Source organism: Sphingobium boeckii (genome assembly GCF_014199215.1).
Taxonomy (GTDB): Bacteria; Pseudomonadota; Alphaproteobacteria; order Sphingomonadales; family Sphingomonadaceae; genus Sphingobium_A; species Sphingobium_A boeckii.
The window spans coordinates 757,062-814,732 of record NZ_JACIJC010000001.1; the positions used below are offsets into that span (position 1 = coordinate 757,062).

At 59.9% G+C, this 57,671-nt stretch carries 51 protein-coding genes and 2 pseudogenes (2 of these 53 cut by a window edge); 36 read left to right on the top strand and 17 right to left on the bottom strand.

Going from position 1 to position 57,671, the window contains the following annotated elements; all coding sequences use genetic code 11:
- The 3 genes in view from FHS49_RS03760 to FHS49_RS03770 are tightly spaced (at most 2 nt apart) and all read right to left on the bottom strand, a layout consistent with a single transcriptional unit that may run on beyond the window.
- Nucleotides 1-1,000 carry the 5' portion of a M20/M25/M40 family metallo-hydrolase gene (locus FHS49_RS03760; RefSeq protein ID WP_184015335.1) on the bottom strand. It extends 452 nt beyond the left edge of the window, so 1,000 of the gene's 1,452 nt are visible here — the first part of the coding sequence; it begins with the start codon at nucleotides 998-1,000; the stop codon falls past the left edge of the window.
- Between the two features lie 2 nt (nucleotides 1,001-1,002).
- Complete coding sequence (locus FHS49_RS03765; protein ID WP_184015337.1) at nucleotides 1,003-1,341, bottom strand: AtuA-related protein; 339 nt, start codon at nucleotides 1,339-1,341, stop codon at nucleotides 1,003-1,005.
- Nucleotides 1,338-2,693 carry an acyclic terpene utilization AtuA family protein gene (locus FHS49_RS03770; RefSeq protein WP_221240349.1) on the bottom strand — a complete coding sequence of 452 codons (1,356 nt, stop codon included), beginning with the start codon at nucleotides 2,691-2,693 and terminating at the stop codon, nucleotides 1,338-1,340. The genes FHS49_RS03765 and FHS49_RS03770 overlap by 4 nt, the downstream gene beginning before the upstream one ends.
- Nucleotides 2,694-3,078: 385 nt before the next feature.
- On the opposite strand from FHS49_RS03770, the gene FHS49_RS03775 reads away from it, so the two are divergent.
- The 7 genes from FHS49_RS03775 to FHS49_RS03805 all read left to right on the top strand — a co-directional run bounded on the left by FHS49_RS03775 (nucleotide 3,079) and on the right by FHS49_RS03805 (nucleotide 10,584).
- Entirely contained in the window at nucleotides 3,079-4,506 is a 1,428-nt protein-coding gene (locus tag FHS49_RS03775; RefSeq protein ID WP_184015340.1) for an aldehyde dehydrogenase family protein, read from the top strand.
- A 44-nt stretch (nucleotides 4,507-4,550) separates the two neighbouring features.
- Entirely contained in the window at nucleotides 4,551-5,015 is a 465-nt protein-coding gene (locus tag FHS49_RS03780) for a hypothetical protein (RefSeq protein WP_184015342.1), read from the top strand.
- Between the two features lie 95 nt (nucleotides 5,016-5,110).
- The gene (locus tag FHS49_RS03785) at nucleotides 5,111-6,460 is read left to right on the top strand and encodes an APC family permease (protein WP_221240350.1); all 1,350 of its coding nucleotides are present in this window, start codon (nucleotides 5,111-5,113) and stop codon (nucleotides 6,458-6,460) included.
- A complete protein-coding gene (locus FHS49_RS03790) occupies nucleotides 6,457-7,455 on the top strand; it encodes a dipeptide epimerase (protein WP_184015346.1) in 999 nt (332 codons plus the stop codon). Before FHS49_RS03785 ends, FHS49_RS03790 begins: the two co-directional genes overlap by 4 nt.
- Nucleotides 7,456-7,504: 49 nt before the next feature.
- Entirely contained in the window at nucleotides 7,505-8,554 is a 1,050-nt protein-coding gene (locus FHS49_RS03795) for an N-acetyltransferase DgcN family protein (protein ID WP_343052886.1), read from the top strand.
- A complete protein-coding gene (locus FHS49_RS03800; protein ID WP_184015348.1) occupies nucleotides 8,547-10,199 on the top strand; it encodes a choline dehydrogenase in 1,653 nt (550 codons plus the stop codon). The genes FHS49_RS03795 and FHS49_RS03800 overlap by 8 nt, the downstream gene beginning before the upstream one ends.
- Before the next feature lie 28 nt (nucleotides 10,200-10,227).
- On the top strand, nucleotides 10,228-10,584 hold the full coding sequence (locus FHS49_RS03805; RefSeq protein ID WP_184015350.1) for a hypothetical protein: 357 nt from the start codon (nucleotides 10,228-10,230) through the stop codon (nucleotides 10,582-10,584).
- A gap of 171 nt (nucleotides 10,585-10,755) precedes the next feature.
- Here FHS49_RS03805 and FHS49_RS03810 read toward each other — a convergent pair whose 3' ends face one another.
- Nucleotides 10,756-11,079: an IS5 family transposase gene (locus FHS49_RS03810; RefSeq protein ID WP_221240351.1), complete on the bottom strand. Its 324-nt coding sequence runs from the start codon at nucleotides 11,077-11,079 to the stop codon at nucleotides 10,756-10,758.
- Between the two features lie 217 nt (nucleotides 11,080-11,296).
- Here FHS49_RS03810 and FHS49_RS03815 point away from each other — a divergent pair, with 217 nt between their 5' ends.
- Nucleotides 11,297-12,835, top strand: a complete 1,539-nt coding sequence (locus tag FHS49_RS03815) for a hypothetical protein (protein ID WP_221240352.1) — start codon at nucleotides 11,297-11,299, stop codon at nucleotides 12,833-12,835.
- A gap of 151 nt (nucleotides 12,836-12,986) precedes the next feature.
- On the opposite strand, the gene FHS49_RS03820 is transcribed toward FHS49_RS03815, so the two are convergent.
- On the bottom strand, nucleotides 12,987-13,943 hold the full coding sequence (locus FHS49_RS03820; RefSeq protein ID WP_184015352.1) for a LysR family transcriptional regulator: 957 nt from the start codon (nucleotides 13,941-13,943) through the stop codon (nucleotides 12,987-12,989).
- On the opposite strand from FHS49_RS03820, the gene FHS49_RS03825 reads away from it, so the two are divergent.
- From FHS49_RS03825 to FHS49_RS03840, 4 genes are all read left to right on the top strand, one after another.
- Nucleotides 13,942-14,865, top strand: coding sequence for an SDR family NAD(P)-dependent oxidoreductase (locus FHS49_RS03825; RefSeq protein WP_246350254.1), 924 nt, complete (start codon nucleotides 13,942-13,944; stop codon nucleotides 14,863-14,865). The two genes, FHS49_RS03820 and FHS49_RS03825, sit on opposite strands and share 2 nt — an antisense overlap.
- The gene (locus tag FHS49_RS03830; RefSeq protein ID WP_184015354.1) at nucleotides 14,862-15,371 is read left to right on the top strand and encodes a nuclear transport factor 2 family protein; all 510 of its coding nucleotides are present in this window, start codon (nucleotides 14,862-14,864) and stop codon (nucleotides 15,369-15,371) included. The genes FHS49_RS03825 and FHS49_RS03830 overlap by 4 nt, the downstream gene beginning before the upstream one ends.
- Nucleotides 15,368-16,402 carry a zinc-binding dehydrogenase gene (locus tag FHS49_RS03835; RefSeq protein WP_184015356.1) on the top strand — a complete coding sequence of 345 codons (1,035 nt, stop codon included), beginning with the start codon at nucleotides 15,368-15,370 and terminating at the stop codon, nucleotides 16,400-16,402. Before FHS49_RS03830 ends, FHS49_RS03835 begins: the two co-directional genes overlap by 4 nt.
- Nucleotides 16,403-16,568: 166 nt before the next feature.
- Nucleotides 16,569-16,709 carry a hypothetical protein gene (locus FHS49_RS03840; protein ID WP_184015357.1) on the top strand — a complete coding sequence of 47 codons (141 nt, stop codon included), beginning with the start codon at nucleotides 16,569-16,571 and terminating at the stop codon, nucleotides 16,707-16,709.
- On the opposite strand, the gene FHS49_RS03845 is transcribed toward FHS49_RS03840, so the two are convergent.
- The 3 genes from FHS49_RS03845 to FHS49_RS03855 all read right to left on the bottom strand — a co-directional run bounded on the left by FHS49_RS03845 (nucleotide 16,703) and on the right by FHS49_RS03855 (nucleotide 20,551).
- Nucleotides 16,703-17,752: a CDGSH iron-sulfur domain-containing protein gene (locus FHS49_RS03845; RefSeq protein WP_184015365.1), complete on the bottom strand. Its 1,050-nt coding sequence runs from the start codon at nucleotides 17,750-17,752 to the stop codon at nucleotides 16,703-16,705. The two genes, FHS49_RS03840 and FHS49_RS03845, sit on opposite strands and share 7 nt — an antisense overlap.
- 191 nt (nucleotides 17,753-17,943) lie before the next feature.
- Nucleotides 17,944-19,107, bottom strand: coding sequence for an aminotransferase class V-fold PLP-dependent enzyme (locus tag FHS49_RS03850; RefSeq protein WP_184015367.1), 1,164 nt, complete (start codon nucleotides 19,105-19,107; stop codon nucleotides 17,944-17,946).
- Nucleotides 19,108-19,159: 52 nt separating this feature from the next.
- Nucleotides 19,160-20,551: a sodium-dependent transporter gene (locus FHS49_RS03855; protein ID WP_184015369.1), complete on the bottom strand. Its 1,392-nt coding sequence runs from the start codon at nucleotides 20,549-20,551 to the stop codon at nucleotides 19,160-19,162.
- A gap of 116 nt (nucleotides 20,552-20,667) precedes the next feature.
- Here FHS49_RS03855 and FHS49_RS03860 point away from each other — a divergent pair, with 116 nt between their 5' ends.
- Nucleotides 20,668-21,159, top strand: a complete 492-nt coding sequence (locus FHS49_RS03860; protein WP_184015371.1) for a MarR family winged helix-turn-helix transcriptional regulator — start codon at nucleotides 20,668-20,670, stop codon at nucleotides 21,157-21,159.
- A 25-nt stretch (nucleotides 21,160-21,184) separates the two neighbouring features.
- Complete coding sequence (locus tag FHS49_RS03865) at nucleotides 21,185-21,580, top strand: VOC family protein (protein WP_184015373.1); 396 nt, start codon at nucleotides 21,185-21,187, stop codon at nucleotides 21,578-21,580.
- A gap of 127 nt (nucleotides 21,581-21,707) precedes the next feature.
- Here the strand turns inward: FHS49_RS03865 and FHS49_RS03870 are convergent, their stop codons facing one another.
- Nucleotides 21,708-22,610, bottom strand: a complete 903-nt coding sequence (locus tag FHS49_RS03870; protein ID WP_184015375.1) for a LysR family transcriptional regulator — start codon at nucleotides 22,608-22,610, stop codon at nucleotides 21,708-21,710.
- A gap of 293 nt (nucleotides 22,611-22,903) precedes the next feature.
- On the opposite strand from FHS49_RS03870, the gene FHS49_RS03875 reads away from it, so the two are divergent.
- From FHS49_RS03875 to FHS49_RS03915, 9 genes are all read left to right on the top strand, one after another.
- Nucleotides 22,904-25,120, top strand: coding sequence for a TonB-dependent receptor (locus FHS49_RS03875; protein ID WP_184015377.1), 2,217 nt, complete (start codon nucleotides 22,904-22,906; stop codon nucleotides 25,118-25,120).
- Nucleotides 25,121-25,150: 30 nt separating this feature from the next.
- On the top strand, nucleotides 25,151-25,690 hold the full coding sequence (locus tag FHS49_RS03880) for a hypothetical protein (protein ID WP_184015379.1): 540 nt from the start codon (nucleotides 25,151-25,153) through the stop codon (nucleotides 25,688-25,690).
- 54 nt (nucleotides 25,691-25,744) lie between these two features.
- Nucleotides 25,745-26,182 (top strand): hypothetical protein, encoded by a 438-nt coding sequence (locus tag FHS49_RS03885; RefSeq protein WP_184015381.1) that lies wholly within the window; start codon nucleotides 25,745-25,747, stop codon nucleotides 26,180-26,182.
- Complete coding sequence (locus FHS49_RS03890) at nucleotides 26,085-27,581, top strand: amidohydrolase (protein WP_246350255.1); 1,497 nt, start codon at nucleotides 26,085-26,087, stop codon at nucleotides 27,579-27,581. Before FHS49_RS03885 ends, FHS49_RS03890 begins: the two co-directional genes overlap by 98 nt.
- Before the next feature lies 1 nt (nucleotide 27,582).
- A complete protein-coding gene (locus FHS49_RS03895; RefSeq protein WP_184015383.1) occupies nucleotides 27,583-28,890 on the top strand; it encodes an MFS transporter in 1,308 nt (435 codons plus the stop codon).
- Between the two features lie 7 nt (nucleotides 28,891-28,897).
- Nucleotides 28,898-30,031: a M14 family metallopeptidase gene (locus FHS49_RS03900; RefSeq protein WP_221240353.1), complete on the top strand. Its 1,134-nt coding sequence runs from the start codon at nucleotides 28,898-28,900 to the stop codon at nucleotides 30,029-30,031.
- Nucleotides 30,032-30,116: 85 nt separating this feature from the next.
- Nucleotides 30,117-31,571: an amidohydrolase family protein gene (locus FHS49_RS03905; protein ID WP_184015393.1), complete on the top strand. Its 1,455-nt coding sequence runs from the start codon at nucleotides 30,117-30,119 to the stop codon at nucleotides 31,569-31,571.
- Between the two features lie 96 nt (nucleotides 31,572-31,667).
- Entirely contained in the window at nucleotides 31,668-32,636 is a 969-nt protein-coding gene (locus FHS49_RS03910) for an MBL fold metallo-hydrolase (RefSeq protein ID WP_184015395.1), read from the top strand.
- Between the two features lie 45 nt (nucleotides 32,637-32,681).
- Nucleotides 32,682-33,599 (top strand): alpha/beta hydrolase, encoded by a 918-nt coding sequence (locus FHS49_RS03915; protein ID WP_184015398.1) that lies wholly within the window; start codon nucleotides 32,682-32,684, stop codon nucleotides 33,597-33,599.
- A 69-nt stretch (nucleotides 33,600-33,668) separates the two neighbouring features.
- Here FHS49_RS03915 and FHS49_RS03920 read toward each other — a convergent pair whose 3' ends face one another.
- Entirely contained in the window at nucleotides 33,669-34,139 is a 471-nt protein-coding gene (locus tag FHS49_RS03920; RefSeq protein ID WP_184015400.1) for an Lrp/AsnC family transcriptional regulator, read from the bottom strand.
- Between the two features lie 93 nt (nucleotides 34,140-34,232).
- Between FHS49_RS03920 and phhA the strand changes: the two genes are divergently transcribed.
- From phhA to FHS49_RS03940, 4 genes are read left to right on the top strand one after another with little or no spacing between them, the layout of a single operon-like run.
- Nucleotides 34,233-35,099 carry a phenylalanine 4-monooxygenase gene (phhA, locus tag FHS49_RS03925; RefSeq protein ID WP_184015402.1) on the top strand — a complete coding sequence of 289 codons (867 nt, stop codon included), beginning with the start codon at nucleotides 34,233-34,235 and terminating at the stop codon, nucleotides 35,097-35,099.
- Complete coding sequence (locus tag FHS49_RS03930; RefSeq protein ID WP_184015404.1) at nucleotides 35,096-36,301, top strand: amino acid aminotransferase; 1,206 nt, start codon at nucleotides 35,096-35,098, stop codon at nucleotides 36,299-36,301. Before phhA ends, FHS49_RS03930 begins: the two co-directional genes overlap by 4 nt.
- Nucleotides 36,302-36,305: 4 nt before the next feature.
- Entirely contained in the window at nucleotides 36,306-36,626 is a 321-nt protein-coding gene (locus tag FHS49_RS03935) for a hypothetical protein (RefSeq protein ID WP_184015406.1), read from the top strand.
- Entirely contained in the window at nucleotides 36,623-36,910 is a 288-nt protein-coding gene (locus tag FHS49_RS03940; RefSeq protein WP_184015408.1) for a 4a-hydroxytetrahydrobiopterin dehydratase, read from the top strand. Before FHS49_RS03935 ends, FHS49_RS03940 begins: the two co-directional genes overlap by 4 nt.
- A 505-nt stretch (nucleotides 36,911-37,415) precedes the next feature.
- Here FHS49_RS03940 and FHS49_RS19970 read toward each other — a convergent pair.
- A pseudogene (locus FHS49_RS19970) lies at nucleotides 37,416-38,458 on the bottom strand (oxidoreductase).
- On the opposite strand from FHS49_RS19970, the pseudogene FHS49_RS03950 reads away from it, so the two are divergent.
- Nucleotides 38,439-39,005, top strand: a pseudogene (locus FHS49_RS03950) (winged helix-turn-helix transcriptional regulator); the annotation flags it as partial. The pseudogenes FHS49_RS19970 and FHS49_RS03950 overlap by 20 nt on opposite strands.
- Nucleotides 39,006-39,398: 393 nt before the next feature.
- Here the strand turns inward: FHS49_RS03950 and FHS49_RS03955 are convergent.
- The 5 genes from FHS49_RS03955 to FHS49_RS03975 all read right to left on the bottom strand — a co-directional run bounded on the left by FHS49_RS03955 (nucleotide 39,399) and on the right by FHS49_RS03975 (nucleotide 46,831).
- Nucleotides 39,399-40,832: an efflux transporter outer membrane subunit gene (locus FHS49_RS03955; RefSeq protein ID WP_184015410.1), complete on the bottom strand. Its 1,434-nt coding sequence runs from the start codon at nucleotides 40,830-40,832 to the stop codon at nucleotides 39,399-39,401.
- A gap of 8 nt (nucleotides 40,833-40,840) precedes the next feature.
- The gene (locus FHS49_RS03960) at nucleotides 40,841-42,379 is read right to left on the bottom strand and encodes an MDR family MFS transporter (protein ID WP_184016002.1); all 1,539 of its coding nucleotides are present in this window, start codon (nucleotides 42,377-42,379) and stop codon (nucleotides 40,841-40,843) included.
- Between the two features lie 32 nt (nucleotides 42,380-42,411).
- Nucleotides 42,412-43,482, bottom strand: a complete 1,071-nt coding sequence (locus FHS49_RS03965; RefSeq protein ID WP_184016004.1) for an HlyD family secretion protein — start codon at nucleotides 43,480-43,482, stop codon at nucleotides 42,412-42,414.
- Nucleotides 43,483-43,765: 283 nt separating this feature from the next.
- Complete coding sequence (locus tag FHS49_RS03970; protein WP_184015412.1) at nucleotides 43,766-44,482, bottom strand: GntR family transcriptional regulator; 717 nt, start codon at nucleotides 44,480-44,482, stop codon at nucleotides 43,766-43,768.
- 207 nt (nucleotides 44,483-44,689) lie between these two features.
- Nucleotides 44,690-46,831 (bottom strand): TonB-dependent receptor, encoded by a 2,142-nt coding sequence (locus FHS49_RS03975; RefSeq protein WP_184015414.1) that lies wholly within the window; start codon nucleotides 46,829-46,831, stop codon nucleotides 44,690-44,692.
- Nucleotides 46,832-47,416: 585 nt separating this feature from the next.
- Between FHS49_RS03975 and FHS49_RS03980 the strand changes: the two genes are divergently transcribed.
- The 8 genes from FHS49_RS03980 (at nucleotide 47,417) to FHS49_RS04015 (ending at nucleotide 57,253) form a co-directional block, all read left to right on the top strand.
- Complete coding sequence (locus FHS49_RS03980; protein WP_184015416.1) at nucleotides 47,417-48,568, top strand: alpha/beta hydrolase; 1,152 nt, start codon at nucleotides 47,417-47,419, stop codon at nucleotides 48,566-48,568.
- A gap of 390 nt (nucleotides 48,569-48,958) precedes the next feature.
- On the top strand, nucleotides 48,959-49,702 hold the full coding sequence (locus FHS49_RS03985; protein WP_343052888.1) for an SDR family oxidoreductase: 744 nt from the start codon (nucleotides 48,959-48,961) through the stop codon (nucleotides 49,700-49,702).
- A 3-nt stretch (nucleotides 49,703-49,705) separates the two neighbouring features.
- Complete coding sequence (locus FHS49_RS03990) at nucleotides 49,706-50,617, top strand: beta-keto acid cleavage family enzyme (RefSeq protein ID WP_184015420.1); 912 nt, start codon at nucleotides 49,706-49,708, stop codon at nucleotides 50,615-50,617.
- Nucleotides 50,601-52,664 (top strand): hydantoinase/oxoprolinase family protein, encoded by a 2,064-nt coding sequence (locus FHS49_RS03995; protein WP_184015422.1) that lies wholly within the window; start codon nucleotides 50,601-50,603, stop codon nucleotides 52,662-52,664. The genes FHS49_RS03990 and FHS49_RS03995 overlap by 17 nt, the downstream gene beginning before the upstream one ends.
- Before the next feature lie 11 nt (nucleotides 52,665-52,675).
- Nucleotides 52,676-54,442 carry a hydantoinase B/oxoprolinase family protein gene (locus FHS49_RS04000; RefSeq protein ID WP_184015424.1) on the top strand — a complete coding sequence of 589 codons (1,767 nt, stop codon included), beginning with the start codon at nucleotides 52,676-52,678 and terminating at the stop codon, nucleotides 54,440-54,442.
- Complete coding sequence (locus tag FHS49_RS04005) at nucleotides 54,442-55,209, top strand: SDR family NAD(P)-dependent oxidoreductase (protein ID WP_184015426.1); 768 nt, start codon at nucleotides 54,442-54,444, stop codon at nucleotides 55,207-55,209. The genes FHS49_RS04000 and FHS49_RS04005 overlap by 1 nt, the downstream gene beginning before the upstream one ends.
- 90 nt (nucleotides 55,210-55,299) lie before the next feature.
- Nucleotides 55,300-55,749 carry a gamma carbonic anhydrase family protein gene (locus FHS49_RS04010; RefSeq protein WP_343052889.1) on the top strand — a complete coding sequence of 150 codons (450 nt, stop codon included), beginning with the start codon at nucleotides 55,300-55,302 and terminating at the stop codon, nucleotides 55,747-55,749.
- Nucleotides 55,750-55,888: 139 nt separating this feature from the next.
- Nucleotides 55,889-57,253 carry an MFS transporter gene (locus FHS49_RS04015; RefSeq protein ID WP_184015430.1) on the top strand — a complete coding sequence of 455 codons (1,365 nt, stop codon included), beginning with the start codon at nucleotides 55,889-55,891 and terminating at the stop codon, nucleotides 57,251-57,253.
- Between the two features lie 142 nt (nucleotides 57,254-57,395).
- Here FHS49_RS04015 and FHS49_RS04020 read toward each other — a convergent pair whose 3' ends face one another.
- Nucleotides 57,396-57,671: the final stretch of an aromatic ring-hydroxylating oxygenase subunit alpha gene (locus FHS49_RS04020; protein ID WP_184015432.1), read on the bottom strand. 810 nt of this gene lie beyond the right edge of the window; the window shows 276 of its 1,086 coding nt (coding positions 811-1,086); the start codon falls outside the window, past its right edge; the stop codon is at nucleotides 57,396-57,398.

The window sequence follows — 57,671 nt, forward strand, 5'->3', positions numbered from 1 at the left end:
CATTGACCAGCGTTGAGACGCATGTGGTGCGCAGCATCGCGTTCCACTCGGGCGATGCCGCCGAGATCCGCGCGAAGGCGGCGTCATCTGCCCGGCCTGACCCGATTGCTGCCATGTCGGATTTCAGCGGCTCGGGCTGAAGCGGCGCCAATCGCATGAAGAATTTTCGCACGACTTCGCTGACCGCGACGGGAAATTCGAAAGCACCGATCCGTGATAGGCCGTCGGCAAGACGCGTGATGGCGTTGTCCCTGCCAGGTCGCGCACTGTGTCCACCCGGACTGGTCGTGACCAGCCGGAAATCCTGATAGATTTTTTCGCCGGACTGAATGCCGAAATGCATGGGCTTCCCGCTGGTGTCCAGATAGCCGTTTCCGCCCTCGTTGATCGCGACGCCGGCCTCAAGGGTGTCCGGCGCGTTCGCCAACAGATATTGGACGCCATTGAAGACATCGTAGGTTTCCTCTCCGCAGGTCAGCGCGAGCTTCAGCGTGATGTCCGGCAGGTAACCCTCGGTGCGATAGCGGACGAACATGTCGATGAAAGACGCCGCCATCGCCTTGTCGTCCACCGTTCCACGCCCGTAAAAATACCCATCCTCCTCCACCAGAAGGAAGGGGTCGCGCTGCCAGTCCGATCTTTTGGCTTCGACCACATCGATGTGCGCCACGAGCAGGATAGCGGGTGCCTCGGCACGGCGACCTGTCAATTGCGCAATGAGATTCCCCTGCTTCGGAAATGCGGGCGGAACGATGAGCCGCGCTTCATCATCGCCATAACCCGCCGCCTTGAGCCGGGCGAGCATCTTGCGCGCGGCGATCGTGCAGCTGCCCTGCGAGAGCGAGGTATCAGTTTCGATCAGTTCCTTATAGGTCGCGAGAAATCGTGCGTCTTGTGGATCGGCCGCCGCCTTCGCCGCGCCAGCGAAAAAGGGCAGGGCGCACGCGAGCGCCGCGAGGACCGGCCATGACCGGCGATGCACGATGGGAGGGCTGCGCACGGCTATCCTGTCCTGTGAGGCGATGTTGCCCCGTCATCGGGGATGTCGATGCTCAAGAGGGTCATGCCAAGGCATTTGCCATGCGCATCAAGCGACAAGGATCGTGTGACGCCGGAGCGCAGCGCCTGTTCCAGCACGAAGACGAGCGCTCCGAGCTGCGCCATTTCAAAGCGCCTTATGCGGCCATGGGCGAATTCGACGAAATGCTGGCCGACACGCTCGGGCGTGAGATATTTTTCCAGCAATTCATAATGGCGCGCTTCATGGACGATCACGGAAAATTGGCACGTGTCACCTTTGTCGCCCGTGCGCACATGCGCGAGATTTCGCAAGGTCGTCATGCTGTGACCCACACGATCCCGGGCTCCACCGCATCACGCTCGACATAGGTCGAGGCGATGGCAACGACTTCGCGATCCTGTGCCCAGGCACCGCCGCCGCCGGCCGGCCCATTCGTATAAAGCGCTTCAACCTCACCGCCGACGGCCGCTGCAGACTTCCTGTCTGCCGCCCGGCCCGCCGCCCTGATCCGCACCTCACGCAGGTCGGTCGCTGCCGCAGCGCCTGTCGTGAAATTCGTCGCGTTCACGCCGATCAATTCCAGCCGCAATTCTTCGATCGGAAGCGCGCGCAGAGCGAGGCGTTCGCGGACGATCTCCAGCGCGAGCTTGCCGCGCTCGACCGCGCCCGGCCCGGCATATGAAATCTGGCCTTCTCCGATGAATCCATCGCGATATCCGACAGACACTTTCAGTTTGGCGGGGCGCTCGCGGCCCGATGCGCCGTCCATACGAATGCCTTGATCGATTTCGGTAAATGTGATGCGCGACAGATCGGCGATTACATCGGATTGCAGATAGGCGGCCGGATCGAAAATTTCGTAAAGAAGCTGTTCGGTGCAACTCCGGATGCTCAATTCGCCGCCCGAACCCGCTACCTTGGAAAAAACCGCGATCCCGTCTGCGTCTATGTCAGCCATCGGAAAGCCCAGGCGCGCAAGACCGGGTACGTCCTTGCATCCAGGGTCAGCGAAATAGCCCCCGGTAAGCTGTCCAGCGCATTCGAGCATATGACCGATCGCCGTGCCACGACCCAGACGATGCCAATCATCCTCCGCCCATCCGAAAGCGTGAATCATAGGGCCGACGAACAGGGCAGGGTCGCCCGTGCGGCCCGTTAGGACGATGTGGGCGCCTTCATCCAGCGCACGCGCGATTGCAAAGGATCCCAGATAGGCGTTAGCCGAAATGATTTGATCGCCCAGATCCGAAACGGTGCGCCCGTCTTCGAGCGCACCTCCTGCTGCTGCGATGTATTCAGTGACATCATCGCCCACGATGGCGGCGATCTTCATGCCATGAAAACCCCTTTCCCGCGCCAGTTCCGCAGCACGCTCCGCCGCTGCAACCGGATTGGCGGCGCCCATGTTGCTGATGATACGCACGTTCTTTCGAACGCTCGTATCGATGACGCCGCCAAGCCGCTCGAGCAGCATCAGATCATAGCCGTTGAGCGGATCTTCCAGCCGGCGCAATTGCGCGAGCGCGATGGTTCTTTCCGCCAGGCATTCGAACACGAGGAAATCCAGATCACCCTGTTCGATCAATTCGATCGATGGTTCGATCCGGTCGCCCGCAAACCCGGCTCCGCTGCCGATGCGGATCATCGATTTGGCATTCATGCGACGCGCCATGCGCTCAAAGTCTTCATTCGATATCCGCTCATTATGGAATGGCTAGACTAGCTTGATGCCCATTTCAGCGCGAATGCCAAAAGCCATGGTGCATGTCCGATATCCATCTCCTGTGAGAAGGCATAGGAACATCCCATCAGCTATAAAAATACATAATACGGATCAGTTAATGTATTTTGAGCATGAATTCCCAAGCGAACGCCTATTTTCATGCTTTGAGCGCATAGGTTGATGCAAATTATTGATTTTCAAAACTGAACGGGACTGTCGATGTTCTGCGCGTCCGAAACCGGATTCGCAAAGCACGTTGGCGGGGTCGTTCCTCGCGTCTTCCTGCGGGCTCTTGCGGCACGGATCGATGGGCATTTATCGATCGGGAGCGCATGTGAGCGAAATTTTGAAGATCATCAGTCCGGTGGACGGGACGCTCTACCGGGAGAGCCGTTTTTCGACCGACGCGGACGCCGAAGGCACTCTTGCATCCGCGCTACAAGCTGCTGGCTCCTGGAAGGACTATTCGGTCAGCGACCGCGTGGGAATATTGGATGCTTTCGTGGAAGCGTTCATCGCGCGATCGGATGATCTGGCGCGGATGACGGCGTGGCAGATTGGACGCCCGCTCGCAAAATCCGATGAGACTGGCGATCTGCACTATCTCTATGAATATTATAAATCGACTCTGCCGGAGTTTGGGGCGGAAGTCCTTCTGGCCGGGAGCGCTGACGAGCGGCGCTTTGCGCGCCGTGAACCTTGCGGCGTGAACCTTTCGATCTGTGCCTGGAATTATCCGGTCGTCATGCTTTCCAGTCTGATCCTTGCACCGCTGCTCACTGGCAATATCGTCATTTTCAAGCACGCACCGCAGACGGCGCATATTTCCGCCGTGATCAACGAGGCCGCTCGCGTGGCTGGCCTGCCCGAGGGCGTTCTCCAGGCGCTTGATCTCACCAACGCACAATGTGCGAAAATGCTCGCGTCCGGCAGTATCGATCTGGTCAATTTCGTCGGATCGTCGCGCGGTGGCCATGAAGTGCGTCAGGCCTCCGCCGCGCAATTCATCCGCGAAATTTTCGAGCTGGGTGGGAAGGATGCCGCCTATGTCATGGCGGACGCCGATATAGCGATATCAGCATCCGAACTGGTGCGCGCCAGCTTCTCCAATTCAGGGCAATCCTGCTGCTCGGTGGAGCGGATCTATGTGCATGATGCGGTCTACGACAAGTTTCTCGATCAGTTTGTTGCGGCGGCGCGGCGCTGGACGATCGGCCATCCCGTGGACGAAGTGGTGGAACTCGGCCCGGTGATCAACGCGGCCGCAGCCCGCCGGATAGAAGCTGAAGTGGCGCAGGCGCTGCAGGCCGGCGCGCGCGACATCCTCGGCTGCCCGACGCCCGACGTCAGCAACCCCGATGCCTATGTGACGCCCAAAGTGCTCATTGGCGTGGATCACAGCATGTTGATCATGCGTGCGGAAACCTTCGGTCCGATCGCGCCGATTATGCGCGTCCGGTCTGACGAGGACGCCGTCGCGCTGATGAATGACACGGAGTACGGCCTGACGTCATCGGTCTGGACGAACGACATCGATCGCGGCCTCGCGCTGGGCCAGCGGATCAACACCGGCAACTTTTATGTGAACCAGGCGGACTATGTCGACGAGCATCTGCCATGGGGTGGAATCAAGGCGTCCGGCCTCGGGCGAACGGACGGCTTTTCCTGGGTCGAAAGCCTGACCCGCACGAAGGGCTATTATGCGCGGCGTCTCGTCCAGCCTGCTGCCGCAATACCCCTCGATGCGCTTGCAGATCGATAAGCTGGAGCACCGCATTCGCACTGACGACATGAAAGGGAGGACATATGCCGATACGATCAGTCACGCTGGGTTTGGCGTTGTGCACAATTTCTCAGGCGTATGCGGCACCTCCCGTTTCAACGCAGAACGCGCCTGCCGCCGGGCCGGTCACCGTCGAATATTATTATCGTGTCCGATGGGGCGCGATGGACGAATTTCTGCGCCTGTATCGCAAGAATCATGAGCCGATCCTGCGCGAAATGAAGAAGGCGGGATGGATCACCCGGATCGAGGAGCGGCAGCCATTCACGCATATGGCGGGCGGTCAGCGCTGGGATATTCGGGTGACGATCGTGTATCGAGACGCAGAATCGGCCGTTGGTGCCGGAGGCCGCTACGATGAAGCCGCCTTGGCGGTCACGCAGCGGCTATATCCAGATGGCACTGCCCTCGCCCTCGAAGAGGCCAAACGCTTCTCGTTGATCGAAGAACATTGGGACGTGGTGGTGAAACCGGTTTCAGCCGATTGACGCACCCTGATGGACGTCCGGGGCCGGGGGTGAAATGGCGCAGCATCGGGGGGGGCAGCATGACACATTTAGCGACACCGACATTCAGCCGCAGCATGAAGATGATCGGCTGCCTGATGATCACCGTATCCTGCGTGACGCCCGCCTCATCCGTGTTCATTGTCATTCCCGGCGTGGTCCAGCAGGCGGGATCCGGGGCGCTGATCTGCGCGCTGATCGGCGGCCTGATCAGTCTGCTGATCGCATATGTCTATGCCGAACTCGGGTCCGCATTCCCGCTCTCGGGCGGCGAATACGCCATGGTGGCGCGCGCGATGGGGCCGCTTCCAGGCTTCATTATCCTGGGTCTCAATCTGGTGGTCCTGATGTTGGGCATCGCCGTGATCGCTTTGGGACTGGGGACTTATGTCCAGGCGCTTTTGCCCAACACTTCGGCGCTGGCCGACGCGCTCGTCTGTCTGGCGCTGACGACATTCTGCGCGCTGCTCAGTGTGCAGACGAATGCGCTCATCACTGGCCTGTTTCTGGCGCTCGAACTCATTGCGTTGGTGGTGGTCGCGGCGCTCGGGTTTCTTGAACCGGTCAATACTTGGGCGTCGCTAATCACCAATCCCATGGTCGCAAACGCCGCCGGGCAGATCGCGCCCGCGACACTCAACAATATCGGGCTGGGCACGTCGGCCGCCATTTTCGCCTTCTACGGTTTTGGCAGCGCGGTCTATCTGGGTGAGGAAACGCAGGGTGCCTCGCGCCATATCGCCCGCGCAGTGCTCTGGGCGCTGGCCATCAGCGTGGTTTCGCAGTCGGTTCCCCTTGCCGCCTTGCTGCTCGGTGCGCCCGCGACGGCTGAAGCGTTCACATCAGGCACGATGTTCGGCGATTTCGTACTTGCGCGCGGCGGTCCCGGCCTCGCGATGGCGATGAATCTGGCGGTCGCGCTCGCGATCATCAACGCCAATATCGCGATCGTCATCCTTGCCGCACGGATGGTGTTCAGCACCGGCAGGGATCAGGTCTGGTCCGGCCCGATCAATCGCGCACTCGTCAGGATCGATGCGCGATACAAGACGCCATGGGTGGCGACGCTTGTCACCGGCGGGCTGGCCGGTCTGCTCTGCCTGTTCGATTTCAGCCTGTTGCTGATCGCGTCGGGCACAGCATTGATGGTGGTCTACGGCTTTCTCTGTGCGGCAGTCATCGTCGGACGCCGCAATGGCGCGACGGCTCACGCTGTTTACCGGATGCCGTTTTTCCCATGGCCGCCCGTGCTGGCGCTGATCGCCTTCGCTTATGTGATCTACACGAACGTCACTGATCCCGGCACGGGGGTGGTAAGCTTTCTGGCGACCACAATCGTTCTCGCGGCATCCGCCACCTATTACCAATTCGTACTGAAACGTCGCGGCGCATGGGTGTTGCGCGGGCCAGAGGGCAACGCATCATGAACGCATCGAAGCCGATGGTGATAGAGGCGCGGGCGAAGACCTATGCCCTGAAACGCCCATTCCGGATCGCCTCCAGCCTTTATGTCGATGCCCCTGTCGTTGAGGTGACTGTCCGTCATGACGGAGTGGCCGGGCGCGGTGAGGCGGCGGGCGTCGATTATGTCGGTGAAAATTGCGCGATCATGCTGGAGCAGATCCAGCAGGTCGCTTCGCAGATCGACGCCACGACAAGACCGAGCCGCGCCTGGCTTAAGCCGTTGCTGCCGCCCGGCGGCGCGCGGAACGCGCTCGATTGCGCACTCTGGGATCTGGAGGCCAAGCACAGCGGCGTTCGGGCGCATGATCTTGTGGGCCAAAGCGGAGACGGCATTGTCACCCACATCACGATCGGCCTCGATACGCCGGAAGTCATGGCGAAAGACGCGCTGTCCTTTGGCGAGCGCGCTCTCATCAAGATCAAGCTTGGCTCCGAGAATACGCGCGATTGCCTGCGGGCGGTCCGCGCCGCAGCCCCCACCGCTCAAATCATCGTGGACGCCAACCAGTCATGGACGTTCGAACAGCTTCTTGCCATGGAAGGCGATCTGCTGGCCAACGGCGTGACATTGGTCGAGCAGCCGCTGGCCGCCGATGCCGATGATGGTTTGCTCGACTATACCGGTCCTCTCAGGCTCTGCGCAGATGAGAGCTCCCACGATCGCAGCAGCCTGGCGGCGCTGGCTGGCAAATACAGTGTCATCAACATCAAGCTCGACAAGACCGGCGGCCTCACCGAAGCTATGGCGCTGGCCGATGCCGCATCGGCAAAGGGCTTTGGGCTGATGGTGGGGTGCATGGGCGGCTCCTCGCTCGGCATTGCGCCCGCGCTGATCGTCGCGGCAAAGTGCGAAATCGTGGATCTCGATTGCCCGCTGCAATTGCGTCAGGACATCGCCCATGGATTGCACTTTTCTGGCCATCGTATCAGCGGCCCAAGTCCGAGCCTTTGGGGCTGAGTCCCGGCATGACGGCATATGAAATCAGACAATTGGAGGGCGTGAAACCGTGACCCAAATCCATTATCCCGCGCTGGATATTCCGCGCCCTTATGGGCTTTTTATTGCGGATATCCGGGATCGCCTGGATGCCAAGACCGCGCTGGGCCTGCTTGAATGGCGCCCGGACTGGTGCGCCGCCCAGTTTCGCTTTTCAAACGACCATCTTGATCTGGGCCTTCCGGATCTGGATTTTGCCGCAGCTGCGGCAGCGGGCATCAAAACGGTCGTGGTTGGCGGTGCGCCCTTTGGCGGGCGGCTTCCGCCCGAGTGGATCGCGGCGTTAGCGGAGGCCTTGCGCGCCGGGCTGAACGTGGCTTCCGGCCTGCATGATCGCCTTCACGACAACGAACTTCTCCGCAAGCTGGCAGCGGAACATGGCGGCCAGCTTTTCGATATCCGGGGGTCGCGCGGGCTGACGCTGCCGGTAGCGACCGGTCGCCGACGTCGGGGCAAGAGAGTGCTCACGGTCGGGCTCGATTGCGCGATCGGCAAGAAGTTCACGGCGCTGATGCTTGAGCGCCAGATGATCGCTCGCGGGATCAACGCGACCTTCCGTGCGAGCGGGCAGACGGGCATTCTGATCAGCGGCGGTGGCATCGCGATCGACTCGGTGGTGGCGGATTTCATCGCAGGGGCGGCCGAACTCCTGTCACCGGACAATGTGCCCGATCATTGGGACGTGATCGAAGGGCAGGGCTCCCTTTTTCATCCTGCCTATGCCGGCGTCAGCCTCGGCCTGCTTCATGGGAGCCAACCGGATGCCATCATCCTCTGCCACGAGGCGGCGCGGATGCATGTGGATGGATATCCCGATTTCCCGTTGGTCGATATCCAAACCGGCATTGCGCAACACCTTGAACTGGCGCGTTTGACCAACCCTGATGTGCGCTGTGCCGGCATCAGCCTGCAGCTTTCCCAATTGCCAAAGGCCGATCACGCAGCCGCGCTGGCGGCCATGGAGGATCGCACCGGCCTGCCGTGCGTGGACCCCGCGATCACCGGCACAGACAGGCTGATCGACTTCCTTCTCGCCGACAGTGGATCGCAGCGTGGCTGATCGCGGCTCGAAGCATGAATATGATTATATCGTCATAGGGGCTGGATCGGCGGGATGCGCCCTGGCGGCCAGATTGTCCGAAGATCCTGACATTGCCGTTCTGCTGATCGAAGCCGGGCCAAGCCGCAGCGGCCTTTTTGATTTCTGGAAGATCGATATGCCGGCCGCTTTCGATCATATCTGGCGCAATCCGGCCTACAATTGGATGTTCGAGGGCGAACCCGAACCCACCATGCACAATCGAAGGATATTCCAGCCGCGCGGCAAATTGGTGGGTGGCTCATCCGCCATAAACGGCATGTGTTTCGTGCGCGGCCATGCGCTGGATTTCGAGCGCTGGGTTGAAGAGGGTGCGGCGGGGTGGTCGTGGAACGAAGTCCTGCCCTATTTCAAGCGGATCGAAAGCTGGGAAGGTGGCGAAAGCGAATATCGCGGCGGGTCGGGGCCGATACGAGTGCAGGTCGGGCCGCAACGATGCCCGCTTTATCAAAGCTTCCTGCGCGCCGGTGAAGAGGCGGGCTATGGTCTCAGCGATGATATCAACGGTGCCAAGCAGGAAGGCTTTGCGGCCTTTCAGATGAACGTGGATCGCGGCGTGCGCGCATCGGCCGCGCAGGCTTATATCTGGCCAAATGCGGCGCGCAAAAATCTTGTCGTGTCGGATCGATCGCTTGCGGAACGGCTGATCCTGACCGGCAATCGCGTGAGCGGCCTGCGCTTCCGTCGCGCAGGCATCGCCATCGAGGCCTATGCGCGCCGCGAGGTGATCCTATCCAGCGGCGCGGTGGGATCGCCACATTTGCTCATGCTCTCGGGCATCGGCCCGGCGGCGCATCTCGCCGAACACGGCATCACCTGCGTCAACGATCTGCCGGGTGTCGGGCAGAATCTGCAAAACCACCCGTTGGTCTACATGACATTCTCGATCGACAAGCCGATCTCGCTTAGCAGGCAATTGCGGCCCGACAGGATGCTGGCGACGGGTGCGCGCTGGTTGACGACGCATACCGGGGCGGGCGCATCCAACAATGTTGAAACCTGCGCGTTCATGCGATCCGATCCGTCAGTGGCTCATCCCGATGTGGAATTGCAATTCATTCCTGTCGTCGTGGACGATGATGGCAGCGCGGTGAAAGGTGTTCATGGCTTCACCTATTGCATCGGCGCCACGCGGGTGGAGGCCGCGGGGTGGATCAAGCTGAGATCGAGCGACCCGACAGCGCCACCGCTTATTCTTTCGAACTTTCTGTCGACGGATCATGATTTGAAACTGATGCGCCGATCGGTCGAGATGGGCCGCGAAATTGCGCATCAGCGGGCCTTTGCAGGTCTGGGCGTCAAGGAAATCGACGCAGGCGACAAATATGCGAGCGCCGGTCAGATGGACGATTATTTGCGCGCAAATACGTCGGGCGATTTCCACCTGACCAGCAGTTGCAAAATGGGGACCGATCGCATGGCCGTCGTCGACGCGCAGCTGAAGGTCCATGGCATCGATGGTCTTCGCGTGGTGGATGCCTCAGTTATGCCCAGCATCGTAAGCGCAAATACCAACGCGACAACCATCATGATCGCGGAGAAGGCGGCCGACCTGATCATAGGCCGAGCGCCTCTGTCGCAAGCGAGCCCTTTCACTTTCGATTGATTTTTTTGGCACCTGAAAAGAGAGCGTTATGGTCACTTTCTCAATCAAGAGTGAGCTTTCGGAGCGTATCGAAATCTTCGATGATGCTTCGGTGGGCAATTTGCATAGCAATCGGCAGCTGTTGGGTTCTCCGGAACAAATGGGTCAGGCCCGTTGGCGGGTGTCGGGAGAATCGAACGCTCAATTGCCGTTGAAACTGCTTGGTACCCTCGCACAGCGTGACGAAATCCCAAGACATGTCTCGATATGCCAAATGCAAGACATGCTCGATCTGGTGATCATTGTCGACGGGCCAACCCAAGACAGTGCCCGTATCATAGGTGAAAAAATGCATTCGATAGTCGGTGTGAAATCGGTGGAGACGATCTGGACCCCTCACGAATGACTACCCCCCCCCAACGGCAACACATAGGTGCTCGGGTTGGCTTGTGCGCAAGAAAGGTTCAGGCGCCATCGTCACAGCGCGCGCAAAATATTTGGACGAATTCGCCAGCAGCCATATTATTTCGGACGCGCCGGAGGCCAACCGATTGTGTTGAAAAGTCAGATTTCAGAGCTAGATCGATTTATGGTCGCGAACCGTGGTGCTGTCGATGCTGTAGTGGCCGCTATCTGCCATGACCTCAGCCAATGTGACCGACACGGCCTCCCAGACCCCGGCATCGCTCCATCGTCTGAAGCGCCGGTAGATCGTGTTCCAGTTGCCATATTTGGGTGGAACGTCGCGCCACGGCGTTCCGCAGCGAAGTCGCCAGAGTATGCCGTTGATGATCGCCCGGTTCTCTTCAGGGAGGCGCCCGCGCCCTCGGTTTGCCGCATCAATCGGCAGCAGCCCCTTTAATATCCGCCATTCTGCTTCTGAAAGATCACCCCGGCTCAAACCTGCCTCCAAAAGGCAGCCTTGAATCAACCGGCCATCGCAACGTCAACCAATTTGTCCACGCCGCCTAGGAGATAGGTTGCATCATTGTCTCCTGGGCGGAGACTGGCTGCGGTTAGCCTGACAGAACGGACAGAAGAATTGGCCAAGCCGAAACTGGAGATTGTCTGACCAATTTCGATATGCAATTGATGATGTTATCAACCACGATCCGGCGATGACGCTCATGAAGACACTGTTTCGTTCAGCCCTGACCGCAAGCTTGCTCGCGACTGGCGCGATCCCGCTGGCGGCCCAGCCGGTCCAGCCACTGAACCTATCGGCCCTGCCGAAGATCGCCGAAGTCGACAATCGCTTCCAGTCCTACAACATCGAAATGGTTGAAGTGACCGGCGGCAGGTTCTGGGCGCCCTATGGCGGGCCGCCGGGCGAGATGTATCGCCAGCGCGCGGCGCTCGATCTTGCCAACCCGCGCTTACGCCACCTCGCGCGTCAATTGAAGCCCGCCTATGTGCGGGTCAGCGGGACCTGGGCCACCAACACCTACCTTCCCGCCGAGGGCGAAGCGGTTGCGAAGGCGCCCAACGGTTTCAACGAGGTGCTGACCCGCGACATGTGGCGCGGAGTTGTGGGCTTCTCCAAGGCGCTTGACGCGCCGATCGTCACCAGCTTCGCCGCAGGCATCGGCACGCGGGACGCGGCGGGGGTCTGGACCCCGGCCCAGGCGCAGCGCCTGATCGACCTGACCCGCAGCGCCGGCGGCAGCCTGTTCGCCGCCGAATTCTTCAACGAGCCCAACATGCCCTTCGCCAGCGACCTGCCGAAAGGCTATGGATCGAAGGAATATGTCCGCGATTTCAAGGTGTTTCATGCGTGGGCCCGGCGCGCGGCGCCGAACATGCTGATCCTCGGCCCGGGCTCGGTGGGCGAGGGATCGATCGCGACCAACCTGCCGCCCCATCTGGCCGAGGCGCTACGGATCTCGACCAGCGACGCCATGATGGCTGGCACTCCCGGCAGCGTCGATGCGGTCTCCTATCACCACTACGGCAGCGGATCGCAGCGTTGCGCGGCCCAGGGCATGGCTTCCACCACCGCGGCCGACGCGATGACCAAGACTTGGCTGACCGGAACGCTGAAGGACGCGGCCTATTACGCGGCGCTGCGCGACAAGTACGAACCGGGCAAGCCCCTCTGGCTGACCGAAACCGCGCAGGCGGCCTGCGGCGGCAGCCCCTGGGCCTCGACCTTCCTCGACAGCTTCCGCTACGTCAGCCAGCTTGGGCAACTCGCCCAGCAGGGCGTGCGCGTGGTGATGCACAACACGCTGTCGGCGAGCGACTATGCGCTGATTGACGAAGACACGCTGACTCCGCGCCCGAATTATTGGGCGGCGGTGCTTTGGGCGCGGCTGATGGGGCCTAAGGTGCTCGCCGCCCCGGCCGCGCCCTCGCCCGAGGTCGGGCTCTATGCGCATTGCCTGCGGGGCAAGCCCGGCGGCGTCGCGCTTGCCGCGGTCAATTCGGGGACCACGGCGCAGAGCCTGGCCCTGGGCAAGGGCGCGGTGGCCTACGTCATGACCGCGGCCAAGCTCGACGACCGCACAATCGAGGTCAACGGCGCCGCGCCGAACGTGACCGGAGCGGGCGCGGTCACCGGGCTGGCACCGCGCGCGGTTCGGTCGTCGCTGGTCCTGCCGCCGCAGAGCATTGCCTACGTCGCGGTGGCCGGCGCGGGCAATCCCGCCTGCCGCTGAGCCGGCGGGACGGCGGAAAAGATGATGCCAATGGGCCTGTAAACCGGGTTCTGTGACGCGAGGGCATCATCCGCAAATGCACCGGTTGGTAAGCTGCGTAAGGGCAGGGGGCATTGATGCCCCGCCCGTGCAAACTTGCTAGCCCATTTCACTACTTCAGTTCGTCCCCGGAGGTGATCCGCTCATGGCTGCTCTTACTGGAGTCCGTCATTGCCAATGCACCTTCGATCCCGCGCGTGATGAATTCCACAACGCTGACAAACTGCCGCCCTGCATTCTGGCTCGCCTTGCGCGAAGAGAACAGGATGTCTAGCACCGGCGCAGCGCCATTGAGCAGCCAGCCTCGCAGCTGGCCTGCCGCTACCGCCTCAAAGACATATCTTTCCGGCAGAAGCGCATATCCGATGCCCGATTGCACCAGTTCCTTGATGAGACGCGTCGAGTCGGCTTCCATCTGGATGTCCAGGCTCAGCCCGCTCCGTTGCGCCGCATCGTTGATCGCTGCCCTAATACCCAAATGATGGGATGGAACGATCAATGGCAGCGCAAGGGCCTCCTCGATGCCGACGGAGGCGCCGGACGGTGCTTCGATATCAGGCGGTCCAACCAACATGAAAGGCAGGGACAAGAGTTTCTGTTCAATGAGAAGATCGTTACGGGAGACTTCTTCGAGAACGGCAAAGTCGATCATGCCGCGGCCCAACCAATCCACCAGCCCACCGGTCGGTCCCTCGACCAGTCGGAAGCAGATATCGGGAAACGCGGAGCGTAGTTGAAGCGCCAGTGACCGGCCCATGAGATCGGCGATGCTGGGAGGCAGGCCAAGAGCAAGATGCGCCGCTCCGCGCGAAGGCCCTGAACGTAGTCCCTGGATCGCCAGTTCCAGTTCGCGCAGCGGCGCGGCCACGGAGGCATGCAATCTTTCACCGTCGCTAGTGAGGCGCATTCCTCGGGCCGTCCGCTCGAACAGCGGCACGCCCAGTTCCTCCTCCAGCAAGCGCATTTGCCGACTTAGCGCAGACTGCGCTACCCGCACCATGCCCGCTGCGCGTGTCAGCGAACCATCCTCGGCAATCCGCACGAAATAGCTGAGCCGTCTGATTTCCATGAGGCACCCTTCCAACCCATCCATTCTTGATATGGCAGTACGCGGAAATTGTAATGGCGGCATAGCCGGTAATTCTTCATCTACACCTCAGCATATGAAGATGCAGGAGCGGGATATGGGCATTTACGAGAAGTATGGACCGTGGGCTTTGATCGCGGGAGCATCGGAGGGAACCGGGGCAGCCTTTGCCCATCGCCTCGCATCCGAGGGGCTGAAGATCATCCTGATCGCCCGCCGCGAGCAACCGCTGGCAGCACTGGCGGCCGAATTGCAGGCGGCCTATGGCACCGAGACCCTTGCGGCCTCTATCGATCTCGCTGCTCCGGACGCCATCGACAAGATTGCGGCGGCCGCCGAAGGCCGCGAAGTGGGCCTATATATCAGCAACGCGGGCGGTGATCCGAATGGCACCGCCTTTTTCGAGACGGATATAAAGGCTTGGACTGATCTAGTCGCGCGCAACGTGGTCGCGGTAATGCAGGCGTGCCATCTGCTTGGTGCCAAAATGCGGGAGCGCAAGCGCGGGGGGATCATTCTCGTGGGGTCCGGTGCCTGCTATGGCGGCGCGTCTGGGTTGGGAGTCTATTCTGGCAGCAAGGCGTTCGACCTGTGCTTCGGTGAAGGGCTTTGGGCCGAATTGCGACGCCATGACGTCGATGTGCTGAACCTGATCCTGGGCCGCACCGATACGCCGGAATTCCGCCGCTGGCTTAAAAGTCGCGGCGCGCTGATGCCCAGCGATGTCGCAACGGCGGAAGATGTGGCCCGTGTCGGATTGGAAAGACTGCCATATGGACCCGTGCATAACTGGGGTCTTGAGGATGACGATGCGGGGCGTGTGCCGCAATCGGCCGCTGCGAGGCGGAACCGCATTCTTGCCATGGAAGCGGCAATGCAAGACTTGAGGCCCGCACAAGGATGACCCGCTCCGATCCAAACGACAGGCAGGCGATCGCTGACCTGATTCATATCTATTGCCGGTCCGTGGACAGGCTGGACGTTCCGCTGGGTCACAGCATTTGGCACGATGGGGCGACCGCCGATTATGGCGCGAGTTTTCATCAGGGGCCGGGAAAAGAAGTGATCGACAAGATCTGTGCCTCCCATCGCGGTCTGCTTGCTCATTCCCACCAGATCAGTAACATTCTCATCACGCTCGACGGCGACCGGGCCGGGAGTGAGGCCTATTGCACCGCGACCCTGCGGATGCAGCGCGGCGAGACACTGATGCAGATGAGCGTTTGGACCCGCTATGTCGATCGCTGGTCGTTCCGGGACGGGCGCTGGGGGCTCGATCATCGCATCGCGATCCGCGACTTCGACGAGACCCGCCCCGTGACTGCAATGAGCCAAGCGGACATGGGCAGTCGTGACCGGACCGATCGATCCTACGCGGCGCTCAACCTAAACGAACAGGATAAACCATGAAAGCAGCCTATATTCAAAACGGCAGCGTTCATGTGGGCGAGATGCCCGATCCGGTGCCCGGCAAGGGCCAGGCGCTTGTGCGCACCCATAGCTGCGGGATGTGCGCTTCAGAGGCGCATTTCCTGCATTCTGGCGAGACGATTATCGGTTTGTCGAAGGTGCATGGCGGACCCTATGCAGGTCTCGACTTCAGCCGTCCGTTCGTCCCCGGACATGAATATGTCGGTGAGATCATCGACTACGGTCCAGGCAGCAAGCGCACGGTGAAAGCCGGCCGGAAGGTCACGTCCATTCCGATCATGCGGCAGTCTGGCGCTCATGCCATCGTCGGCTTCAGCCACGACTGCCCGGGCGGCTTTGGCGAGTACATGTTGCTGGACGAAGACATGATGCTCGAAGTCCCCGGCGACCTGGACGACGATCTTGCGGCGATGACCGAGCCGCTTGCGGTGGGTCTGGAACATGCGCGGCGGGGGCGGCCCGACAAGGAGGATGTCGTTCTGGTGCTGGGCTGCGGGGCGATCGGCCTCGGCGTCATCGCCGGTCTGAAGCTGATGGGTATCGCGCCGATCGTCGCGGCCGATTTCCACGAGGCAAGGCGCTCCCTGGCCATTGCAATGGGCGCAGATATTGTCATCGATCCGCGCGAACTGTCCCCCTATGGGCCGCTTCCGGATTTCGGCGACCGGCGGGCGAACCTCATCTACGAATGTGTCGGCCTGCCTGGGCTTCTGCAACAGGTCATTACCGGCGTCGGCTTTGGGGCTCGGATCGTAATGGGTGGCTATTGCATGGAGCCGGAACAACTCCTTGTCTTTGCTGCGCAGAACAAACGCCTCAACATCCAGTTTGCCGGCGGTGAAGAGCCGGAGGACATGGAACTCGCATTGCGCGCGATCGCAGATGGGCGGATAGATGTACGCCCTTGGCTGGGAACGCGCATTGGGCTGAACAACGTGAGGGCCGCAATGGCCGACATGTCCAATCCACTGTCACCGATCCGGACAGTGGTCGATCCACGCGGGTTGTAGAATCCGGCCCCGGTGGCGATCGATCCGCGATCGTTGCCATCCAATTTGCGCGTGTCACGCAGGCAATTACGGAGACTCATCGCGCAAGGACCGGTGTTTCGCCGGGAAAGATAACAGACTGGGATAAGCGGTCGAATTATCAGCGCGAACGGGCGCGCATTTGCGGATGACCTTGGCCCCGGCCAATCGCGAACTCGGATTCTACGACAAGGACGACGATCGATACTATGGCGTCGAAATGGCGAGCACCGCGGTTGAAACCAAGACCGACCTGATCTGCAAGATGATGGTGATAGGAGGTCAGTAGTAATTGATCCCCGGATTCGTGCCTGGATGAATAAACCCGACCACGTCCATGCCTTCCGGCGATAAGGCTTGAAGCGAATGGATGTGCTTGCGCGGGAAGAAGATCACGTCGCCTGCGCACACCTTTGCCCGCGCATTCTCGTTCCATATCATCCCTTCGCCCGAAAGGATGATCAGCGCCTCCTCGTAGAGATGGCGGTGCATTTCGGCCTTGGACATGGGGATATGGCCGATAAAGAGGGCGGAGTTGTCAAGTCCGTGGTGATCATCCAGGAGTATCTGAAAATAGCGCGGTCCCATAGCGGAGCGTGCGGCTTTGTCGATTAGGCCGAGCCGGTCGGCCATGCTCTCGTCGAAGCCGTCGATGATCGCGTCGACTGTTTCGAGGGTTTCAACTGCCGGGCACACGGAGACATAGGCGGCGATATTCTGACCCTCCAGCCGAAAGGTCTCGCCGGCGACCACATGAACGCCGCACCCCCCTGAAAACGGAAAATTGCGTCCGCCGATGATTGCGTTGCCTTCGCCGTGCGAGAGCCAGATGACGACATCGCCGTCCGCGGTAAACACGGGTGAGGCACCGCGATCAAGCTCGAGATAGAATTGTGACTGGTGGGCCGCGCCGAGGGCCGGAGTCACCAAAGGCCGAAGACGATAGTCCGTGGCGCGATCGGCAACGGAAAAACCCGGCGAGACAACATAGCATCTGCCGTCAAGCCGCGCGAAGCCCTGCGTGTCGGGCGCGACGACTGCGGGGAGCGTGGCCGCGGCGACGGCCTCGGTTTCGTCGACATAGCCTCCGGGAAGGTTGCTGTGAGTGCCGTCGCAAAAGGGAGCAGTGCCGCTGTGTTTGCAGCCGCACAACAGCACTTCCTCGTCCTGCTTGGCTTGATACAGCACGGGCTCCAAGCCTGTGCCGATATGCGAGCGTCCGTCGCAAAATGGCTGGCGCTTGGATCGGCCGCAACTGCACCACAGGATTTTCTGACCTGGCTTGAGTTCCTGGTAAAAGGGCTTGATCGTGGCGATAATCGGCGTCGGCATGGTCATCTCCTTGCAACCGGGAGGCAGCGCGAACTCCCGATTGTGCGTCTTTGAAGATTGTTGTTCCTCATCCCGATGCCGAACGTCCGGATTACGAGGGGCGATCTTCACCCCGTAAAACCGGATGACGAAAAGCAGCGGGCGTGAGCGGCGCTTTGTCGGGGCAATGCGCCCTGACCTCATCACGCACTTCAGCCATTGATAAGATGGCGCTTATCAATCAGCGCTGCGACGAAGGTATCCGCATCGGCCGCGTCGTTATAAGCATGGAACCCGGCGCGGAGGCGACCATCGCGGCGGGAGGTGACGATATTTTGCGCGGCGAGGGCCGACACCAAAGCATTCTCGTCACTGGTTTGAATGGAGATGAGCGGTCCGCGGTGATCATCCATATCGGGATTGTTGCAGGCGATACCCGCTTCGCGGAGCGACTCCATCGTGTGGCGTGTGACCGTTTTTATCTGCGTGCTGATGGCTTGCAGCCCGGTATCGCGAACAAGCTTCAGTCCGGCCACCGTGGCGATGCAATTAGCCACCGGGGGAGTGCCGCCCTCGAAGCGGCGCGCAGTAGGGCTCGGATCGTTCGCGAAAATGTCCATCGCATCGATCTCTGCCTGAGCGAACCAGCCCGACGTGCGCGGCACCAGCCGATCGATGAGCGACCGGCGGACGTAGAGATAACCAATGCCGGCGGTGCCGAGCAGATATTTGAGCATTCCGCCGACGCAAAAATCCACGTCCAGATCGCGGGGCAGGACGGGGGTGGTGCCGACAATCTGATAGCTGTCCAGCATCACCAGTGCGCCCATGTCGTGCGCCATCTTCGCGATCGCCTGGATGTCCGTGTCGGGAATGCGGCCGCCATGGCGGTAGCAGAGCTGGGAAAGGACCACGATCGCGGTGCGCTCGTCGATCACGCGCTCGAAATGCTCGAGCGGGATGAAACCATCTCCGGCCTCGGGGACATGGACCACCTCCGCGCCGACGCGCTCCTGTGCATGCCAGATCTGCGCACTGGTGGGGAAATCGAAATTGGTGACGACCACCTTGTTGCGCGGCCCGGAGAAATCGAACGCGCTTGCCAGGGCATTGATGCCGGCGGAGGCCGATCCGGTGATCGCCATCTCGTCCGCATCCACGCCTAGAAGCGCCGCCATATGGCCGCGGGTCTCCTCCAGCGCGCCGACCCAGCCACCCCAATCCGCGCCACGCGTGACGCGTCCATCCAGATAGGAATCGAAGGCTGTGCGGACGCTGCCGGCCAGCAGGCCATAGGAGCCGCTGTTGAGATAGGTCAGCCGCGGCAGAGAGGCGAAATGCGAACGAAAGGCGGCGATGTCGAAATCGAGATTCAAGATGTGTCTCCGTCAATGTCACCCGGACATGCGGGCGTGTCGAAAGAATGGATCAGCGCGAAAGCATATCGATCATCAGGCCGAGGATCGCGATCGGGGCGACGATGCCGGTCATGAAATGCCAGAGGCGATAGCCGCGCGGCGAAAGGTCGGCTTCGGCTGGCGTGACCGTCTTGCGCAACGCCCAGCCGGCGAACAATGCGATCATCAGCGCGTTGAGCGGCAGCAATGTCTCGGCGATGCCGAAATCGAGGATGTCGAAGAAGGTTTTGTCGGCGAAGCTCGGCAGCATCGCGAGCGGATGGACGTCCTTGAGCACGCTGAACGAGAGCAGCGAAGGCAGGCCGACCAGCCAGATCGCGAAAGCGGTGGCGAAAGCGAGGACGCCGCGCTTGAGGCCGGTGGCCTCCATCAGCCAGGCGACCACCGGCTCCAGCATGCCCACCGCGGTGGTAAAGGCGCCCAGCGCGATCAGCCCGAAGAAGAAGATGCTGATCACGCGCCCGCCCGGCATCGATCCGAAGGCCACGGGCAGGGTGACGAAGATCAGATTGGGGCCTTCGGTCGGCTGCAGCCCACTGGAGAGCACGATCGGGAAGATGGCAAGGCCCGACATGAGCGAGATGACCACCACCGAGAGCGAGACGATCCCGGCGGATTGCGGCACCGAAACGCCCTTGGGCAGATAGGCGGCATAGGTCATCATCACCCCCGCGCCGATCGCGCAGGAAAAAAGCGCCTGGCCGAGCGCGGTGAGCACACTGGCGCCGGTGACCACGCTGAAATCGGGGACGATCAGAAAAGCGATGCTCTGGCCCAGACCCACGGTAAAGGCGTTGTAGAGCACCATGCCGAGCAGGATGAGAAAGAGCGCGGTCATCTTGATCCGCGAGACAAATTCGATCCCGCGTTGCACGCCCAAAGCGACGACGATGGCGGTGGCCATGATGAAGGCGAACTGGAAGCTCGCCTGGCGTACCGGCGCGCCAATCAGCGTCTGGAACAGAGCGCGTGAGCCTTCGCCGCCGATGCCCGAAAAGCCGGAGAAGATCGCCTGGCGCGCATAATCCACGCCCCAGCCGGCGACGACACTGTAATAGCTCAATCCGAAAAAGGGGACGGCGATGCTCATCCAGCCGATCGCCTTCCAGGCCGGGGAGGCACCCTCACCCTTCACCAATCGGTGCATGGTGGAGATCACGCTGCCATGGCCGCGGCGGCCCATCGTCATCTCCGCGATCATCAAGGGCACGCAGATCGCGGCGACGAAGACGATATAGATCAGCACGAAGGCGCCGCCGCCATTCGCACCGGCGACATAGGGAAAGCGCCACAAGCTACCCAGCCCGATCGCTGCAGCGGCGGTGGCGACGATGAAGCCCAGCTTGGAAGACCAGACATCGCGGCTGCCGGGGGCATCGGCTATGGGTGTGGCTCCGTTCATGAGTCTGCCTTGGTAATAATATCCATATGAATATATGTTTGCATACAAAATACTGCGCCGCAATAGTCGGATTGACCCTTTCATATGAATAGGTATCCTTTGCCAGGGAGGATCAAATGGCGAAAAGCGCTACGGCGGGAAACGACGTGAAGAGTGCGGATGAATTGGAGGCGGGTGACAAATGGCTGGACGATTTTCTCCCCTATCAACTCTTCCGGGTCACCAGCATGATGAATTTGAGAATCCAGGGGCGGTTGCGCGCGATCGGCGTCAATCTTTCGCAATGGCGTGTGATGAGCGTGTTGCGCTCGCACGGTAGGATGAGCCTTTCGCACATCGTGGAACGCACGATGATGGAGCAGCCGACTGTCAGCCGCGTTGTCGCGCAACTGGAGGAGGAGGGTCTCGCCGGTCGCCGTACTTCCGCCGCGGATTCGCGCATCGTCGAAGTGGCGCTGACGGACAAGGGCGCTGCGACGTTCAACGATATCGTGCCGTCCGCCTTTCGGCACCAGCGTGCCGCGCTGGAGGGTTTCGACCAGGATGAACTTACGATGCTGCGCGCATTGCTGCGCCGGATCGAGAAGAATATCGAGGTGGATCGCTGATGTCGCGCGCCCCATCCAGCAGGCAATGACCGCGCGCTCCTCAATTCGCGACATCACGGGTGTCCTAACGATGTTCTATTATCGGGATCTCGCGGCTGCGGCGGACTGGTATGAGACGCGCATCGGCTTCGAACGGGTAATGGACACGGAAAACTTCGTGGTTTTGCGTATTTTCCAATCAAGCCACCTCGCGCTGGTGACAGACGGATTCGGTAGTCAGTCGCCGATTGAGGGTGCCAATAAGGGAGCCCTGCTGTCGATTCAGACTGCGGATCTGGAGCGATGGCAGCGCCATCTTCATGACCGCGGTGTCGAGGGCGCGGAGCTTGGTCTGGGGGCCGGCTGCGGCGGACGGACGATCGAATTCAAAGTGCGAGATCCTGAGGGGTACACGCTGGAATTTTTTCAATGGATCGCCTGAGCGCAGCGTCTGAGCGACGCCCGATTCCGCCGGGTGGTCAATTCAAGTGAGCCGTAAAAAGCTATCCTGGTCGTTCGCTCGAGGTCTGCTGATCGAGGCAAGGCCGGCTAGTTCTTCGGCGGCGAATCTAATCCTTCGCCGGTGCGTCGTCGATAAAGCATTGCATAAAACGCTGCGCGACGACGGTCGTGATCATCGAGCGACGCTTCAGAATGACCGCATGATAAAAAGGAAATTCTTCGGCAAATTCAAGCTGGATCAAACCGAACCTCCCGAATTCGACATCCGCCAGAGGCTTCGAGAAAAAACCTACCAGATCCATAGCAGCGAATAAGTTCAACGCGGTACCGACGGAGTCGCAGCGTGTCGTGCAAACAGGGAGGGAAAAGCCATGTCTTCCGAACACGGCGTTGAACAAGGTGCCGGGGATCCCATCGCTTGTCGGGGGAAGCAGCCAGTCCGCGTCGATCAAATCTGTGATCGACTTGGAATTTCTCAACGGATGAGAGGCGCGCATCCCCACTATGAAGGGCATTTTAGACAGAAACACCTGATCTATCCCCTCCGGACATTCGAATTCTGGGAGGACGTGCATGATTGCAAAATCGACGCTGCCTTCCGTGAGCGCCGAAATCGCGGCGCTGAAACTCGATTCCTTCAGCATGACGTCGACCGATGGCAGGACATCGCGGAATTTCTTGAGAGCCGGGGGTAGCAGCGCCGCGCTCGTCGCAGTCGAGAGCGCCACCGTTACCGATCCGGTCTGTCCTTCTGCGAGGTGGGACATTTCGTCGTACAGCCGGCCCATGTCCGAAAGTAGCGCTCTGCCGCGTGCCAGAAGCAAGGTGCCGAATTCAGTCAGTTCGATCCCGCCAACGCCACGACTCATGAGCGGCACGCCGAAATGGATTTCCAATTGGCGGATGGTCGTCGAGACTGCCGGTTGAGAGATGCCTAAGCGACGGGCACCGCGGTGGATGCTTCCCTCTTCCGCAACAGCGATAAATGTTTTCATCTGATTGGGTTTCATGGCCTGATCTCCGCTGATGGGTGATAAGACATGATTATCGAAGAAAAAAAAGAATTATTCTTTTCTTATTCCCCTTATCGTTGATGATCGACGTCAAGAATCGTCTGACGAGCCTAATAGGCCGCGCGATTTTCCTAACCAGTTCCGGAGGCAGGGCCGGGAAAAAAGGGAGTTATCCGTTGAAAGTTCAGCAGCGCATTGGAATTTTGGGCCAAGTATCCGCAATTGCATTGGTGGGAGCATTTCAAACATTGCCCGCCATTGCACAGCAAGATGTCGCCTCGTCGGTTGCGATGGCAGCACCCGTCTCGGATGAAAGCGCGTCCGAAGATGAAACAGGCGGCGAGATCGTCGTGACTGCGCTAAAGCGCGATTCGACCATTCAGAAGACGCCGATCACGATCAGCGCCGTCACCGGCGAGATGCTGACGCGCGCTGGCGTCACGGACGTCACAGGCATCACCCAGGCGGTGCCCAATCTGGTTTTTGTCGACGGCGGTTCGGACCGGACACGCGTGGTGATCCGCGGCATCCAATCCGTCGGCGAGCCCACCGTGGGCGTATATTATGACGAGACGGCGGTCACCGGTGCCGTCAGCCCCGGAAACGATGCGGGTCTTTCGACCCCGCGCCTGAAGCTGTTCGATGTTCAGCGTGTCGAGGTGCTTCGCGGTCCTCAGGGGACGCTTTATGGATCGGGTTCCATGGCGGGCACCGTGCGCATCCTCTTTAACAAGCCGACGCAGAAGTTAGAAGGCGCGGTTGAAGCGGAGATCGGCTCGATCGATGGCGGCTCATCCCGGCATGACGTGCAGGGCATGATCAACGTCCCGATCATCAGCGATGTGCTCGCAGCGCGCCTGGTGCTCTTCGACGCAAATAGCGGGGGGTTTATCGATAACACCCGCTTGAACAGGAAGAATACTGGTTCTGCGCATAGCCAAGGCGGGCGCTTCCTGGTTCGGTTCACGCCCACCGACAGCCTGACGATCGATGCTTCGGCCAACTACCAGAAGACTCGGGGCGAAACTGGGCAATATTTCCTTGATGGCCCTGCGCTTAAGAACACGCTTTTCATCCAAATGCCTTCGGTCGATAAATCGGAACTCTACAATGTGACCGCGCGCTGGGATCTCGGTCCGGTGACGGCAACGGCTATCGCATCCTATGCCGATCGAAAGATCAACAACACGTCGGGAGATACCTCGCAACTGCTCCTTGGCAATCTCAATAACCCGGCTGTATGCCAGCGTTTACGAGGAAATGGGTCGCCCTGTTCGCCTGAAACCCAGGCCACGTTCAACGCCTATGTCCAGAGTACGACGCCTGCTGCCATCACGCCAAGGTTGGACACCAGCGGGCCAAGTGCCGAGCTTCGGTTAAGCTCCAATGGCCGTCAATTCCTGGATTGGACCGTTGGCACCTATTATTCCAAGCGGAATGGCGACGTGACCAATGGCGCCACCATGGCGGATCCGCTCACCGGAGAACTGATTTCGCCTGAAATCTATCTTTACAAGCGCGTCGTACAGGACAAGCTGGAGCAGATTGCATTCTTCGGAGAGGGCGCGGCCCATATCACGAGCAAACTCACGTTCACCGGCGGCCTGCGTTATTTCAAATATGATCGATCTGTCGGCGGTCAAACGCTCAAAGGCTTCGATCTGCTCGGAATCAATGTGCAGCCATATGCGATCACCTCGTCATCCGACACCGGCTGGATTTCGAAGTTCAACGCTGCCTATCAGGCCAATGAAAAAATCCTGTTCTACGCGTCCGCTTCGCAGGGATATCGTCCAGGCGGCGTCAATCAGGTTCTTGGTCTGCCTCCCGAGTTTGCGCCATATGAAGCTGACAGTCTTTGGAATTACGAGGTCGGCTTGAAGACGAGCTGGTTCAACAATCGACTGAATTTCAACATCGACGCCTATCGCATCGATTGGGACAATATGCAGGTGGCAGGACGGACCTCTACCGGACCCGGTTTCTCCTTCATATCGAATGCCGGTGCTGCACGGGCACAGGGAATCGAGGCGGAATTCTCCGCACGCCCTCTGCAGGGATTGAGCTTCCAGGCCAACGCATCCTTTTCCTCTTCGAAGCTGAGCGAAGATCAGGTCAGTTCGGCCATCGTGGCAGCCGGTCGCAAGGGGAACCGCATTCCGTTCACGCCCAAGGTGACCATGGGCGCATCGGCCGACTATACGGCACCAATCGCCAACGATCTGAACATGACGGCGCATGTCGATCTCAACCACGTCGGCCAGTCCTATTCGGAGTTCAATCCGACGAATATCTTCAGGCGGAATCTGCCCGCCTACACCCTGACCAACGTCCGTTTCGGGATCGATAATGAGAGCGCTCGTTGGGGGATTTATGTCTTCGCCAACAACGTGTTCAACAAGGTCACCGTTTCCTATGTGATCCAGACAGCGGCGACTGGCGGAAATGCTTACGCTGCGAGCGCCGCACCCCGCACGGTGGGGCTTGGCGTGCGCAGCAAATTCTGACGAACGGCGGAGCAATGTCGGGCGGGTTCGATGGACGAACCGACCTTAGAACCTGGTCCGACTTTGCCTCATGATGAACTGAAAGGAAATTTCATGAATCGTAAGCTAATCATGTTCGCAGCCCTGCTTGTGAGTTCCGTCCCCGCGGTTGCGAAGGATCGGCCCGCCAGCGGCACCTTCGAGGAGGCCGGTGCGTATTGGAGCAACGGCGATCTTCCCAAGGCCTTCAAGTTGGAGATCACCATGACAGTTTCTGGTGACACTCTGAGCTATCACGGTGTCAACTCCACGGACCCCGCAAATCCTTTGATTGCCGATTGGTCTGCGAAAACCGATGGCAAAAAATATCCCAGCGCCGACAAGCATTTCGACGAAATCGCCGTCCATAAGATCTATGAGGATCATTATCTGATCGAAAAATACCGGGACGGAGGTTTGGTCGTCGGCGAGTTCTGGCGATTCATATCGAAGTCTGATCAATGGATACGCCACGGGGTCGTGGCCAAGTCGCTGGTTGCCAACGGCACGAAAACCTATGTGGAATATTTCAAACGCGCAAAGGGGAAATAGCCCGTGCTTTGGAAAATGACCCCATCGGCGTCGTCCCTTTTTGCAGCAGCAATCATGGCCGCAGCAACCATCCTGCCATCGGCGTCCTTCGCCCGTTCTCCAAGCGGCACGTTCAGCGAACGGGAAGCCACCTGGAACGACGGGGCACCGGATGGTTTCAAATTGAACATGACCATCGTCGTGAGCGAGGACAGCCTCACTTATCGCGGCGTCAATGTCACCGATCCGGCGAAACCGATCGTGACCGAATGGTCCGGGAAATTTGACGGTGTCAGTCGGCCGCTTGTCGGGCGGCACTTCGATCACCTGGCGGTTTCCAAACTGCATGAGGATGAGTTCATGGTTCAGAAGCTGGAAGGCGATCTGGCTACGATCGTCGAATTCTGGCGCTACGTTGAAGAGACCGACGAATGGATACGCCACGGCGTCGTTCCAAAACTCGAAAACGGCAAGCCCCGCATCTATGTCGAGTATTTCAGGCGCACGAAATAGCGCCTTTTGGACCAGAAACGGAATTCAACGCATGAAAAACTTCAAGCACAGGGGGCTGCCTGCCCTGTTCACGGGCCTGATCCTGTCGGTATCGACACCGGCGATCGCGTTGGATTCCGCGGCTGAAAAAGTTCGGATCGACGAGGTGCTGGCAAAGGAATATCCGGCCCTGGATGCCATCTACAAAGACCTTCACAGCCATCCCGAACTAGGATTTCAAGAAGTCCGTACAGCCGCCATTCTTGCCAAGCGAATGCGCGCGATGGGCTTTGAGGTGACCGAACGTGTCGGGCAGACCGGCGTTGTCGCCATGTTTCGCAATGGCGATGGTCCGACGGTGATGGTTCGCACGGATATGGATGGTCTGCCGATGGAGGAGAAGACGGGCCTTCCCTACGCCAGTCGCGTGCAAGTGCCGTGGGAGGGCAAGCAGACCTATGTTGCCCACAGTTGCGGACACGATGCGCATATGGTGTGGTGGCTCGGCGCGGCGCACGCTCTGGTGTCCATGAAGAAGGAATGGCGCGGGACGCTGATGTTTGTTGCCGAGCCGGCCGAAGAAACCGGAAAGGGCGCCAAGGCGATGATCGCGGACGGCCTGTTCACGCGCTTTGGCAAACCAGATTTTGGTTTTGCGGCGCATGTCGGCAATCGTCCGGCCGGTGTCACGCTGATCAAGGATGGTCCGCATTCTGCGGCGTCGGACCTTATCCGCGTGACCTTTCAGGGCAAGGGCGGGCATGGTGCGCGGCCACATCTGGGGATCGATCCCATCACCATGGCCGCTCACTTCGTGTCGGATGTCCAGACGGTGATCAGCCGCGAGAAGGATCCGGATATCGCCGGGGTCCTGACAGTTGGCAGTTTCATCGCGGGCACGGCGGGTAACATCATTCCGGATCAAGCCGAGCTGCAGGTGACCACCCGGACCTTTTCCACCAAGGTTCGCGACTTGATGGTGTCAGGCATCGAACGGACGGCCAATGGCGCGGCCGCAATGGCCGGCGCTCCGGCCCCGAAGATTGAAATGCTGATTGCCACGCCGGCGCTGATCAACAATGCGGAACTGACGCCACGCGCCGCCGCATTCATGAAAAATGCTTTTGGTGCTGATCGCATCAACTATATTCCGCCGACACAACCCGGCAGTCCGACCGGCGAAGATTATGCCGAGTTCATTGCAGCAGGCGTTCCTTCGGTCTATTTCAATGTCGGCGGTGGCGACCCGATTGCCAATGCGACGGCGAAAGAGACGGGCGTTCCCATGCCCGCGAACCATTCGCCCTATTTTTCGATTCTGCCCGAACCGGCCATCAAGACTGGTGCGGGGATTCTGGCGCTCGCCGTTTTGATGGTGGCGGGTGATGATCAGTCGGCTTCATCCGCGAAGGGCGACTGACGTGCCGGATGAACGGCAGAGGCAGGCGGAGTCCGATGGGGAACTCTATCGGCCGGGACAGCGCGCACGGATCGTCACTGGCGTCACCATTGGCAATGCGCTCGAGTTTTTTGACATTACCGTCTATAGCTTTGTCGCTGTCACCATCGGCAAAGTGTTCTTTCCGGACTTCAGTCCCTATTCCCAACTGCTCTTTTCCGTCGGCACCTTTGGTGTTGGCTTCGTTACCCGTCCGTTAGGCGGCTTGATGCTGGGAGCCTATGCCGACCGGGCCGGGCGCAAGGCGGCGATGACCTTGACCCTGGGCCTGATGGCATTGGGTTCCGCGTTGATCGGGCTTGCTCCAACCTATGATCAGGTCGGAATCCTGGCACCGCTTATTCTCGTCTTTGCCCGTCTTCTCCAAGGCTTCTCGGCAGGGGGCGAGGTCGGCGCATCGACCGCTCTGCTGGTCGAGCTTGCTACACCACGCACCCGAAGCTTCTACGCGAGCTGGCAATTGGCAAGTCAGGGGCTCGGAGTCGGCTTCGGTGCTTTGATCGCAACGGGCACATCCTATTTCCTCGATGCGGATGATTTTCTGCACTGGGGATGGCGGGTGCCATTCCTGATCGGCACGCTTATTCTGCCCGTCGGCCTGTATATACGCCGGACGTTGAAGGAACCTGCCACGACGAAATCGGCGCGTGACGCCGCACGTCATCCCCTTGCCGAGCTGCTGCTGAACCACAAACGCAATCTCGCTCTGGCCGTCATGCTCACGATTGGCGGCACGGTCAGTGCGTATATGATCACCTTTTACCTTCCCACTTATGGGATAACCCAGCTTGGATTGCCGATGCCCTCGGCGCTGCTCTCGGGCATCTTGGGCGGAATCGTTACATTCGTGGTCGCCCCGATCGGGGGGCTGGCGGCGGATCGCCTGCCCAAAAAGACAATCGCGATCAGCGTGCGCGTCATCCTGGCGCTCGCAATCGTTCCAGCATTTCTTCTCCTCAACGCCTTTCCCACCTCCACGACCCTTCTTGTCACCGTTGGGCTGCTGGCAAGCCTGCAGGCCTTGGGATCCGCCGCCACAATGGCGATCATCCCGTCGCTCCTGCCACGCCATTTGCGCGCGACGGGAATGGGGATGGTTTACGCCATTGGCGTGGCGATATTCGGCGGATTTGCTCAGTTGGTGGCGGTGTGGCTCGTCCAGTCGACAGGGTCGAAAATTAGCCCCGCATATTATGTGATCTTCTGCATCGCCATTTCGCTCCTCGCCTTGACGAAGATCGAAGACCGCTCTGCGCAAAACATCGATTGAATTGAAAGTGAAACCAGTGTTCGCAGCAGATCCGTTTCCGGTTAATTATCTGGAGAGTCGCGAAGCTTTCCTGCGTCAGGCCGTGGCGCGTGGAGCCAGGCTTGAGAGCACGGTCATGCCGGATGTTGCCGGCGCGCACGGTGAGGCGCTCGCCATGGATTTCGCCTATCTCGGCGACGATAGCTGTCGCAAGACTTTGCTTGTCACGACGGCCACGCATGGCGTTGAGGGATTTTGCGGTGCCGGCTGTGTGTCTCTTCTGCTTGCAGATGAGGATTTGCAGACGCGTGCCAGACAGAATGGGGTGGCGCTGCTGCTGGTTCATGGCGTCAATCCATATGGCTTCTCGCATCTTCGCCGGGTCAACGAGGACAATGCCGATCTCAATCGCAATTGGCTCGATTTCGCGAGCGGGGTTCCCGCAAATCCACTCTACGACCAGCTCGATGAGCTCCTCATTCCGAAATCCTGGCCGCCGACTGCGGAAGCCGATGCGCGTCTCAATGAAGTCATTGCCGAAATGGGGCAGAGCGATTTCCGCCGGGCGATCGCGACGGGCCAATACTCCAAGCCTGATGGCCTATATTTCGGCGGCGCGGCAAAAAGCTGGAGCGCCGTGACTTTATTCAGGCAGCTCAAAACCATGTTGTCCACGACCCGGAGTCTGGGCTGGATCGACGTCCATACGGGATTGGGGCCTTATGGGCATGGCGAGAAATTGTACGTCGGGCGCGCTGATCCAGCCGAGGAAGCGCGCGCGCGTTCCTGGTGGGGGCAGGATGTCTTCAGCGTTCACCGCAAAGGTGCCGTTTCGGGCACCGTTTCAGGAGCTTTGGCACACCTGGTCTACGATCTGGGCTTGTCCTTTGAATCCACGATCATGGCGCTTGAATATGGAACGGTCGGCACGCCCTCCGTGCGAGCGGCTCTCAGGGGCGACCAGTGGCTTTATCGCAATTCTGACGCGCCCGCGGCGAAGGCACATGCCATCAAGCAGGCGCTCAAAGACGCCTTTTTCTGTGATGAGCCCGTTTGGAAAGGCATGGTCCTGGGCCAGTTCAAGGTGGCGGTCATACAGGCCATAGACGGACTGGCGCATCAGCAGGCGGCCGCGGAGCCATCTCATCTCGCGCTAACGTGAACCATGCGCGACAATACGCGCGTTACCAAATTCCGTCAGGACCATGTTTTTCGAGCGCATTTTGGCGCGAAAGCGGAGAGATAGAATGGCAAGCATGATCTTTCCCAAATGCTTCATGATGGCCGTTCTGATGATGGGAACCGTCGCCCCGGTGCTGGCCGAGGATATGGTGATTGACGACGTTACCCTCGTCGACGGAACGGGTCACGCGAAACAGGAACATATGAGTATCGGCATCAAGGATGGCCGGTTCACATATATCATGCCGACCGCCCTCGCGCCGGCAGAAACCGGCAGGCATATCGACGGGAAGGGGAAATACATCGTTCCCGGTTTCATCGACGTGCATATCCACCTGAAGGGACCACGCGGCGGCGATGGTGCCCGGATGGTCGGCAGTGCGCCAAAAGGTGAAACGCCGAATGCGATCCCGAACGGCGATCTTGCGCCGCAACCGGTCTACACTCCCGCCCAGATGGCGGCAGGCCGGGTGCTCGGGCTTGGCGCTCTGGCAGGCTTTCTCTATTCGGGCGTGACCACCGTATATGACGCCGGAAATTATGCGGATTACATCATCGAATTGCGTGCCGCGGAGCGCGGCGGAAAGATCCTCGCCCCTCATATCCTGGCCACGGGCAATCTGATCACCTATCCCGGAAGCCATGGCGATTCGATGGCCGTCAGGATCGACTCCTGGCCTCAGGGCAAGCCCGCTCTGCTTAAATATCTGGAGACGCAGAAGCCCGATATCGTCAAATTGACCCTGGAAGAACATGGGTGGGGCACGCGGCCTTTGATCCCGCTGATGCCGAACGATCTGATGCAGGACATCATCCTTGAGGTAAACCGCCATGGAATACGCACCACGGCCCACACCTCCAGCGAGTTGCGGGCAATAGACGCGATCTTCGCAGGCGCGGACAGTCTGGCGCATCCCGTGGTCCAAGGACCGATTTCCCCTGAATTTGCGAAACTGATGGGTGCGAAAAAAACGCCCATGGCGAGCACGCTGACGATCGGAGAGGGATATAGCCGTCTGGTCGAACATCCCGAATTTCTCGATCAGCCACTCTATCAGGCAGCCATCAGCCCGGCAGAGCTCAACGAATTGAAGACGAAAACACTGCCTGCCTGGCGCGATCGCGGATGGACCTGGTGGATGAAGCTGATGACCCCGGTGGCGCAGGAGAATATCCGCCAGATCTATGCGGCAGGCGGCGTGGTTGCGATCGGAACCGATCAATCCTCGGGGCCAGCGGTTCATCGGGAAATGGAATTGCTCCAGGCCGCAGGAATCCCCGCCGCCGACATCATCATGATGGCCACATTGAATGGCGCAAAACATCTTGGTCGCGCTGCGGAATTCGGCAGCATCGAAACCGGAAAATGTGCCGATGCGGTGCTGCTGAATTCGGATCCGACAATCGATATCAACAATGCCAAGGATATCGTGTTCGTTATGAAAGGGGGCAAGCTGATTGACGAGGACAAGCTCCCGCTTCCTGGGGGCGGGCGACCCCTGAGGCGCGCTGCGCGCTGACCGCGTCAAGGGGCACCGACCGCGCCATGAACGACGCTGCGTGAAATCACTTGCCTCTGCCGTTCCGCGATCCCACCTTCAGTTGGAGAAATCACCATGAAGCCGTTCTCCCCGCTCATCCTGAGCCTCGTCCTTGCCTGGTCGGGCGCAGCCTGCGCCGCGCCCTCTCCGGATAAATATCCGATCAAGGGGGTGATGCCCGATTTGGCCACAGTCCCGATCATCGATCATGATCTGGGCCATGGCGTTCACATGCTGGAGAGTTTCGGCGGTAACATCGGGGTGCTCGCGGGGCCGAACGGGACACTGCTCGTCGATGCCGAATATCCGGAGTTGAGCGGCCGATTGCGCGCCGCCGTGGCGCGGATTTCCCCACTACCGGTCCGATATGTGGTCAACACCCATTTCCATTGGGATCATGCTGGCGGGAATGCGGCCTGGACTGGTGCCGGCGCGGTGGTGATCTCCAGCGAGGAGACCTGGAAGCACATCTCCGACGCGCAGGCCGATCCGTCGCGGAACAAGGCCGGGCAATATCGGCCTGACCCGGCTGCGCTGCCCGTGCTCACGGTAGGGCAGGGTGCCACCCTGCATCTGGGGGCTCAAAAGGCGGAGATCATCCATCTTGCTCCGGCCCATACCGATGGCGACCTGATCGTGCGCTTTCCCGAGGCTGACATCATTCAGACCGGTGATACCTTCTTTGGCCATTTCTATCCGTCCATAGACGTTGCTCATGGTGGTTCGGTGGACGGGTTGCTCGATTGGTATGAGCGCCTCTATGCGATGTCCGGGCCGAACACCAAAATCATTCCGGGGCACGGACCGGTGCAGACGCGCGAGGATATTCGCGTCTTTCAAATCATGATGCGCGAGGTGCGGGCGCGCGTGGCCAAGGCAATCGCCGCGGGGATGACATTGGATCAGTTGGTGGCCGCTCATCCGCTGGACGATCTCGACAAGGATTGGGGCGGCAACCTGATCCAGCAGCCGCAAATTCTGAGTTCCGTTTACCGGAGCTTGATCGAAAAAGCGGCTCATGCAGGCCAAGATGCGGCGCGCTGATACGGGCCTCTGCGCCGCAGACCTTGCGGCGCGCAGGGAGCAGCAATGAGCCAGATGCCGAAGCGGGTGTTGCCGCTGCTGGTCGCGACGGCGATGTGCACGATGCCTGCGCACGCCGCCGAAACCTCTCTTCTGATCACCGCCCAGGATTTGGCGCACTCGGCGGACGCGATCCCGGGCCGGCAGATTGCCTATGGTCCAAATCCGCTTCAATTTGGAGAACTGACTCTGCCGAAAGGCAAAGGGCCATTTCCGATCCTCATATGGATCCACGGAGGATGCTGGCTCTCTGGCTTTGACATCAAGCATAGTCGCCCTTTCGCGCGAGCCATGGCCAAGGAAGGCGTCGCCGTGTGGAACATCGAATATCGTCGGGTCGGCGATCCCGGTGGCGGCTGGCCAGGAACCTTCCTGGACGTCGCCCGGGCAGCCGACGATCTCCGGCGACTGGCCAGGATATTCCCGCTTGATCTTGATCGCTTTTTTGTGGGCGGTCATTCCGCCGGCGGGCAGCTAGCGCTCTGGCTGGCGGGGCGAGACAGGATTGGTCGCGATAGTGATCTGTGGGTCGCGGAGCCGCTTCTGCCAAAGGGCGTCTTGGCGCTTGCCCCGGCCACGGGGCTGACCGCGCTCTATGAAAAGAAAACCTGCGATAGCGTCATCGACAAGCTGATGTCCGGCTCGCCCAGTGCGGTACCGGAGCGATATGAGGCTGCCGAGCCAAACCGGATGCTGCCGATCCGCGTGCCGCAAACAATCGTTCTCGGCGACAAGGATCTAGGCTGGACCTGGTTGGGGAAGGCATATGCCAGGATCGCCGCCAAGGCACCCGGATCTGCAAGCATTACTGTCGTGACAGCTCCGAATTCCGGACATTTTGAAATGATCGCCCCTCAGTCTTCAACATGGCCGATCGTCGTTCAGGCCGCACGTCGCTTGATCCGGATCAAAAGGGGCCGATGACCGCTGTGGCCGGTCCGGTGCGGTCAAGCCAATGCGGCATGGATAAAACGCAGGCGTGAATCGCGCCGCCTATACGGGCACGGCGGTGCTGTATTTCGTCAGTGACAGCGCAAAGTGCGAAGAGGCACCGCCGACCGAGGGATGATCGAGCAGGACGTGCATCAGAAAATGCTCGTAATCGGCAACATCACCCGCGACGACCCGGAGCAGATAATCCCAGTCTCCCGACATTGAGAAACATTCCATCACCTCGGGGCGCGAGTGAATGAACGCCTCGAAATTGGCACGCGTCTCGCGCGAGTGATCGCGCACCCGCAGATTGCAGATCACATTGACGCCGCTGCCGACCTTCGCGGCATCGACCAGCCGCACTGTCCGGGTCAATATGCCCGCGGTCTCCAGCAGCTTGATCCGCCGCCAGCAGGATGCGGTCGAACTGCCGACGCGCTGCGCCAGTTCGGCATGGCTGAGCGCGCCATTGGCCTGGAGTTCGGTCAATATACGCCGGTCGATCGAATCGATCACAAGATTATCTTTCATTCTTTGCTTAATCCCGAAAAAATTTCATCAAATTATAGCAAATCCCTGTCGTATTTGGAACGCATTCGCGCCGAATCCGTGAGATATTCAATCATGGCTCATGAAACATTGGAGCGGCCGGACGGTGCCGCAGCAGACTGGACGATCCCCCAAGACTGGGCGCGCTATTCCGCGGCCGAACATGCGATGTGGGACACCTTGTTCGAGCGCCAGGCGGCGATGCTGCCCGGCCGCGTGGCACCCGAATTCCTGGCGGGACTGGATATGCTGCGGCTGTCCAAGCCTGGCATCCCCGATTTCGGGGAATTGTCGGAACGGCTGATGGCGGCGACGGGCTGGCAGGTTGTCGCCGTGCCAGGGCTGGTGCCTGATGAGGTATTCTTCGACCATCTCGCCAACCGCCGCTTCGTGGCGGGGCGCTTCATCCGCACGCCCGAACAAGTCGATTATCTCAAGGAGCCCGACATCTTCCACGATGTCTTCGGCCATGTGCCCTTGCTCGCCAATCCGGTATTCGCCGATTACATGCAGGCTTATGGCGTCGGCGGGCAGCGCGCCGCCGGGCTGGGCGCGATCGAGAAACTGGCGCGACTCTATTGGTATACCGTCGAATTCGGGCTGATCCGCACGGGCGGCGATCTGCGGATCTACGGGGCAGGCATCGTATCGTCCTTTGGCGAATCCGTCTTCGCGCTCGACGATCCCTCGCCCAACCGGTTGGGCTTCGATCTCAAGCGGCTCATGCGCACCCAATATCGGATCGACGACTATCAGCAGACGTATTTCGTCATCGACAGTTTCGAGGATTTGCTGCGCCAGACCCAAGAGATCGATTTCGGGCCGCTTTATGCCGAGCTTGAGGGGCAGGGGACGATCGAGATCGAAGCCATCCTGCCCGACGACACCGTGATCACCCGCGGAACCCAAGCCTATGCGCGAAGCAAGCTGGTGGGGGCATGACCGCCCTGACACCGGTCGCGGAGACGTTCGGGCTGTTCGATGCGCTGGCGCCACAGCCGGCCGATGCGCTGCTCGCGCTGATCGGGATGCACCGTCGCGACCCGCGGCCGGACAAGATCGACCTCGGCGTCGGCGTGTATCGCGATGCGGCAGGCAACACGCCGGTGATGCGCGCGGTAAAGGCGGCCGAGGCGCTGATGGTCCGCGACCAGCCGACGAAGGCCTATATGGGGCCGGAGGGCGACACACGCTTTACTGAATTGCTCGCATCCGTTGTTCTGGGCGCGCTGGCAGGATCTGACCGCATCACGGGGGTGCAGACCCCCGGTGGAACGGGTGCGCTACGGCTCGGCGCTGACCTGCTCGCCCGCGCCGGCATGACTGGTCGCGTGTGGATCGGCGCACCGACCTGGCCCAATCACGCACCGATCTTCGCGGCGGCGGGGCTCCAATGTCTGTTCCATCCTTATTTTGATGCGGCGCGCTCCACGCTCGATTTCGACGCCATGGTGACAGCCTTGGAATCGGCGCGAGCGGGCGATGTCGTGCTGCTGCACGGCTGTTGCCACAATCCTACCGGCACCGGCTTTACGCCAGTTCAGTGGCACATGCTTGCGCTCCTCTTCGAGGCACGCGGGATCGTTCCTTTCATCGATCTGGCTTATCAGGGGCTGGGAGACGGGCTGGAGGCCGATGCCGTCGGCCTGCGTCTCATGCTCGACGCCGTGCCTGAGGCGTTGATCGCCTATAGCTGCGACAAGAATTTCGGTCTCTATCGCGAGCGGGTCGGCGCGTTGTGGGCGCGCTCGACCTCTGTCGATCGGTCCGCTGCGGTGCGCGACAATCTGCTGGTGCTGGCGCGGAGCCTCTGGTCGATGCCGCCCGATCATGGTGCGGCAGTGGTGCGGGTCATCTTGGAAGATTCGGCGTTGACCGAAGTTTGGCGCGCCGAACTGGAGGAAATGCGCCTCCGCATCGGCACGCTGCGCGTGGCACTGGCTGCCGCCGAGCCGCGCCTTTCGCCGATCGGCACGCAGCGCGGCCTTTTCGCAATGCTGCCAATCGACGGCGCGGCCGTAACGGCATTAAGGGAGCAGCACGGCATCTACATGGCCAGTTCCGGCCGGATCAACATCGCCGGTCTGCAGGAGGAGACGATCGTCCCCTTCGTTACAGCGCTTGCCCCCTTTCTTCCGGAATAATTCGATGATTCCTGCCGAAAACCCGCTTGGATTGGACGCCGATGCGGATAGGGATGCGGCCTATTTGATCGCACTGGAGCATGGTGCCAGGCCTGCCGATGCGTCGTTCAGCGCCTTGCCCAATGCCCAGATGATCGAAGGGGGCGGGCGGTCGCTTCTGTTTCTTGTCGAGCCTGATCCGTTTGCTGCATGGGAGGAAGTCCCCGGCCGGCGCGAGGCGGCCGCTCTCCACTCGGTGGGCCTGGGTTTGCTCGATCATCTCACCGATGCGCGCGCCATCGACAGCGCTTGCCTCCCTGAACCTGGTGCGGCGGGAAATCCATGATGGACGCTCTCTCTCCCGAACAGCAGATGGCGGCGCTCGATGACCTCCCCGGCTGGACCTATGACGCGGCGCGAAAGGCACTTTTCCGCAATATCACGCTTGCCGATTTTTCGGCTGCATTCGCGCTTATGACAAGAATTGCGCTCGCCGCAGAACAGCAGGATCATCATCCGGAATGGTCGAACGTGTATAACCGGATCGACATCTGGCTGACCACGCATGATGCAGGCGGGGTCTCCGCACGCGATGTGAAGATGGCGCAAACGATCGAGGCGTTTCTATAGGCCCATCATGCCTGGGTGATCTCCGCGAAACGATACCTTCGCCAGCGGGCCGGCCGCGCACGCCGGCGGCAACCGGGGCTTTTCCATGAAACGCCATCGTGCGGGGCTTCGAGCAAGCCGAGGGTGCCTCGGTCGGGCTGACCGGAGGAGCCATGCGCCGCCGCCGCTCGAACAAGCCAGCAGTTAGCCACGCCTGACCTATATCGATGCCGCCAGGATTACTTTCCGGCGGCATCGCCTTTATCCGAACACTGAATTCTTCTGCTTGATAACAGTGGTTGAAGTCGTTGCTCTCTGTCGATGTTTTTCATTTATGTTTTTTTATCGGGACTAATTTCGGGTCTGCGCGGATACGCCGCCTCTGCGGCCTCCCGGACCGGCTGTTCCTGCCGGATCAGCTTTGCGAGGATACGACGAGCCTGAATGCGCGGTGAGAGCGTTACGAATGGTCTTCATGACGTGTCTCCTGGTTGCCCGACACACGGGTCAGCTGCTTCGCGAGGGATCAGGCGGTGACCGGGTCGGTGCGCGCTTCGTGGATCGGGTAATTGGTCAGGCCTTTCTCCGCGCCGCCGTTGAGCGTCTCGGGGTGGAGCGGATTGAGCGGCCAGTCGTTCGTGATCCGCGCGGGCAGATCGGGATTGGCGATGAATGTGCGACCAAAGGCCACCAGGTCGGCAAGGCCGGTGGAGAGCAGGCTATCCGCGCGCTCGACGGTGTAGCGCCCCGCATAGATGATGCGCCCGCTGAAGGCGCTGCGCGCAGCCTGGCGGAAGCTCAGCGGCAGGTCGGGCGCATTGTCCCAGTCGGCCTCGGCGACAGAGAGATAGGCAATGCCCGCCGCTTCGAGCACCTTGATCGCCTCGACATAGGTTGCGTGCGGATCGTCCTCGACCAGCCCGATATAGACGCGATCCTGATCGGTGCTCTCGAACAGCGGCGTGAAACGTACACCCAGACGGTCAGGCCCGATTGCCTCTGCTACTGCCGCCACGATCTCACGCAGGAGCGCGGGCGGTTGTCCAGCGAACCGCCATAGGCGTCGGTGCGGGTATTGGCGTCGGCCGAGATGAACTGGTTGACGAGGTGACCGTTGGCGGAATGGATCCCGACCCCGTCGAACCCGGCGGTCATGGCGTTGCGGGCCGCCTGCGCGTAAAGCGCGACCAGTTCGCCAATCTCGGCCATGGTGAGCGCGCGGGGCAGCGAAGGCTCCACCAGCGTGCCTGTGCCGCGGCCGGTCTCCAGGAAGGCCTTGACCCTCTGCGCCTGGATCGCCGACGGTGCGATCGGAGCTTCTCCATCAGGCTGAAGCTGTGCGTGCGATACCCGCCCCACGTGCCAGAGTTGCGCGAAGATCACCCCGCCCTCGGCATGAACTGCCTCGATGACTTGGCGCCACCCGGCGATCTGCGTGTTGATTGCCGCTGAGAAGTGACGCGGGGAAGCCAGTAATTTCCACTGAGAAGTGACCCATGTTTGAACCCGTCCCTGGCTTTGATGAGCGGGGGACCATGGAGTGTTGAACATGGCATTATTGAGCGTCATCCGGCGCTGGCATTACCGGGATCATCTATCGATCCGGGAGATTGCGAAGCGCACTGGACTATCCCGCAACACCGTTCGTAAATATCTGCGATCGGACACGGTCGAGCCTCGGTTCAAGGTGCCGGAAAGGCCGAGCAAGCTGGATCCCTTTGTCGAACGGCTGTCGGCGTGGCTGAGGCGGGAGATGGGCCGATCACGCAAGCAGAAGCGCACGATCAAGCAGTTGCATGCGGATCTGGTGAGCCTGGGCTTTGATGGTTCCTATGGCCGCGTTGCAGCATTCGCCCGGAGTTGGCGTGATGATTATTATCGCCAGCAGCACATGAGCGGCAAGGGCACCTTTGTGCCGCTATCGTTCGCGCCGGGTGAAGCGTTCCAGTTCGACTGGAGCGAGGACTGGGCGATCATCGATGGTGTGCGCACCAACGCGACTCATCTGCTGATAGCTGCCTCCTATGGAATAAAGCCTGCCCCCTTTGTTCCAGCCGGTCTCCTCCAGCCCTTGCTGTTGGAAGATGTGCTGAAAGGCGTAATGAGATTCCTCGGGATGGATTGCTATGCCAGCGAAGAAGGCATTGAGCCTTTGCACCTGTTCGGCAAGCCGCTGGGAGATTGGGGCATTATGGTCGAAGCGCTCATCGCGTCCTCTGGTTTTCTTTCCTTTTCGTATTACGCTGAGGCTGCGCAACAAAAGCGGCTTTAGAATTGAGAACGGCCTTGGGCGCAGATGAAAATGCTCTGCCCAATCATTCAAGGGAATTGAAAATTCGGAGGCGTAGTCCGTCAACGCCGATGTTGGCTTAAAGCGGGTCGCTATTGCCTGCTCTGATCCGCCTCCGCTTCCCCTGAAAACACTTAGCAGGCCGAGCCTCTCAAGCCCATCTACGGCACACCGCAACAACGTTGCGGTCTAAAACAAAGCCCTCGCGTTTCAGCTGGATTATGGTTGCTGCCGCGCCGGAAAGCTCACGGCCCACCCAAGCCCCAAAGCCTTTTGCAAGCCGACAAAAGTCCGCGCGACATCGGCGCGGGCCTCGCTTGATAACTCCGCATTTTTTTGCTGCTCGACCAAGGCGTTGAGCAGGTCGATTCGACTGAACGTGCCCGCCTGAAATTGTCTTTCAGCAAAATCCGTCATGCGGGCGTTAGCAGCATGAGAGCGGACGCGTTCAATCAGAATTTCTCGTGCCGATCGGCTTTTTGCAAGTGCGTCTTCCGCATCGTTCAACGCCATTAAAACGGTCTTGCGATATTTGCCGGCGGCCGCGTCAAAATCTGCTTGTGCGCTCCCGAGCTGGGCGCGGTTTCGGCCGAAATCGAGAAAATTCCATTTGATCGTTGGCGCTCCAAGCGCCGTGATACTGCCAAGATCGGTGAGGTCTGTCGGAGCGCTTCCTCCGATTCCAATGATGCCCAACACCGAGAATTGAGGGAGTGAGTCGGCCTTGGTCATGCCGATACGCGCGCTGCTCGCCGCGAGTTCACGTTCTGCGACCCGAATGTCCGGGCGCCGACTGATCAGAGCGGCGATATCGCCAACGGGGACTCTGTCGGGTGCTTTCGGGACGCTACCGGAACCGCCCACCAGCACGTCAATGGCACCGGGCTTTTCGCCAATCAAAATAGCCAACGCGTTCAGATCGGTATTGATCGTTGCTTCGATGACGCTCAGCCGCTCTTTTGCGCTTGCGAGGTCCATGACCTTTTGTTCGACCACAGCTTCCGACACTGTGCCGCGGTTAAAGCGTTGTTGCGTCAACAGCAGCAACTCTTGGCAAATGATGCCACTCGTCCGAGCCGCCGTCGCACTGTGCTGCTGTTGACGTAGATTGATGTACAGCTGAGCAATTTGCGCGGCCAGACTAACCTGTATGTCGCCCAGCGTAGCTTGTGCGGCAGCCATTGTTGCACGTGACGCCTCAAGCCGGCGCTTCTGTCCTCCAAAAAGGTCGATTTCCCAGCTCGCTGTAAAACCAAGATTGTAGATTTCGATGTCGCTCGAATCCGAGGCGGCATTGCCGAGGTTCAATCCTGGTACGTGTGCACCGAGGTAGCGCGGGGACGCGCCGACGCTGGGCGCGCCATCCGCTTTTTGAAACCGGAACTGCGCACGCGCCTGGCGTATCCGTGCTTTGGCTATCTCCATGTCGGGATTGGCCGTGAAAGACCGCTCGATCAATGAATCGAGGGTCGCGTCGCCAAAACCGATCCACCATCGTGCGATCGGCGTTTTCGTGCCGTCCACAGCATCACTCGTTCTTGTAAAATTGGGCGAGGTCGATGCCATTAATATCTTAGGGGGGCCTGCATAGTCGGGGCCGACGGTGCAGGCCGTGAGCACCGTCGAAAGGGCGAGCATCGTGGTTGTGCGCATGAGGGTTCTCAGTGCATGGCGACCGCTGGCCCAGCGGGCAGCGGCTTGAGGAATAAGGCGAGCGGCGCAACGATCATCGTGCTGATCGCGACCAGCAGAAACAGATCATTGTACGTCATGACCAACGCCTCGCGGGCAACCGTCCCGGCAAGGGCGCGCAAGGCCGCCCCTTCTCCCACAAGATCGCCCAGATCAGCGAGATACAGGTGCAGATTGACGGAGCTTTGTCCCAGGGTTTCTGCGAGGCGCGAACTATGAAATGCCAGGCGCTCGTCCTGCAATGTGGCCATCGCCGACAGCGCGAGGGATCCGCCGAAATTCCGGGCGGCGTTATAAAGCCCGGAAGCGTCGCTGGCATATTCACGGGGAACGGACACGATGGCTGCCTGGTTGAGAAAGACAAACGTCAGGACCATGCCGATGCCGCGCAGAATCTGGGACATCACAAAACCGCTTCCGCTCGACTGACCACTGAGCCTGGTTTCCAGCCAGCAACTCAACGCCAGGATGACAAACCCGGATGTCACAGCCACCCGGATATCCAGCCTGCGCGTCATCAAAGGGATGAGCGGCAGCGCAATCACCAGCGGGAGGGCGGAAAACATCAGCACCTGCCCGGCCTGAAGCGCGTTATATCCGGCAATCGTGGCGACGAACTGAGGTATCAGATAATTGGTGCCATACATGACCACACCAAGGACGAGCGCCATCATAACGATTGATGCAAACTGGCGGTCGCGCAGGAGCGCCAGGCGGATCACCGGTCGGCGACTGAAAAACTGACCTGCCGTGAGCATTGCAAGGCCGACGATCGATAGGAGGGTCAGTTTGACCATGAGCGCCGAGTCAAACCATTGTTCGCGGTGCCCCTCCTCGAGGACCACCGTGAGCGCCCCAAGCGCAAGGGCCATGCCGACGATCCCCAGCCAATCGGCCTGACGAATGAGGTGGAGCTGCAGCTTGCGGTGGGGCAGTCCTATGAACAGCAACACCACCAGCGCGATGCAAACCGGGATGTTGATGAAGAAGGCGTAATGCCAACTGAGATTTTCGGTGAGCCACCCACCTGCCAACGGCCCCAGAACAGGACCAAGAACGCCTGACACGGCGTAGAGCGCGGTGCCGATCGCCTGTTGCGGGCGCGGCAGGCGTGTCGCGATGATTGTCATGGCAGTGGGAATCATGGCACCGCCGGTCAGCCCCTGACCAGCTCGGCCGATGATCATCATCGTCAATGTCGTCGAAAGGCCACATAAAATAGAAAAGGTCGTGAACAAGATGGCCGCGGTCAGCAGCAAGGTGCGCAGGCCGAGGACGCGCTCGAGCCAACCAGTCAACGGGATGATGATGATTTCTGCAACGAGGTAGGACGTGGCGATCCAGGTGCCTTCGGTTCCGCTCGCACCGATCTCCCCCTGGATCGTCGGCAAGGCAGAATTGACGATCGTGATATCGAGAGTGGCCATCAAGGCACCGAGTATTCCCGCGACGACGGCAAGCCATGCGGCCAGGTCTGCCTTGTCTGGATTGGATCCAGAAACGGGCATGGCCGGACCATCGCCGTCAAGCGTCGCCGCTGTCACTTATACGACCCGGCGCGTGCGTCCTGCTCGCGCTTGATACGCCCGCTCACCTCCCGTGCGGAAATGGTATTCACGATCGCTTTCACGGACATTCCAGGCACCAGGAGGGCGCGCGCTTGCGGGCCTGCGTCGATGGCAATCCGGACAGTGATCCGTTGGACGATCTTGGTAAAATTGCCGGTCGCGTTCTGAGGTGGCAGCACCGAGAATTGCGCCCCGGTCCCTGGCGACAGGCTCACGACATGGCCCCGTAAGATAATATCGGGAAGCGCGTCCACTTCGATGTCGACGGGTTGCCCGACGCGCATGAGGCCGATTTGCGTTTCCTTGAAATTGGCGGCCACGTAGATCTGGCTCAGGGGCACGATCGTGGTCAGTCGACTGCCAGCCTGAACAAATTGGCCCACGCGGGCTTGCTTGTCGCCGATGCGACCAGCAATGCTCGCGCGAATGAGCGTCGAAGCCACATTGCGGCTGGCACCGCGAAGCTGCGCGCGCGCAGCGCCTCCCTGCGCCTCGGCTTGGCGGACTTGAGACTGAAGTGACGCCACACGGCGCTCTGCGCCTCTTACAACGGCCTGTTGCTGTGCCTGCAGTGCAGCAGCCTTGGCGGCTTCGTTGCGTAGCTGCGACAGCCGCTCACTGGATTCAGCACCCGTCGCCACGAGAGGTTCGTAGCGGCGGACTTCCGCCATCGTATAACGCGCATTGCTTATAGCCGAGAAATGCTGCGCTTGGGCTTGCTCTATCACCGCTTCCTGTTCAGCGATCTTTGCACGCGCATCGTCGGCATTCGCGAGTGAGAGTTGCGTCTGGGCCTCGTATTGGGAGACCTGCGCCTGATAATCGAGGGGATCGACCTGAAAGAGTGGCTGGCCTGCCGCCACGTCCTGATTGTCTTGCACAAAGACTTTATCGATGTAGCCAGACACCTTCGGCGATACCGTAACCGAGTCCGCCTGAACGAAGGCATCGTTGGTGCTTTCGAAATAGCGGCCAGAGCTTTGATAGCTGAACCACCAAATCACACATGCAAAAAGCAATCCGAGCACAACAACCAAAAGCATCAAGCGAGACGCGACACTTGGCAGGGAAGATGGCTTTGCAATCGTCTGATCGGCACGCGTCACGAGAAAATCGTCACCCGGCTGGTGCCCAGACAAATCTGATGTGTTTCCACCCACTGTACAGACTTCCTGTTCGGGTGTTCCCACCCAACCGCGCGTCGATCATCAGCCCAAGCAATCGATCGACTGCTTGTTATTACAAACTACAAACTGTGGCAAGGAAATGTTTGCGACGCCACGGATCGGCGACCGTGCCGCTTTTCAGGATATGTAAATGCGCATTTTAAGCAGAAAGCAGCGCAACCGTCTCGGCAGGCTCCCGGACCATATTGGCCTCAAGCCGATCGCGCCCATTGGTCAAATCGGCCACGACATGATCGCGCACGCCTTGTTCATCCCCGCTACGGATCGCAGCGATGATCTCCTGGTGAAAGCCTGTGCCGGATCGCGCCCAGTCTTTTTTCCTAAACGTCTGATACAGCAGGTTGAGCGAGGGGCCCATTCTCAGCCAAAGGCCCTCGATCATGCTCAACAGGATTGGCAGGTTGGCACGACGATATATGGCAAAATGAAAATCATAATTGTTTTTGAGAACATTCTTATAGTCGCCCCGAACGTGCGCCTTTTCGAGCTGCTCACAGATCGAATTCAGTTCGGCGATAGCATTCTCGTCGAAGAACGGAATGGCACAAACGGCGGCCGTGCTCTCGAGCGCCAACCTGATCGTATAAATTTCGTGAATGCTTGTCAGCGTCAATTCGGGAACAAGCGCCGTCCTTCTTGGACCCCATTCCATAACCCGATCGGTGATCAAACGGATGAGCGCATCTTTTGCTGGCGTGACGCTGATACCAAGCATTGTCGACAAGGCGCGTATGGTAATCGATTGTCCGGGCGCGAATCCCCCTGTCAGGAGCGCGTGCCGCAAGGCAGCTTCGGCTTGGTCGGTCAGCGTGTCGCCACGGGCAATCGACAGCAGCGGAGAGGGAAGGTCAGTCATTGGCCAATTAGAACTCAGCGGCGTCGGTTGTCAATCAACACTTGATGTTACAAACATCGAAAACAAGCCATTGGAATAACGTGTTTTTATGAGGCCCGAACAGCGTTCTGTCGCCATCCGGACCAGCCGGCCATATCTTCGAATATGGCCGGCTGGTCCGGGGAGGCATCCGATATCGACCGCCATCAAATACCGGACGCAACCTGATCAGAATTTGAGCATTGCCGATGCAACAAAGCGGCGCGGCGATGACACGGATCCAAGATGGCATCCGTTGCAACTTCCGTCTGCGTTCTGGGCACCGAAATATTGTGGTGCGAACTCCGTGAAATAGCGGACGTCGAACAGGTTTTCTACCCGCGCCGCGAACTCCCAATTGCCATCAATCTGACGAAGTGCGACCCGGGCATTGGACACCCAATAAGAGGGATTGATATTGGATGCGCCATGCGGGGTGAGACGCCAGATGAACGAGTCGTTATAGGACGCGTCGCCATGCAGCTCGAGTTCGACGTCGTTCGAAATCGGCAGTGTGTAGGTGCCGCCGAAATTGAAGGTCCAATGCGGGGCGTTGGGCACCTGCTTTCCGGCCAGGTCTATGGTTCGGAGAATTCTTGTTCCCGCTTCCGCATAAGTGAATGAGCCCTTTTTCCATTTGGCGTCCAGATACCCACCAGCCGCGTTCAACGAGAGACGCTGGACGGGTGTCCAGGCGAGGCTGGCTTCGAGGCCCTTGTTGATCGACGTGCCGATGTTGTCGACGCGCTCGATGACGACGTTGATGATCGGATCGAGGGTACGGGTCTGGATCTGTCTCGCCAAATAGCGGGTGTAATAGGCTGCGAGTTCGTAATTGAGGTTGCCGGCCAATTCGCCCTTGATGCCGAGTTCGCCAGTCCACGCTTTTTCGGGCTTGTATGTCCCGGGCACACTGGCGTCGATGCTGATCTTCCCCGACTCCCACCCTTCGGCGACTGAACCATAGATCAGCGGGCCGCCGTCTACCTTGTAAGACACGGAAAGCTTTGGCAGCACCGCCGTGAACGCCACCGATTGGGTGACGATCGGGTTCTGAACAACGCCATTGGTCCGCATGGGCGTGTAGCTGTACTTCGTGTGCAAGAGTCTCAACCCGCCACCGACCGTAAGATTGCCAAAGTGCATGTTTGCAGTGCCAAAAGCGGCCACGTCATCCTGCCTGGTCGTGCGTTCGAGGTAGGGGCGAACGGGGCCGTTGTTGATCGACAGGCCCCCGTTCGTACCCTGAACCGTCAGATTGTCGATGCGAGCGCCATACAGGCCGGCTATCCAATCGAAGCGATCGCTGGTCTCCGATGTCAGCCGAAATTCCTGGGTCAATATTTTCGTGGGTCGCTTGTCATCCGTATATCCCGCCAACTGCGTAACCGCAGTCGGTGCAAAAGCCGTGGATGTATAGTCGGCGTCGGTCGCGACGATGCGATTTTGCTGGGTATAGGAGGTGATCGACGTCAGCGCGACACCGCCAAAATCATATGTGAGATTGGCGATGCCTGCCCAGGTCGTGATCTTCGAATTTGGAATGAAGCTCGTATTGGATTCGTAATTTGGCGTCTGCACGTCATTGTTTCGCGTGTAGGAGCCATAGGCACCTGTCGTCCTGCGATACCTCAGCGTAAACAGTGCAGTCAGATCTTCGCTCGGCTTGAGCAGGAGTTGCCCCTTGGCGGCGAACTCGCGCATTTCGCTATTGGGCACGCCGCCGAGGTTCTGGTTCGGAAGATAGCCGTCGTCGTGCGTGAAGGAACCCGCGATCCGCGCGGCAACCTTGCCATCCACGATGGGTATGTTCAACGTCCCGAAGATATCCTGGTAATTGCGCTCGCCCATCTCGACCTTGACCTGGCCGGCTTGCTCGAAATCGGGAATTTTCGCGACATAACGAATGGCACCGCCGATGGTGCTGCCGCCGTAAAGCGTCCCTTGAGGACCTTTGAGGATCTCGACGTGACCGATATCTTCCAGGCGCGCTGTCGTATCGGTGAAGTTCTGGACATCGTCGATATAGAAGCCGACCCCCTGCACCGACCCCAGCGACCCGACACCTCGCAATACGACGTTCGCCGTATTATCCTGGCGGCGCGTCAGCGTCAGGCCCGGCGTCTGCCGGCCAAGATCGTTGATCGTCGTCACGGCGTTCCGCGTCAGAGTATCTCCCGAAAACGCCGCGATCGATTCGGGAACATCGCTCAATCGCTCGGACCGCTTGCGGGCGGTGACGACGATCTCCGATCCCGGGGCGTCAGCCTCGCCGGCATCGGTTGCCGAAGGTTCCTGGGCCATCGCCGGAAAGGCGGATGCCAACGACATGGCCGCCCCGATCATCAAGCCCGTTTTCAACGCGCGGCGTTTGTTATGCGAATTACAAGTTATCAACATCTGTTCCCCCTTGGTCAGCTAGCAATTTTTGTACGCAAACACGGTCTTTTTTGTTATTTGGCATTTGTTATTACAAGCATCAGGGGCTGGCAAGATATTTATTGAGGTCATTTGTGTCGGATGGCCACAGGGCAGTTGGCAGGGGGCCGCTTCCCTACGAAAGCTCTGTCGCGCCACGGGGGCCATGCTGGCCGTGGACCCTTCGCTATCAACTGAACCGCCGGACTATTCGATCAAATACGGGTCTCGGCGATGAATATGGGGCGGGCCGGATCACGCGGCCCCTGACATTCTTTCATTGCTCGGGGCACTGAGCGCGCTGTCAACGACGTGGGCCCAAATTTGCAGCAGATGAGGGAATCTCTTGCAAATCGGATAAGCGCTATGTCGCTATAAGCTATTATTATCAAACAATTTATTTGGTTTTATCGAGCGAAATTAATCCATGAATGTGTGGGCTTGCGCGATCCAGGCTTGTTTGTTACTACAAACTACAAACTTTGACGAGGTGACGGAATGCTGCATTATTTCAAAGATAATTACGCGTGGAATATGGCTGTTGCGACGCTTGTCGAGGATGTAGGAACATTGGCCGAGCCGTTCACGGCATTTTCGGCGGTCGAGCATTTGTCGGGCGGCGACGTTAAGACGGCCAATGATGGTTGGTACGATGCTTTCTTTGCTTTGGGAGATCGGCTCGAGTCCCTTGCCGACAGGGATTTGGCTGAAGGCAATGAACGGACGGCCGCCCGAAAATATCATCGCGCTGCCATGTATTTCACGCGCGCAGATCGCATGACGAGCCACAATGACGAGCGGAAGATGCGCGCCTATCTGCGCGTCATGTCGAACTTCCGGAAGGGCCGCGATTATGGTCGCGAGGGCGTCGAGTTCATTGATATTCCTTACAAGTCCGGTTTCATGCCCTCGCTGCTGGTCAAGGCGCCGGATGTCGACGGAAAGCCAGCACCGATCGTCATCCACCTTCAGGGGTTCGACTCGGTCAAGGAAACACAATGGCCGGTTCTCCAGACCTATAAGGCGCGCGGTGTCTCCCTGTTGATCGTCGACCAGGGTGGCTCAGGGGGTGCGTTGCGTCTGCATGGATTGACCGCCGAAATCGAAACCGAGAAATACGTCGGAAAGATCATCGATTATATCCTGTCCCGCAGCGACATTGCCACCGACGAGATCGGCCTCTGCGGCATTTCCATGGGCGGCTATTTTGCACCGCGGGCAGCCGCCTATGAGCCGCGGATCAAGGCCTGCGCACTTTGGGGATCATTTCATTATACGCCCAAAAATTATGAAAAGGATCTGGCGAGCGAAGAAGAAACCGCTTCCTTGCCCGACGCGGTTGGGCATGGCCTCTGGTCATGGGGCTATCCCGACGTGAAGACGTTCCTGGCCGGCCTCGGGGGTATCGGTCTGAAAGGCATCATCGAGAAGGTGACCTGCCCCCTTTACATCGTGCACGGCGAGCATGATCGGCAGATCGACGTGAAGGAAGCGCGTGACGTATATGACGCGGCGACGACGCCCCACAAGAAGCTGAAGATTTTCACGGCGGAAGAGGGTGGCGTAGAGCACTGCCAGATAGACAATCGCAGCTATGCCGCGGATACCTTGGCCGATTGGTTCGCCGGCGTTTTCAACACAGGCAAGTGATTCAGGCGGTCGCATCGCGTTCCGATTGGCGGTGAATCAGCTTTTGGCGCAATAGGCGGACGGGGGCTGCACCGTCATCTGATCGTAAGCCCGACAGGTGATGACGATGCCAAGAGCGCTCGCGCGGATGTGGCAAACCTGCGCGGCGGCTCGCCTGACTGGGTCTCTGCTTTGTCTCGATATCCTGGTGCGGTCGCCCGCCCGCCCTTGCCGCAGCTTCGACCAGCCTTCTGCTAGCCATGCGCGTAGCTACCGTGCGGTCCCACCGGGACCTCTCGAACCCAGGGTGTCCACTTGACGAAATACATCGAAACAAGTCTGTATTTGTAACTTCAGGCATGTTATTACAAACTACAAATCTCTTGGAGGCTTTTAATGCAGCGTGTTTTGGTGACGGCGGGTGCGTCGGGTATAGGCCTGGCTATCGCCGGAGCGTTTCTCGAGAGTGGCGCGCAGGTTCACATTTGTGATGTGGCTGAGGACGCGCTGGCCGGGGCAAAAGCACTGTACCCGAAGCTTCAGGTCAGCCTTGCCGACGTTGGCGACGTGCAGCAGGTCGCTCGGCTCGGCGACGATGTGCGTGCCGCATGGGGCGGGATTGATGTCATCGTCAACAATGCTGGCATCGGCGGGCCGCGCGCACCGGTGGATGAGGTTTCGGATGCGGATTGGGACGCCGTCATGCGGGTCAACGTGACCGGCATGTTCTATGTGATCCGCCAGTTCGCGCCGGGACTGAAAGCCCAGCGATCGGGGTCGATCATCAATATTTCGAGCACTTCGGCACGAAGCGGCTTGCCCAATCGGACCCCCTATGTCGTTTCGAAAGTGGCCATCGAGGGGCTGACCAAAAATCTGGCGCGCGAACTTGGCCCGTTCAATATCCGCTGCAACTCGCTCCTGCCCGGCTCGATGGAAAACGAGCGCAACCGCACCATGATGCGCGAGAAAGCCGCGCGCGAGGGAATTTCATACGAGCAGGCGCTTGCACAGCGCCTTGAATTCATCTCGATGCGGACGCGCATCGATCCCGCGGAAGTGGGCGATATGGCTGTCTTCCTGGCCTCGGATGGGGCGCGGCACGTCTCCGGCCAGCAAATCAGCGTGTGCGGCAATATCGAATGGGAGGGTTGATTCATGGCCAGTCACAAGACAATCATCACCTGTGCCGTTACCGGCGCTGGGGCTTATACGGACAAAATGAAGGCCGTTCCGGTCACGCCGATCCAGATCGCCGATGAATGTATGTCCGCAGCGGCTGCTGGCGCGGCGATCTGCCACATCCACGTCCGTGATCTCGATCACGGCGGAACCAGCATGGACCTCGATCTTTATCGGGAAGTGGTGGGGCTCCTCCGCGCACGGGGTACCGATCTCGTACTCAATTTAACCACAGGCGCCGGCGCGCGCTATATACCCAGTGTCGAGGATCCGCTGAAGCCGGGACCGGGCTCGACATTGGCGACGCCGGAAGTGCGCGTGCGTCATGTCATCGAACTCAGGCCGGAGATTTGCAGCCTCGATATTGCCACGATGAATTTCGGCGCGCATTCCATTCTCAACACGCCCACGCATCTGCGTGAAATGGGTGCCGCCATCCGGGCTGCGGGTGTAAAACCGGAACTCGAGGTATTCGACATTGGGCATATCGATCTGGCAAAAAATCTCATCGCAGAGGGCGTTCTCGAAGAGCCGCCATTCTTCCAGATTTGTCTCGGCGTTCCGGGCGGCTCGCCTGCGACCCCCGAGGCTTTGCTCGCGTTAAAGCAGTTTCTGCCGAAAAACGCCATCTGGGGCGGCTTCGGCGTCGGTGCGTCATCGTTCCCGATGGTTGCGCAATGCGTCCTGGCGGGCGGTCATGCCCGCGTTGGTCTCGAAGACAATCTCTATATGTCGCGCGGCGTCCTGGCATCGGGCAATGCCCAGTTGGTGGAGCGGGCGGTGCATATTGTTGCCATGCTCGGCGGTGCCATCGCCTCTCCGAGCGAAGCGCGCGAGATGCTTGGTCTTTCCGGCGCAACGGAGGTCTCCGATGTGGTTCGCTTCTGATACCGGCGGAACATTCACCGATCTCGTCGTCGAGGACGAAGGAAAATGGTCTTCATATAAGGCACCGACGGTCGCGGCCGATCCTGTCCGCGGGGTGATGGATGCCCTGCAATTAGCGGCGGATGATCGCGGCCTGTCGCTCGATCAACTCCTGGGCAAGGGGGAAGTCTTCATCCACGCGACGACCCATGCCATCAACGCCGTCCTGACGGGCAATACCGCCCGCACCGCCCTGCTTACCACCGCGGGCCATCCCGATGTCCTGCTGCTGCGCGAAGGCGGGCGTCCGGATCCCTTTGATTTCCTGACGCCTTTCCCGGATCCCTATATCCCGCGCAGGCTGGTCTTCGAGGTCGATGAGCGGATCGACGCGGACGCAGCGGTTTTCCGCGCCCTCGACGAAGAATCGTTTGCCCTCACCGCCGCCAAGCTTCGCGACGCCGAGGTCGAAGCGGTTGCGGTCTGTTTGCTGTGGTCGGTGATCAACCCGGTGCACGAGTTGCGTGTCGGTGAATTGCTCGACAAATATCTGCCCGGCGTGCCCTATACGCTGTCGCATCGCCTCAACCCCGCCCCCCGCGAATTTCGCCGCGCTTCGGCCGCCGCGATCGACGCATCGTTGAAGCCCATGATGACGCACTATCTCGGTTCGCTGACCAATCGTCTGATGGACGCAGGCTTCGGCGGGCGTGTTCTCGTCGTCACCTCGCAGGGCGGCGTCATGGATGCGGCCGAAGTTGCGCTCGCACCGATTCATGTCGTCAACTCGGGGCCGTCGATGGCCCCCGTCGCGGGGCGCGCCTATGTGGGGCTGGAGTCTGACACGCCTGCCGACGTCGTCATCGCCGATACCGGCGGCACCACCTTCGACGTCAGCGTCGTCCGTGACGGCCGTATCCCCTTGACGAGGGAATTGTGGATCGGGACTCCGATCGTGGGCCACCTCACCGGATTTCCCTCGGTCGACGTCCGCAGCGTGGGTGCCGGGGGCGGCAGTCTGGCCGCGGTCGATGCCGGCGGCGTGTTGCACGTCGGCCCGCAGAGCGCAGGCGCCTATCCCGGCCCGGCATGTTACGGCCGCGGTGGCACCAAGCCGACCTTGACCGATGCCGCTGTTTTGCTTGGCTATCTCGATGCCGATTATTTTCTCGGCGGAACGATGTCCCTCGATGTGCCGGCGGCAAATGCGGCGATGACCATATTGGCCGATGAACTCGGCATGAGCGTCGCGCAAACCGCCGCGTCGGTGGTCGAACTGGCGACCGAAACCATGACCCAGGCGATCCTGGACATCACCGTAAAGCAGGGCATCGATCCGGCCAATGCCGTGCTGGTTGGGGGCGGGGGCGCTGCGGGGATGAACATCGTCTTCATCGCCCGCAGGCTGGGCTGCAAGACGGTCGTCATCCCGGAGACCGGGGCGACCCTGAGCGCCGCGGGTGCGCTGATCTCGAACCTGACCACCGATTATCGTCGCACGGGCTATATGGCGCTCAGCCAGTTTTCGAGCGAACGCGCCAACGTGCTGATCGAAGGCCTGGAAACACAATGCCAGCACTTCGCGGATGGTCCGGGGGCGGGCGCTCTCAGCGTCACCTACGCCTATACCGCCGAAGCGCGCTATGCGGACCAAGCATGGGAAATCGAAGTCGAATTGCCCACCAGGCGATTCAACGGCCCCGACGATGTCGCTGCATTCGTGAATGCGTTCCATCGGGAGCATGAGCGGCTCTACGCCTTCAGCGATCATGGGAGCGACATCGAGATCGTCAACTGGCGCGTCGGCGTATCCTGTCGCCTGCGGGAGCCGCAGCCCGAGCGTCTGGAGATGAAAGCCGCACGGGATCGCCCGGCCGCCCCGCGAAACATCATCCTTCCCAATGGCGAGGCCCATGAAGCTTTGGTCTACGACTGGAGCCTGCTTCCCGAAGGCATGGTCCTGAATGGTCCGGCGGTCGTCGAATCGCCCTTCACCACGGTGATTATCGACAAGGCCCGCTTCCAGCGCTCGGCGGCTGGCAGCCTCATCATCGAGTTGGAAGAGTGAGGAATCGACCCATGACGGAGCAACAGCTCAGTGGTGCCCGATTGGCGGTCCTGCGCAGCAGGATCGACGGCATCGCAAGAAAGATGTCGAACGCCGTGCTGCGGGCGGGGCGCTCGGGCGTGCTCAATCGCGCCAAGGATCTCTCCTGCGCCATCGTGACGCCAGGCTGCGACCTGTTGTCTGCCGCCGACAGTCTGCCGATCCATGTCCTGAGCGGTCCGGATTTGATGGCCCGTGTGATGCATGATTTCCACCCGGTGCTGAGGGCAGGCGATGCCTTTCTCCATAATTCGCCCTATCATGGCTGCAGCCATGCGGCCGATCACACCATCCTGGTGCCGGTGATCGACGAAACGGGCGTTCATCGCTTCACGGTCATGGTCAAGGCGCATCAGGCCGACATCGGCGATAGCGCGCCGACCACCTATTTTGCCGGTGCGCGGGATGTCTATGAAGAAGGCGCGCTGATCTTTCCTGCCGTCAAGATTCAGGAAGACTATGTCACCAACGAGGATATCGTGCGCATGTGCCGCGCGCGCATTCGCGTGCCTGACCAATGGCATGGTGACTTTCTGGCAATGGTCGGCGCGGCGCGTACCGGTGAAAAGGAATTGCTCAGCCTCGGACGCGAACTGGGCTGGGACGTCCTGGAGGCGTTTTCCCGGCAGTGGCTCGACTATGGGCAAAGACGGGTCGAGACGGCAATCGCGGCGTTGCCGGCAGGCGAGGCCAGCGGACAGAGTACGCATGACCCGATGCCGGGGACGCCGGCCGAAGGGGTCACGATCAAGGCATCGGTGAAGATCGATCCCGAAGCCCGCCGCATCCTTGTCGACCTGCGCGACAATATCGACGTCCTGCCATGTGGACTGAACGTGAGCGAAGCGTGCGCCCGCACCGCGGCGCTAATCGGCGTGTTCAACAGTCTTGGTGCCGATATCCCGAAGAACGCCGGGAGTCTCAGTCGCGTGGAGGTTTTGATCCGTGAAAACAGCGTGGCCGGAGGCGGGCAGCATCCGGTGAGTTTCTCGGTCGCGACGACCAATATTGCCGACCGGATCGTTGCCGCCGTGCAGATCGCCATGGGGGTTCTTTGCCCTAGCGCGGGGATCGCCGAGGTTGGTTCCGTTAACCCGCCGCATAAGGGCGTCATTTCAGGGAACGACCCGATCACGGGCCATCCGTTCATCAACCAGCTTTTCCTGGGAAGCACGGGCGGGCCGGGCTCGGCGCATGGCGATGCGTGGCTGACCTATTCCCACGCGGGCAATGGCGGACTGTGTTTCGTCGACAGCATCGAAATGGCCGAACTTCATCATCCGATCCGTGTTCTGTCCCGGCAGTTGCTGATTGACACGGAAGGAGCGGGGCGATTTTGCGGCGCGCCCAGTCTCGAGGTCGAACTCGGACCAAAGGGCGGGGACGTCGAGATCGCCTATATCAGCGATGGCGTGATCAATCCGGCGCAGGGCACCCAGCATGGCGGACCCGGCGGTCGCGCCGATCAGGCAAAGCGGGAGGCAAGCGGTCAGATCACGGCACTGCCGCCCATCGGCCGTCTTTTGCTCCATCCGGGTGAAGCCGTGGTGTCGACCGGTGCCGGCGGCGGCGGATTTGGCGATCCACATCAGCGCGATCCGCGGCTCGTGGCGCGCGATGTTCGCGACCGCCGGATCTCAACAGAACGGGCGGCCGTGGTTTACGGCGTCGCGCTCGACGATTTTCTGCAGATCGATGCCGCTCGCACGGCGCAATTCAGAGCAAAGGGTCCCAGATAATGACATTGATCAATCAGGTCGCGATCGTCTTTGGCGGCAGTTCGGGCATCGGCCAGGCGACCGCCCATCGTCTTGCTGCAGAAGGCGCATCCGTGGCGGTGGTCGCCAGCGGCGCGCTCGCCAAGGCAAAGCTCGTGAGTGACGCGATCGTGGCACTAAGCGGAAAGGCGCGGCCCTATGCCGCAGATGTGCGTCAGCCCGACCAGATCCAAGCGCTCGTCGCGCAGGTCGAGCAAGACCTCGGCCCCATCGACATCCTGATCAACTCGGCAGGTGTCTATTTTCCCACGTTGATCGGCGAAACCGAAGAAGCAGATTTTGATCGGATGGTTGACGTCAACCTGAAGGGCACCTTCTTCACCATCAATGCAATCGCACCGGGAATGAAGGCACGCGGTCGCGGACGGATCGTGAATGTCGCGTCTGTGGCCGGTGTCAGGGGGTCTCCCAGATTTCCGCTTTATTCCGCCACCAAAGCATCGATCATCATGCTGACGAAGGCGCTTGCGGCCGATTTGGCACCACATGGCGTGCACATCAACGCCATAGCGCCGGGCAATACCGCAACCGCGCTCAACCTTTCGGAACGGCAAGACCCGGCAAATGCAGAGCTGATGAAATCCAAAGCAGCGGCAACGCCGAGCAAGCGCGTCTATTCGCCGCCGGAAGAAATGGCGGCGGCGATCTATTTCCTCGTCAGTGGCGAGATGAACGCGATGTACGGTGCAACCATGCTGCTCGACGAAGGCTTGTCGAGCTGCGTCTAAGGGGTAATGGTCATGCCTAATTATCAGCTTGGCAGAATAGCTCCGACGCTCCCGGCCATTGGCACATATTGGATCGCGCCGACTGCAGATGTGATCGGCGACGTCCGCTTGTCTCCCGGTGCGAGCATATGGTTCGGGTCGGTTTTGCGAGGCGACAATGAGCCGATCATCGTGGGAGAAGACAGCAATATCCAGGATGGCTGCATCCTACACAGTGATCCGGGAGTTCCGCTGACAATCTGCGATCAGGTGACCGTTGGTCACAATGTGATCCTGCATGGTTGTGTCATCGGCACGAATAGCCTGATCGGTATGGGCGCGATCATCTTAAACGGTGCCAGCATCGGGCGCGATTGCCTAATCGGTGCCGGGGCGCTGATTACCGGAAACAAGGTCATTCCCGATGGCAGCCTCGTTCTGGGCAATCCCGGCAAAATCGTTCGGCAGACCTCGGCCGACGAGATGGCTTCCATCGCGCAATCCGCACTGAGCTATAAGCTGAAATGGCGGCGGTATAAGGCCAATCTCGCCCCCTGTTAGCGAAAATTCACGATCGGGGTCGTGGTCGCGCTACGGCTGCCACCCCGCATTTCCTGCCTTGAAGCCTCCGGATGCCCCGCCACACAATCGGTCGCATCTGTCGTGGAGAGGGTGATCGATCCGTATTTTGGAGAGCTCCATGATGTCCGCGAGCAGCACTATTCCCCCGCCAGCCTCCGTCAGCCAGGATCTGGACGAGCTGCTCGATCGCAGCCGTATGAGCTTCGGACACTGGATTGCAGCTTCCATGTTCTTCCTCATCATGATGGCGGACGGCTACGATCTGTACGTCATGGTGCAACTGCTGCCGACGATCGCCAAAAGCTTTGCGGTCTCCACTGCCGTCCTGACGACGGCTTATGCGACCCAGACGCTGGGGCAGGCCGTGGGCGCGCTCGGCATCAGCCCAATCGCCGATCGTTTCGGTCGAAAACCGCTGCTGATCATCTGCATGATCCTTTTGGGGATCGCCACCTTCGCGGGATCGTTTTCTGTCACGGCCGAGCAGTTTACCATCACCCGGTTTATCGCCGGTGCCTTTGGCGGCGCCATCATGCCGATCACCGTGAGCCTTGCCGCAGACATCGCGCCCACCAAATGGCGCTCGAACTTTATCGGTATCACCTATGCGGGCATTGGTATTGGCGGCATGCTCGCGGTAGTCGCGGTGAGCCTCCTGCTGGACTCCCAAGGGTGGCATCGCCTGTTCTACATCGGAAGCTTCCTGCCCGTGATCATCGCGGTCCTCTTTGCCCTTTTCGGCATAGAGTCATTGAGGCACCGCGCGCGCAAAAATGGCGGCGACCTGCGCATCGTCAAAGACCTGAAGCGGATCGGCATCCCAACGCTGCCCGGTGCCCATTTCGCGACAGTGTCCGGAGCGTCCAAGGACAAGGCGATCTCTCTGATCGAGATCTTTCGTGGAAAATACGCGGTGGTGACCGTGCTTCTTACGATGGCTGCAATGTGCACGCTGACGGCGGCAACCCTGTTTTCGATGGTACCGACATTCTATCACGAAATCGAAGGCATCCCACTTGCCCAGGTCGTGGCTCCTCTTGCCATTTTCCAAGTGATCGCACTTCCGCTGTCTTTTCTGTATGGCGTCATCATGGACAAGATCGGACGCTTCCGCGTCATCTGGTTTTATGCGAGCGCCGCCCCCATTGCGCTGATATGTCTCGCCTACACCAAATTTGGCGACTGGAAGTTCACCGCTGTGTTTCTCCTCTGCGGCTTTTTCATCAATGCTTCGCTGCAATCCCTCAGCATAGTCGTTCCGACGCTTTATCCGTCAACAATGCGCGCGGCAGCCCTGGGCTGGAAGGCTGGGTCGGGACGATTGGCCAGCATGACGGCCCCCCTGCTTGCCGGCGTCATTCTGGCCACTAAGGCCAGCATTGTGACAGCCTTGGCAACCCTTTGTGTGCCGATGGTTGTATTGGCACTTGTCATTCCGGCGCTCATGCGCGCGGTGAGAAAGGCTGACGAAACGCGCGGCTGATGTCGGTGATGGAGCTTCTTCGATGGCTAAGCGTTTTTGATGGCTGCCTAACTATCCTCAAGCCGCAGATGAACTGGGGCTCTCTCGGTCAGATGCGCGCATTTTCAGGCCATGAGAATGTTCCGGAGCGGATACTCTCTCTTCAGTCTGGCTGTTCGGCTCGTACCATCTCCGCAATCATCCTGCGGGAACGGATGGCAACCTCGTCCTGTCGGATACTGATCTCCGGACCGCCGGTTTCATCGGCCCATTGCTGAGAATATTCGATGGCACAGGTGTCTTGGCTCAGGATCGATGAATAGAAGGCTATTTCGGCTTCAAGCTGTGGCGCCGGATAAGACGTGCTGAGCGCCGCGAAGTGATAGCATGCGTCTGGACTCGCTGGGACAACGGGCAACGTCGCAATCTGTTCGGAGAG

Excerpts from the sequence above, each read along its gene's own strand:
- FHS49_RS03835 (WP_184015356.1), top strand. The coding sequence starts at position 15,368 with ATGAAAGCAGCCTATATTCAAAACGGCAGCGTTCATGTGGGCGAGATG.
- FHS49_RS04005 (WP_184015426.1), top strand. The coding sequence starts at position 54,442 with ATGACATTGATCAATCAGGTCGCGATCGTCTTTGGCGGCAGTTCGGGC.
- FHS49_RS03815 (WP_221240352.1), top strand. The coding sequence starts at position 11,297 with ATGACGCTCATGAAGACACTGTTTCGTTCAGCCCTGACCGCAAGCTTG.
- FHS49_RS03840 (WP_184015357.1), top strand. The coding sequence starts at position 16,569 with ATGACCTTGGCCCCGGCCAATCGCGAACTCGGATTCTACGACAAGGAC.
- FHS49_RS03965 (WP_184016004.1), bottom strand. The coding sequence starts at position 43,482 with ATGCTTTTGGTTGTTGTGCTCGGATTGCTTTTTGCATGTGTGATTTGG.
- FHS49_RS03990 (WP_184015420.1), top strand. The coding sequence starts at position 49,706 with ATGGCCAGTCACAAGACAATCATCACCTGTGCCGTTACCGGCGCTGGG.
- FHS49_RS03770 (WP_221240349.1), bottom strand. The coding sequence starts at position 2,693 with ATGGCGCGTCGCATGAATGCCAAATCGATGATCCGCATCGGCAGCGGA.
- FHS49_RS04015 (WP_184015430.1), top strand. The coding sequence starts at position 55,889 with ATGATGTCCGCGAGCAGCACTATTCCCCCGCCAGCCTCCGTCAGCCAG.
- FHS49_RS03935 (WP_184015406.1), top strand. The coding sequence starts at position 36,306 with ATGATTCCTGCCGAAAACCCGCTTGGATTGGACGCCGATGCGGATAGG.
- FHS49_RS03880 (WP_184015379.1), top strand. The coding sequence starts at position 25,151 with ATGGACGAACCGACCTTAGAACCTGGTCCGACTTTGCCTCATGATGAA.
- FHS49_RS03875 (WP_184015377.1), top strand. The coding sequence starts at position 22,904 with ATGGCAGCACCCGTCTCGGATGAAAGCGCGTCCGAAGATGAAACAGGC.
- FHS49_RS03970 (WP_184015412.1), bottom strand. The coding sequence starts at position 44,482 with ATGACTGACCTTCCCTCTCCGCTGCTGTCGATTGCCCGTGGCGACACG.
- FHS49_RS03960 (WP_184016002.1), bottom strand. The coding sequence starts at position 42,379 with ATGCCCGTTTCTGGATCCAATCCAGACAAGGCAGACCTGGCCGCATGG.
- FHS49_RS03860 (WP_184015371.1), top strand. The coding sequence starts at position 20,668 with ATGGCGAAAAGCGCTACGGCGGGAAACGACGTGAAGAGTGCGGATGAA.
- FHS49_RS03855 (WP_184015369.1), bottom strand. The coding sequence starts at position 20,551 with ATGAACGGAGCCACACCCATAGCCGATGCCCCCGGCAGCCGCGATGTC.
- FHS49_RS03825 (WP_246350254.1), top strand. The coding sequence starts at position 13,942 with ATGAGGCACCCTTCCAACCCATCCATTCTTGATATGGCAGTACGCGGA.
- FHS49_RS04000 (WP_184015424.1), top strand. The coding sequence starts at position 52,676 with ATGACGGAGCAACAGCTCAGTGGTGCCCGATTGGCGGTCCTGCGCAGC.
- FHS49_RS03980 (WP_184015416.1), top strand. The coding sequence starts at position 47,417 with ATGCTGCATTATTTCAAAGATAATTACGCGTGGAATATGGCTGTTGCG.
- phhA (WP_184015402.1), top strand. The coding sequence starts at position 34,233 with ATGGCTCATGAAACATTGGAGCGGCCGGACGGTGCCGCAGCAGACTGG.
- FHS49_RS03905 (WP_184015393.1), top strand. The coding sequence starts at position 30,117 with ATGGCAAGCATGATCTTTCCCAAATGCTTCATGATGGCCGTTCTGATG.
- FHS49_RS03955 (WP_184015410.1), bottom strand. The coding sequence starts at position 40,832 with ATGCGCACAACCACGATGCTCGCCCTTTCGACGGTGCTCACGGCCTGC.
- FHS49_RS03870 (WP_184015375.1), bottom strand. The coding sequence starts at position 22,610 with ATGAAACCCAATCAGATGAAAACATTTATCGCTGTTGCGGAAGAGGGA.
- FHS49_RS03915 (WP_184015398.1), top strand. The coding sequence starts at position 32,682 with ATGAGCCAGATGCCGAAGCGGGTGTTGCCGCTGCTGGTCGCGACGGCG.
- FHS49_RS03975 (WP_184015414.1), bottom strand. The coding sequence starts at position 46,831 with ATGTCGTTGGCATCCGCCTTTCCGGCGATGGCCCAGGAACCTTCGGCA.
- FHS49_RS03930 (WP_184015404.1), top strand. The coding sequence starts at position 35,096 with ATGACCGCCCTGACACCGGTCGCGGAGACGTTCGGGCTGTTCGATGCG.
- FHS49_RS03940 (WP_184015408.1), top strand. The coding sequence starts at position 36,623 with ATGATGGACGCTCTCTCTCCCGAACAGCAGATGGCGGCGCTCGATGAC.
- FHS49_RS03865 (WP_184015373.1), top strand. The coding sequence starts at position 21,185 with ATGACCGCGCGCTCCTCAATTCGCGACATCACGGGTGTCCTAACGATG.
- FHS49_RS03845 (WP_184015365.1), bottom strand. The coding sequence starts at position 17,752 with ATGCCGACGCCGATTATCGCCACGATCAAGCCCTTTTACCAGGAACTC.
- FHS49_RS03920 (WP_184015400.1), bottom strand. The coding sequence starts at position 34,139 with ATGAAAGATAATCTTGTGATCGATTCGATCGACCGGCGTATATTGACC.
- FHS49_RS03830 (WP_184015354.1), top strand. The coding sequence starts at position 14,862 with ATGACCCGCTCCGATCCAAACGACAGGCAGGCGATCGCTGACCTGATT.
- FHS49_RS03995 (WP_184015422.1), top strand. The coding sequence starts at position 50,601 with ATGTGGTTCGCTTCTGATACCGGCGGAACATTCACCGATCTCGTCGTC.
- FHS49_RS03780 (WP_184015342.1), top strand. The coding sequence starts at position 4,551 with ATGCCGATACGATCAGTCACGCTGGGTTTGGCGTTGTGCACAATTTCT.
- FHS49_RS03765 (WP_184015337.1), bottom strand. The coding sequence starts at position 1,341 with ATGACGACCTTGCGAAATCTCGCGCATGTGCGCACGGGCGACAAAGGT.
- FHS49_RS03910 (WP_184015395.1), top strand. The coding sequence starts at position 31,668 with ATGAAGCCGTTCTCCCCGCTCATCCTGAGCCTCGTCCTTGCCTGGTCG.
- FHS49_RS03820 (WP_184015352.1), bottom strand. The coding sequence starts at position 13,943 with ATGGAAATCAGACGGCTCAGCTATTTCGTGCGGATTGCCGAGGATGGT.
- FHS49_RS03785 (WP_221240350.1), top strand. The coding sequence starts at position 5,111 with ATGAAGATGATCGGCTGCCTGATGATCACCGTATCCTGCGTGACGCCC.
- FHS49_RS03885 (WP_184015381.1), top strand. The coding sequence starts at position 25,745 with ATGGCCGCAGCAACCATCCTGCCATCGGCGTCCTTCGCCCGTTCTCCA.
- FHS49_RS03805 (WP_184015350.1), top strand. The coding sequence starts at position 10,228 with ATGGTCACTTTCTCAATCAAGAGTGAGCTTTCGGAGCGTATCGAAATC.
- FHS49_RS03790 (WP_184015346.1), top strand. The coding sequence starts at position 6,457 with ATGAACGCATCGAAGCCGATGGTGATAGAGGCGCGGGCGAAGACCTAT.